This is a genomic window from Pseudomonas sp. SBT1-2, assembly GCF_028640875.1.
In the GTDB taxonomy this organism is placed as follows: domain Bacteria; phylum Pseudomonadota; class Gammaproteobacteria; order Pseudomonadales; family Pseudomonadaceae; genus Aquipseudomonas; species Aquipseudomonas chlororaphis_I.
Map to the genome: position 1 here is coordinate 1 of NZ_JAQZAA010000022.1, position 45,909 is coordinate 45,909.

The 45,909-nt window shown below is 62.0% G+C and carries 38 protein-coding genes; 19 read left to right on the forward strand and 19 right to left on the reverse strand.

Going from position 1 to position 45,909, the window contains the following annotated elements:
* Window positions 1-229: 229 nt before the first annotated feature.
* The 6 genes from PVZ78_RS02470 to PVZ78_RS02495 all read right to left on the reverse strand — a co-directional run bounded on the left by PVZ78_RS02470 (window position 230) and on the right by PVZ78_RS02495 (window position 5,162).
* A complete protein-coding gene (locus PVZ78_RS02470; RefSeq protein WP_103331578.1) occupies window positions 230-901 on the reverse strand; it encodes a c-type cytochrome in 672 nt (223 codons plus the stop codon).
* Window positions 901-2,388 (reverse strand): flavin monoamine oxidase family protein, encoded by a 1,488-nt coding sequence (locus PVZ78_RS02475; protein ID WP_009049056.1) that lies wholly within the window; start codon window positions 2,386-2,388, stop codon window positions 901-903. The genes PVZ78_RS02470 and PVZ78_RS02475 overlap by 1 nt, the downstream gene beginning before the upstream one ends.
* Before the next feature lie 292 nt (window positions 2,389-2,680).
* On the reverse strand, window positions 2,681-3,343 hold the full coding sequence (locus PVZ78_RS02480) for a TetR/AcrR family transcriptional regulator (protein ID WP_009049057.1): 663 nt from the start codon (window positions 3,341-3,343) through the stop codon (window positions 2,681-2,683).
* Window positions 3,344-3,488: 145 nt separating this feature from the next.
* Window positions 3,489-3,788 (reverse strand): EthD family reductase, encoded by a 300-nt coding sequence (locus PVZ78_RS02485; RefSeq protein WP_009049058.1) that lies wholly within the window; start codon window positions 3,786-3,788, stop codon window positions 3,489-3,491.
* Between the two features lie 103 nt (window positions 3,789-3,891).
* On the reverse strand, window positions 3,892-4,308 hold the full coding sequence (locus PVZ78_RS02490; RefSeq protein ID WP_063430772.1) for a RidA family protein: 417 nt from the start codon (window positions 4,306-4,308) through the stop codon (window positions 3,892-3,894).
* Between the two features lie 20 nt (window positions 4,309-4,328).
* Window positions 4,329-5,162, reverse strand: coding sequence for a phytanoyl-CoA dioxygenase family protein (locus tag PVZ78_RS02495; RefSeq protein ID WP_009049060.1), 834 nt, complete (start codon window positions 5,160-5,162; stop codon window positions 4,329-4,331).
* 357 nt (window positions 5,163-5,519) lie between these two features.
* Between PVZ78_RS02495 and PVZ78_RS02500 the strand changes: the two genes are divergently transcribed.
* Complete coding sequence (locus PVZ78_RS02500; protein ID WP_169913898.1) at window positions 5,520-6,227, forward strand: response regulator; 708 nt, start codon at window positions 5,520-5,522, stop codon at window positions 6,225-6,227.
* Window positions 6,228-6,635: 408 nt separating this feature from the next.
* Here the strand turns inward: PVZ78_RS02500 and PVZ78_RS02505 are convergent, their stop codons facing one another.
* Window positions 6,636-6,905: a hypothetical protein gene (locus tag PVZ78_RS02505; protein WP_028683992.1), complete on the reverse strand. Its 270-nt coding sequence runs from the start codon at window positions 6,903-6,905 to the stop codon at window positions 6,636-6,638.
* Window positions 6,906-7,330: 425 nt separating this feature from the next.
* Entirely contained in the window at window positions 7,331-7,678 is a 348-nt protein-coding gene (locus PVZ78_RS02510; RefSeq protein ID WP_146043837.1) for a helix-turn-helix domain-containing protein, read from the reverse strand.
* On the opposite strand from PVZ78_RS02510, the gene PVZ78_RS02515 reads away from it, so the two are divergent.
* From PVZ78_RS02515 to PVZ78_RS02525, 3 genes are all read left to right on the forward strand, one after another.
* Window positions 7,677-8,582 (forward strand): alpha/beta hydrolase family protein, encoded by a 906-nt coding sequence (locus tag PVZ78_RS02515; protein ID WP_009049065.1) that lies wholly within the window; start codon window positions 7,677-7,679, stop codon window positions 8,580-8,582. The two genes, PVZ78_RS02510 and PVZ78_RS02515, sit on opposite strands and share 2 nt — an antisense overlap.
* Window positions 8,583-8,829: 247 nt before the next feature.
* Complete coding sequence (locus PVZ78_RS02520) at window positions 8,830-9,741, forward strand: NmrA/HSCARG family protein (RefSeq protein ID WP_273828176.1); 912 nt, start codon at window positions 8,830-8,832, stop codon at window positions 9,739-9,741.
* Window positions 9,742-9,956: 215 nt separating this feature from the next.
* Window positions 9,957-10,847, forward strand: coding sequence for a pirin family protein (locus tag PVZ78_RS02525; RefSeq protein WP_110177143.1), 891 nt, complete (start codon window positions 9,957-9,959; stop codon window positions 10,845-10,847).
* Window positions 10,848-11,066: 219 nt separating this feature from the next.
* Here the strand turns inward: PVZ78_RS02525 and PVZ78_RS02530 are convergent, their stop codons facing one another.
* Window positions 11,067-11,849 carry an NmrA family NAD(P)-binding protein gene (locus tag PVZ78_RS02530; protein WP_273828177.1) on the reverse strand — a complete coding sequence of 261 codons (783 nt, stop codon included), beginning with the start codon at window positions 11,847-11,849 and terminating at the stop codon, window positions 11,067-11,069.
* Between the two features lie 381 nt (window positions 11,850-12,230).
* The gene (locus tag PVZ78_RS02535) at window positions 12,231-12,812 is read right to left on the reverse strand and encodes an isochorismatase family protein (RefSeq protein ID WP_124301598.1); all 582 of its coding nucleotides are present in this window, start codon (window positions 12,810-12,812) and stop codon (window positions 12,231-12,233) included.
* Between the two features lie 96 nt (window positions 12,813-12,908).
* On the opposite strand from PVZ78_RS02535, the gene PVZ78_RS02540 reads away from it, so the two are divergent.
* The 3 genes from PVZ78_RS02540 to PVZ78_RS02550 all read left to right on the forward strand — a co-directional run bounded on the left by PVZ78_RS02540 (window position 12,909) and on the right by PVZ78_RS02550 (window position 15,532).
* The gene (locus tag PVZ78_RS02540) at window positions 12,909-13,805 is read left to right on the forward strand and encodes a LysR family transcriptional regulator (RefSeq protein WP_028683998.1); all 897 of its coding nucleotides are present in this window, start codon (window positions 12,909-12,911) and stop codon (window positions 13,803-13,805) included.
* Window positions 13,806-14,294: 489 nt separating this feature from the next.
* Window positions 14,295-14,873 (forward strand): hypothetical protein, encoded by a 579-nt coding sequence (locus tag PVZ78_RS02545; protein ID WP_273828178.1) that lies wholly within the window; start codon window positions 14,295-14,297, stop codon window positions 14,871-14,873.
* A 488-nt stretch (window positions 14,874-15,361) separates the two neighbouring features.
* A complete protein-coding gene (locus tag PVZ78_RS02550; RefSeq protein ID WP_157756474.1) occupies window positions 15,362-15,532 on the forward strand; it encodes a hypothetical protein in 171 nt (56 codons plus the stop codon).
* A 197-nt stretch (window positions 15,533-15,729) separates the two neighbouring features.
* On the opposite strand, the gene PVZ78_RS02555 is transcribed toward PVZ78_RS02550, so the two are convergent.
* From PVZ78_RS02555 to PVZ78_RS02570, 4 genes are all read right to left on the reverse strand, one after another.
* Complete coding sequence (locus PVZ78_RS02555; RefSeq protein WP_103331579.1) at window positions 15,730-16,692, reverse strand: bifunctional GNAT family N-acetyltransferase/nucleoside diphosphate kinase regulator; 963 nt, start codon at window positions 16,690-16,692, stop codon at window positions 15,730-15,732.
* Window positions 16,693-17,367: 675 nt separating this feature from the next.
* Window positions 17,368-18,363 carry a lipase family protein gene (locus tag PVZ78_RS02560; RefSeq protein ID WP_009049074.1) on the reverse strand — a complete coding sequence of 332 codons (996 nt, stop codon included), beginning with the start codon at window positions 18,361-18,363 and terminating at the stop codon, window positions 17,368-17,370.
* A gap of 239 nt (window positions 18,364-18,602) precedes the next feature.
* On the reverse strand, window positions 18,603-20,561 hold the full coding sequence (locus PVZ78_RS02565; protein ID WP_016705251.1) for a GMC family oxidoreductase: 1,959 nt from the start codon (window positions 20,559-20,561) through the stop codon (window positions 18,603-18,605).
* Window positions 20,562-20,571: 10 nt separating this feature from the next.
* Window positions 20,572-23,079, reverse strand: a complete 2,508-nt coding sequence (locus PVZ78_RS02570) for a hypothetical protein (RefSeq protein ID WP_016705250.1) — start codon at window positions 23,077-23,079, stop codon at window positions 20,572-20,574.
* Between the two features lie 345 nt (window positions 23,080-23,424).
* On the opposite strand from PVZ78_RS02570, the gene PVZ78_RS02575 reads away from it, so the two are divergent.
* The 4 genes from PVZ78_RS02575 to PVZ78_RS02590 all read left to right on the forward strand — a co-directional run bounded on the left by PVZ78_RS02575 (window position 23,425) and on the right by PVZ78_RS02590 (window position 31,411).
* Complete coding sequence (locus PVZ78_RS02575; protein WP_273828179.1) at window positions 23,425-26,043, forward strand: hypothetical protein; 2,619 nt, start codon at window positions 23,425-23,427, stop codon at window positions 26,041-26,043.
* A gap of 548 nt (window positions 26,044-26,591) precedes the next feature.
* Window positions 26,592-27,848, forward strand: coding sequence for an HlyD family secretion protein (locus tag PVZ78_RS02580; RefSeq protein WP_273828186.1), 1,257 nt, complete (start codon window positions 26,592-26,594; stop codon window positions 27,846-27,848).
* Window positions 27,849-27,860: 12 nt separating this feature from the next.
* Window positions 27,861-30,002, forward strand: coding sequence for a peptidase domain-containing ABC transporter (locus PVZ78_RS02585; RefSeq protein WP_273828180.1), 2,142 nt, complete (start codon window positions 27,861-27,863; stop codon window positions 30,000-30,002).
* The gene (locus PVZ78_RS02590; protein ID WP_124301606.1) at window positions 30,002-31,411 is read left to right on the forward strand and encodes a TolC family protein; all 1,410 of its coding nucleotides are present in this window, start codon (window positions 30,002-30,004) and stop codon (window positions 31,409-31,411) included. The genes PVZ78_RS02585 and PVZ78_RS02590 overlap by 1 nt, the downstream gene beginning before the upstream one ends.
* Before the next feature lie 137 nt (window positions 31,412-31,548).
* Here the strand turns inward: PVZ78_RS02590 and PVZ78_RS02595 are convergent, their stop codons facing one another.
* From PVZ78_RS02595 to PVZ78_RS02605, 3 genes are all read right to left on the reverse strand, one after another.
* The gene (locus tag PVZ78_RS02595) at window positions 31,549-31,761 is read right to left on the reverse strand and encodes a hypothetical protein (protein ID WP_124313573.1); all 213 of its coding nucleotides are present in this window, start codon (window positions 31,759-31,761) and stop codon (window positions 31,549-31,551) included.
* A gap of 279 nt (window positions 31,762-32,040) precedes the next feature.
* On the reverse strand, window positions 32,041-32,838 hold the full coding sequence (locus PVZ78_RS02600) for an ABC transporter ATP-binding protein (RefSeq protein ID WP_124301607.1): 798 nt from the start codon (window positions 32,836-32,838) through the stop codon (window positions 32,041-32,043).
* Between the two features lies 1 nt (window position 32,839).
* Window positions 32,840-33,724: an ABC transporter permease gene (locus PVZ78_RS02605; protein ID WP_041983748.1), complete on the reverse strand. Its 885-nt coding sequence runs from the start codon at window positions 33,722-33,724 to the stop codon at window positions 32,840-32,842.
* A 394-nt stretch (window positions 33,725-34,118) separates the two neighbouring features.
* Here PVZ78_RS02605 and PVZ78_RS02610 point away from each other — a divergent pair, with 394 nt between their 5' ends.
* The gene (locus PVZ78_RS02610; RefSeq protein ID WP_273828181.1) at window positions 34,119-35,207 is read left to right on the forward strand and encodes an LLM class flavin-dependent oxidoreductase; all 1,089 of its coding nucleotides are present in this window, start codon (window positions 34,119-34,121) and stop codon (window positions 35,205-35,207) included.
* A gap of 711 nt (window positions 35,208-35,918) precedes the next feature.
* On the opposite strand, the gene PVZ78_RS02615 is transcribed toward PVZ78_RS02610, so the two are convergent.
* Both PVZ78_RS02615 and PVZ78_RS02620 read right to left on the reverse strand, forming a co-directional pair.
* A complete protein-coding gene (locus PVZ78_RS02615; protein ID WP_053269079.1) occupies window positions 35,919-36,713 on the reverse strand; it encodes a class II aldolase/adducin family protein in 795 nt (264 codons plus the stop codon).
* Window positions 36,714-36,854: 141 nt separating this feature from the next.
* On the reverse strand, window positions 36,855-37,760 hold the full coding sequence (locus tag PVZ78_RS02620; RefSeq protein WP_103331957.1) for a LysR family transcriptional regulator: 906 nt from the start codon (window positions 37,758-37,760) through the stop codon (window positions 36,855-36,857).
* A gap of 233 nt (window positions 37,761-37,993) precedes the next feature.
* Here PVZ78_RS02620 and PVZ78_RS02625 point away from each other — a divergent pair, with 233 nt between their 5' ends.
* The 7 genes from PVZ78_RS02625 to PVZ78_RS02655 all read left to right on the forward strand — a co-directional run bounded on the left by PVZ78_RS02625 (window position 37,994) and on the right by PVZ78_RS02655 (window position 45,854).
* On the forward strand, window positions 37,994-38,602 hold the full coding sequence (locus PVZ78_RS02625) for a cysteine dioxygenase (RefSeq protein WP_124313577.1): 609 nt from the start codon (window positions 37,994-37,996) through the stop codon (window positions 38,600-38,602).
* Window positions 38,599-40,182: a rhodanese-related sulfurtransferase gene (locus PVZ78_RS02630; RefSeq protein ID WP_273828182.1), complete on the forward strand. Its 1,584-nt coding sequence runs from the start codon at window positions 38,599-38,601 to the stop codon at window positions 40,180-40,182. Before PVZ78_RS02625 ends, PVZ78_RS02630 begins: the two co-directional genes overlap by 4 nt.
* Before the next feature lie 133 nt (window positions 40,183-40,315).
* Window positions 40,316-41,287 carry an ABC transporter substrate-binding protein gene (locus PVZ78_RS02635; protein WP_009049088.1) on the forward strand — a complete coding sequence of 324 codons (972 nt, stop codon included), beginning with the start codon at window positions 40,316-40,318 and terminating at the stop codon, window positions 41,285-41,287.
* A 27-nt stretch (window positions 41,288-41,314) separates the two neighbouring features.
* On the forward strand, window positions 41,315-42,667 hold the full coding sequence (locus PVZ78_RS02640; RefSeq protein ID WP_273828183.1) for an LLM class flavin-dependent oxidoreductase: 1,353 nt from the start codon (window positions 41,315-41,317) through the stop codon (window positions 42,665-42,667).
* Complete coding sequence (locus tag PVZ78_RS02645) at window positions 42,664-43,674, forward strand: ABC transporter substrate-binding protein (RefSeq protein WP_053269084.1); 1,011 nt, start codon at window positions 42,664-42,666, stop codon at window positions 43,672-43,674. The genes PVZ78_RS02640 and PVZ78_RS02645 overlap by 4 nt, the downstream gene beginning before the upstream one ends.
* 36 nt (window positions 43,675-43,710) lie before the next feature.
* Window positions 43,711-44,898, forward strand: a complete 1,188-nt coding sequence (locus tag PVZ78_RS02650; RefSeq protein WP_273828184.1) for an acyl-CoA dehydrogenase family protein — start codon at window positions 43,711-43,713, stop codon at window positions 44,896-44,898.
* Window positions 44,895-45,854: a D-isomer specific 2-hydroxyacid dehydrogenase family protein gene (locus PVZ78_RS02655; RefSeq protein ID WP_273828185.1), complete on the forward strand. Its 960-nt coding sequence runs from the start codon at window positions 44,895-44,897 to the stop codon at window positions 45,852-45,854. Before PVZ78_RS02650 ends, PVZ78_RS02655 begins: the two co-directional genes overlap by 4 nt.
* Window positions 45,855-45,909: the final 55 nt, after the last annotated feature.

Here is a 45,909-nt window from a genome sequence, read left to right on the forward strand (position 1 = left end):
GTGTGACAAACCAGCCGCGGCACGTGGGGCGCGAGCATGCTGGATGTGAAGCTGGTCGCGTCTGTCCGCATGCAGCCACCTGAGCCTGAGCTCGGGGCAACGTCGGACGCGGATATCCATGATGTTTTGTGCCCGCAGGAACGTCAGGGCAGGGCGGAGGTCGAGGAGGGAAGGCAGGGAGGAAGGCAAGGAGAGGTGAGCATCCTTGCCCACGCTCACCCACAGCGGACTACTTGGCGCCTGGTGCGGGTGCCAGGGTGCCCAGGTAGTGGGCCACTGCCTTGATGTCGTCTTCCGATAACGTACTGGCCAGGGCGTTCATGGCCTGGGTGGGGTCCTTGCGCTGGCCCTGTTTGAAGGCGGTGAGCTGATCCGTCAGGTAGAGCGGCCCCTGGCCGGCGATCCGCGGCGCCAACGGGCCGCCCGAGAGGTTTTCACCATGACAGGCGACGCAGCCAGTGGTGGCAACCTTGGCCTTTCCGCGTTGCTCGAGGGCCTGGTCGCTTGCCGGGGCCTCGGTCTGGCCGGCTGTCTGCCGGGAGAAATAATCCGCCAGGAACTTGATCTGCTCTTGCGTCAGATTCGCCGCAAGCGGGCTCATTTGCGCACTGTGCCGACGCCCTTGCGCGAAGGCCTGCAACTGCGCCTCGATGTAGGCTACGGATTGTCCAGCCAGGGAGGCATATCGGGTGTTTGCCGGCTGGCCCCTCGCGCCATGGCACAGGGCGCAGGTGTCCTGAAGCTGCGGCCAGGCGCCGCCGTTGGCCAGGTACCTGGCGTTGTGCTCGTCGAGGGTATTCATGAAGCGGTAGCCGGCCACCAGCTCCGGGCCGTAGAGCGCACCAGCCCCAGCCAGCGCCGTGGCCACCACCACCGTCCCGATCACTATTGCTCGTTTCATCAGGCGCTCCTCCGGTCTTGGACCAGGGCCTGGAGCGCTTCCAGCGCCGCCCGGTGGCCGGCACGGACCGCGCCGTCCATCGAGCCGGCCCAGAGATCCGCGGTTTCAGTGCCGGACCAGATCAAGCGACCGGTCGCGGGGTTCAGGTACTCGCCCCATTGCGTCCAGAACCCGGGCGGCATTGGCGAGATACAGGTGAGGGTCCAGGGGTCGACCTTGCCCCAGTCCTGGTCGTGGAACTGGACAGGGTGCAAGGCTTCGTCCCCCAGGGCCTGGGCATAGATGGCCGACAAGGTGCTCTGCGCGGCTTGCGGATCATGGGGCAGTTGCCCGGTCCTGACGAACCCGCTGAGGACCCCGAGGCTGCCATCCGGGGGCGAATTGTCATAGGCCAGGATCAGCGGCCCTTCGACCTGGATGATCTGGCCGTTCAGGCCCTTGTCTCTCCAGAAGGGGCGTTCATAGACATGCACGGTCTTGCGCATGGGCGCGTGGGCCGGCCAGAGTCGCTGCAGCTGCGCACGCCCGGTGGGGAGGGGCGGGTCGAAGGTGATCTGGTTGCACAGGGCCGGGTTGACTGCCGCAATGACCTGCCGGGCGCGGATGATGCCGCGGTCCGTATGCAGTTCGACGACGTCGCGGTCCCAACCGACGATCTTGCGCACCGGGCAAGACAGCTTGAGCTTGTCCCCCAGGGCCTGCGCCATCTTGAGGCTGAGTACCTGGGAGCCGCCAACAAAACGTGTCTCCTGGGCGCCGCCCTTTATCCCCTCGAGTTTCTCCAGGCTGCAATCGGAAGAGTTGATCATCGACAGGTAGTGCAACAGTCCCATGCCGGCTGGGGTGGTGCCGAAGGTCAGGCTCACGGACATGTTGAATCCGATCTGGTCCTGGTTGCTGATGCCTTGCCTGACCAGCCACTCGCCAACCGAAAGCTTGTCGAGGGCGGCGGCATCCGCTGCCTTCCAGGGTGCTTTGCTGGGGACGCCCCTGGCCAGCTCGTTCAGCTTGCCGACCAGCTCGGTGTTGGAGTTCGGGCCGTCGGTCACGTCCTCTTCCACCTTGGTGTCATCCAGCAGATAGACGGTTTTGCCTTGGTAATAGGTGGGGAAGGTGCCGACCTCAAGCTGGCGTGCCAGGTCGGCGATGGCTGTTTGTCCTGGCCCGATCCACTGGCCGCCCGCTTCAGAGACCACGCCATGGCCGAGGTCGTGGTTGTAGGTACGTCCGCCCACGCGATCGCGGGCCTCAAGCACGGCGAAAGACTCGCAGCCGGCGCTGAGCAGGTCCCGTGCCGAAGTCAGGCCCGCCAGGCCGCCACCGATGATCGCTACGTCCAATATGCCGTCGCGATTGTCTTGTAGCGCCTGCGCCGCGGCACGCGTGCTCAGCGCGAGCCCTCCAACCACTGCCGCGCTGCCAAGCGCTTGCAGCAGCAAGCGCCGCTGCGGTGATTGAAGGGATGATTCATTGTCGGTCGAATGCATGTTTGTCCCTGCCAGATCTGAGTTTTATTTTTCAAAACATGTGTTATGCAAAATAACGCATAATCTGATCCGGGCAAAGGGAAAACCGCCGCGAATCAGGGACAGGGCAAGGGGCGTCGAGCTATTGAAGCCTTGCCTGAGTAGGCGTGATGGAGCAGGGGGGAGGAGGGGGCCGCAACGACCTGGATGGCAGCGCTATTTCGCGGCGCAAAGCATGCAAAAGGCCGGAAGCGTGCCGGCCTTGTGCTGGTTCTGAAGAAGCTCCGTTACCGATTCCGGCAACGCTACGGCCTCATTGCTTCCGGGGACTCTTGCCGTTCGATGGCGCCGCCGGTGAGATCAGGGTGATGACCGCATCGAGCAGGGCCTGGCTTCTGGCGGGGGTGAACCTTTCGGGCTCGATCGGCAACATCATCATCCAGCCGTCGCTCATGGCGCTGATCTGATCGGCGAGCAGATCCGCTTCGATGTCGCTGCGGATCTTGCCTTGTTTCTGTCCCTTCTCCAGCATCGACGTGAGTACCTGGCGGAACAGTGCGTAGCGTTGCTTGATGATGCTCGCGAACGCTGGTTCGTGCCTGGCATGGGCCAGCAATTGGAACCAGGCGAGCCAGCCATTTGGTTCATCGACGCGCATCCAGTTCAGCCATTGTTCGATGAGTGACTTGATGTCGACTTGTTCCTGGCTGCCTTCCAGCAACGTGTCGATCTGGTCGAACAGGCTCTGGGCGACAGCCGTGACCATCTCTTCCTTGTTGGCGAAGTAGTAGGTCACCGCACCCGTGGTGCATCCGGCATGCTGCGCCACTTTGCGCATCGAAGCGCCAGCGTAGCCTTCCTGGGCGATCACGGCGATCGCCGCTTTCAGCAACTCGGTTCTTTTCTCGTCGCGGTTGCCGACAGGGCGCCCGCGCCGTACGGCAGGCTTGGGTGGAGAGAGGTGAGAATCATGCATGGGAAATGGGCAACTTCGCTGGCTCGATTATCTGGAGCACCATCGGTTTGAAAATGGTGCCTTCTGGCTGTGGAGCAGCATAGGGAATTTGCTCGCAGAAAGCACATGGGAAAGCAGCGCAGCGGCCAGGGCTTGAGTCCGCCGACTATTCGTCATCCGCGCGGAAGATCGTCGGGGTGATATCGGTGAAGTTGGCGACATCGCCAATCACCCTGGCAGTCCCGGGCGAGGACAGCGCGGCATTGATATCGGCCTGCTCGCGAAAGCGCAGTATCACCATGGCCACCAGCGGCGTTGGCCCGGTTGCCGGAAACAGCACCTCTGCCGATTGCAGCCCGAACTCGCTCCAGGCGGCGCGCGCCAGTGGCAGGTGGGTTGCCAGATAGTAATCCCGGTCGAATCGCCCGCCTTTGGCAGCGGGATAACTCACGATCAGTGTTGCCATGTTGTGGTCCTTGTTCCTGTCAATAAGCATCCTCGAAAGGGCGCGAAGATACTTCGCAGCCCCTTGGAATCTTGAGGCGCCTGTATGCGTCGACGCCCTCGGATCAATCCTGCCCGCAGCCGATGACCGCCACCGCGCGTATTTCCACGCGCAATGCGGGAAGGGCCAGTTGCGTGACGCCAACCGCGCTCCAGGATGGGTAACGATCTGGGAAATACTTGTCCTTGATCTGTCCGAACGTATGGATCTCGCCCTGCAGATCGATATGGAAGGTCATCAGCTCGACCACGTCGGCCAGGCTTGCACCCGCTTCCTCGAGAATGCCGCTCAAGGCCTGGAACGCCAGGTGCGTTTGTGCCTCGATGCCTTCGGCCGGAGTCATGGTCGCGTCGACGCCAACCTGGCCGGACACCCAGATCATGTTCCCCACGCGGGTCGCCTGGGAGAAGTGAAAGTTGTCGTAAATGGCCTGGGTATGGCCAGGGTTGATGGACTGTCGACGCAAGTCTTGGGTGGTCATGGACGATCTCCTTATTAGGCTTAGGCGATTTGCCGGAACGTGGTGTGGCGAAAGGAATCCCCGGCCTTCAGGTCTGCCAGCTCCTGGGTGAAGAGCACGCCTTGCTGCGGATAACCGGCTGCGCTGTGTTCCGGCAGCGGGCGGAAGGTTGCGTCGTCGCCGAAGAAGCGGAAGACAAAGGTGTGACGATCCGGGAAGGTCTCATCGACCGGAGCGCCACCGTGCAGCGCGCCGGGATGGAGCACGACTATGTCTCCAGGCTCGGTCGCCCAGGAGAGGATTTCGTAAGCGTCGGGATCCTGCTTGCGCTGGGCCTCGACATCGGGAAGCCGAGGCAGTGCGTTGCCGCCATGCAGGGGCTGGGTCGGGTCGTTCGGATCGAGGAAGGTGGTGCCGTCGTAACGCGGCCCTTTGTGCGAGCCGCGGACGATCTCCAGGGCATTGCGCTTGGGCACCGACTCGAAGCTGATCCAGGCATTGCCCCAATGCAGGCCAGCCCAAGGCAGATAGGAGGTGTCCTGGTGCCAGAGCGTACGGGAGCCGCGGCCGCCCGCCTTGAGAAACACTTCCTCGGCGAAATACCAGACATGTTCAGAGCCCCAGAGCTGCGCAAACAGCTTGCCGAAGGGCAGGGAAGCGACCAGTTCCTCGAGCCGGGCCTTGGCCTTGGGGTTGGCATTGTCGACATGCGATTGCTGCTCGGTCCCGTCGAACATCCTGAAAGCATGCGGGCCGTGATTCTCGACAGCCCAGTCGTAGGCGGCCCGGCACTGGGCCAACTGTTCTACGTTCAGAAAACCTTTGATCAGGACGGCCCCGTCTTCCAGGAACGCCTTGCGCACAGAGTCTTGCATGAGAGCTTCCTCCTAGGAAATGCCACTTGGCGATCTGGATCCTAGCAAGCCGCTTTATTTTACGCAACACGTGTTATTATAATTTGAAAAAGGCGTCGACAAGGCCAGATTCCCAGGCCTGGCTAATGCTTATCGAGTTCATCACCCGCTGACCTTCGGCGGCTCGGAGTACGAAACCTGCTGCGATGCCGAGCAGTAACGGAAACGCTGTCAGAGGGAAGGCGGGTTCGGCTGCAAGGTGCCGCAGATGACGCGAATTCGGAGCGGGTAGCCAAGGGTGGTGGGCTGCATGCACTGGATGGAAGCGATAGCCCAGGCGGACAACCGTATTTTAATCAGGACTCTTACCCGGTTTTTATGGACAACTTAGATCTCGTTAATGTCTTGCTCGTTGAAGACGATCGGAAGCTGGCGGCGCTGATCGCAGAGTTTTTGCTCCGGCATGGTTTTGAGGTGCAGGTGGTCCACCGGGGCGACCAGGCGCTGGCGGCATTTATCGAGTTCAAGCCGAACGTCGTGCTGCTTGATCAGATGCTCCCAGGCCAGAGTGGGCTGCAAGTGTGCCGCGAGATTCGCAACCTGTCCGATACACCCATCGTCATCCTGACCGCAAAAGGGGATGACCGGGACCATGTTCTCGGCCTGGAGTCCGGTGCCGACGATTATGTGATCAAGCCTTTCAAACCCTCTGTGTTGCTGGCTCGGCTACGCGCCTTGCAACGCCGGTTGGCACAAAACTCAACGACACTCGATGTCCTGGAGTTCGGACGGTTATCGATCGACCGCGGTTGCCGGGTGGTCAGCCTGGCCGATGAAAAAATCAACCTGACCACCATGGAGTTCGAATTGCTGTGGGTGCTGGCCAGTGCGGAGGGCAAGCTTCTTTCTCGCGACGACATCCTCAACCGTATTCGCGGGATCCCGTTCGATGGGTTCAACCGTAGTGTCGATGTCTACATCAGCAAGTTGCGCGGCAAACTCAATGACAACCCCCGGGACCCGGTATGCATCAAGACTATCTGGGGCAAGGGCTACGTTTTTAATCCGTTTGCGTGGGAAGTCTAGATAGCGCTACGCCAATCATGGCTATTGGCTTGGCGAGAGAGACTTGGCTCAACCATTAATAGATGCAAGGTAGGACATGAAAAAGGTTTTTTTATTTTTGCTGTTTTTTGTCTGGATTCCGACATCTCTGTATTCGCTTTACTGCTGGAAAATGGCGGAGAGTTGCTCTATGCCGGGGATAGGACTGAAGCAGCAGAGTTCGGCATGTTGTGTCGCAGAACCTCATCAATGATCGCCTGCTTTGGCACTTATCCATCAGTCCGGGCATTCGGCTGGTTGAAGAGGTGAGGGGATCTGTATCTTCGAAGTCGTGTGTGGGTGCCACTCAATCTGGACTGATCCTGGGGAGCCTGCAACAGGCTCTGGTGCGCGCTCACCACGCAAGTCACGCACCAGGCCCGTCAATAATTACCACTGGCCGCTGATGAGACAGCCGACGATTTCCCAACCGCTGTATTCCCACCAGGAATATCGTTCATCGGAGCAACTTCTGGCCAGACTGGCCATCTGGATTTCGCCAGCTTTTTGATGAGTTCCGAAAGGCGTGTCAATAGAAGCTGTCACCTGATTGACGGTCTGGGGAGCCTTGATGGTGGTCGGATGCACGGAAGCGTTCGCGACAGTTGCGGTGAAAGCGAGCGTCGCGGATACGGCCAGAGCAGTTATGGACTTTTTCATGTTCGAATCCTTTCAGTTATCTGACATGCGGCTTATACGTCGGCCTGACCTGCCTTTATCAATAATCTGAACAGATCGGGCACTCGCGTAGTGTGACGCTATGAAAGCCTACTACCGTGCTGCCTCCCGCACAGTCGCTCAACGGCACTATTGACAAGCTGGTAAAAGCCTGGATTTTTCTGTTGAGGGAGCTGCCCAAGAGTTCGAGTTTGACGAGCCTGTTGTTAACGGTCTCGCTGAAAATGTCAGCTTTCGTCATGGTTTGAGGCGATGGTTCGCTGGGGGCAGTTCACTCGGATCCTCAAAGCTCAGTTGGAGTTGAGCAATAATCGTGTCCAGTTGCTCAGGGCAGTGGCCGAACTGCGTGCGATACAGCCCGGCGACTCTATGCATCCAGCCGAGGTGTCTTCCTGACACCGGCCCCCCTAAGCGGGTCTTTCGGCTTTTTTGAGATTGGGGCGAATCAACGAGAGCTCCCGCTCGAATGGCCACATCGAAACGCTCCTCCACGAGATCGACACGACGATCGAAGCACTCCGCTCCTCCAGGTCCGAGATCCTCCAGCTCACTGTGGACTTCGGCAGGTTCAGATATCGCGCCGCTTCACTCAGGCTCTGCGCCTGGCTGATCCATACCAGGAACAAGAGCCAATCATTCGTTCCACTCATGGAACGGTGATGCCAATTTTCCATGGCTTGTACAACAGCAGGCCGGGACATATCTTTTGGATGTGAGAAGACACCACAAACCGAAAGAGAAGGAGAAACTGTCATGGCGGATATTCCGCAACTGATCAATGGTCTGGCCAGAGGGCTCAGCAGCCCGGTCCGTGCACCGATTCTGCACACGCCGGACGAATACGGGATGGCGTATGAGGATGTCACCTTCCCGTCGCTGGACGGCACCCCGCTGGAGGCATGGTGGATACCCTGTCCAGGCTCGGACAAACTGGTCATCGCCAACCACCCGATGCCTATGAACCGCTATGGCTTCCCCTCGCACCTACCCCAGTGGCAGTTCGTGCCCGGCAACGACATCGAGGTCAACTACATGCGGGAGTACCAGCACCTGCATGAGGCCGGCTATAACGTGCTGACCTACGACGCGCGCAACCACGGTCACAGCGGCGTCGCCAACGGCGATATCTTCACCTGGGGCCTCTTCGAATCCCGTGACGTGGCCGGTTCGCTGCACTACATCAAGTCCCGCCCCGACACCCGCGGCATGAGATTGGGCCTACTCAGCCGCTGCATGGGCGCCAATGCCACCTTCGTCGCGAAAACTCGGTACCCCGAGCTTTTCGCGAGCGTACACGCCTTGGTCGCCCTGCAACCTATCTCAATGCGCGCCATGGTCGAGCGCAACCTCGAGGCGATGGGGATCGCGGACCAGTTCGACGCCGTTGACCGGGAGGTTCAACTGATCACCAGCTTCACGATCGATCAGGTGTCGCCGCTGGAATACGCCAAGAATTGGCAGGCGCCTGCCTTCATCCTTCAGGTGCGCGACGATGCGCTGACCAAGCCCGCCGACGTGCAGGCGATCTTCGACAACATCCCCGTCGCTGACAAGAAGCTGTTCTGGATCGAAGGCAGCACCCGGCGCTGGGACGGCTACAACTACTTCTCCGAACATCCGGCGCAGATGATCGAGTGGTTTGATAAACACATGAATTAAGCCGATTTCACTCTGGCCGCGTGGCTTCGTTGAGACCACTGACATAACCCTCGAGGACTTTGGGGCGTGCGTGTCGAAAATCTACTGGATACGCTGGTGATCCCGCCGATGCGCGACTACATGAGCGCTTTACTTCCTACGCCGCGACTGAGCGTATGACAACCGCCAAGGACGTCGCTCACACAGAGCGGCGCTCCTTGCCTCCTTTGTATCAATAGCCATCAGCAGAAAATGCAGGAGAATAATCATGTCGGATAAAACCATTGTTGTGTTTGGCGCAACGGGTCGGCAGGGGCAGGGGGTGGTGAACGCGCTGCTCGACCAGGGTGGCTACATTGTCCGGGCGATCAGTCGCGATGCCAGCTCGGACCAGGCCAAGGAGCTCGCCGCTCGTGGGGTCGAGGTGGTCGCTGCAGATCTGAACGCAGCGGATACGTTGGCATCGGCGCTCAACGGGGCCTATGGCGTGTTCCTGGTCACCAATTTCTGGGACCCTGCAACCGGGGCGAGCGAGTACGACCAGGTCAGGAATGTGGTCAGCGCCGCAAAATCCGCCGGTATTTCTCATGTTGTTTGGTCGACGCTGCCCAACGCTCTCGACATTTCAGACGGTAGGTATGAGGTTTCGCATTTCACCAACAAAGCTCTGGCCAACGTTGTGATCGCTGACGCGGGCTTTCCCTACTACAGCTTCGTCGAAGCGCCGTTCTTCTTTCAGAATTTTCTTGCCCAGATGGCACAGCAACCCACCGGAAACGGGGACCAAAAGGCCTGGGCGGTTCCGATGGATATCACCAACAAAAACGTCCATGCCGGCGACATCCTGGAACTGGGGAAATTGGTCAGGCAGGTCTTTGACCACCCGGAGACAGCCGGTCAGGGGCAAATCCTGTCGCTCTGCCCCGACGCTTACAGCTGGCAAGAGTTCGCGGATATTCTGAACGCACAGGGCCACAACGTGGTGGTGAGCCAGGTGCCAGGCGAGGTCTACGATACGTTCTATCCCGGCGCGGAGGAGGTCTGCGAAATGATGAGCTACTTCGAGGACTACAGCTACTTCGGCCCTGATGCGGACACCAAGAGGGCGCGCGCCGATGCGCTTGTCGGTGGGCAACTCACCAGTTTTGCTGACTGGGCCAAGGTCAACATGCCGGCCTGATCCAACGGTGGAGAATGGTGGATCGCAGAAAGATGACATCCCAACGCAAATTGGCCAGCTAACCAAACCCTTAGTCCGCGGCAACACGGCTTCCTTTGGCACTTCCATTCCGGCGTCGTTACCGTGTCGTTGCTCATGGAAGACGGGGTTTGGGCGCAGGAAACCGACCTGAAACACCACGCCCCCATCCTGATGGCGTGGAAAGGACGAATACCATGACGACAAGCACGACAGAACGCGAAAACACCCAGCTCCACCTCGGGCACAATCAGCGTCCACGCGACATCGTTCACCGGGCGCGCGGGATAAGCAGCGGCCCGATTACGCGGCTCGTGAGCCCCTCTGACTGGGGTGGGTTCATCAAGCCGTTCGTATTCCTCGATCTCTTCGATTTTGAGGGGGGGCATGCCCCCTCTCTTGAACTTGGCTGGCACCCGCACTCAGGTATTGCCACAGTAACCGTCCTTCTTGATGGCTCGGTCCAATACGCCGAGACGACGGGCAGCGTGGGCGTATTGCCCGCCGGCGGCGTGGAATGGATGCAGGCGGGGGGCGGTGTTTGGCACACCGGTACCGTGAACTCGGCGCCCGTGAGAGGTTTCCAGCTCTGGGTGGCGCTCCCACCCGATCTTGAAAATGCGCCTAGCATGAGCCACTACGTGATGCCCGAAGATGTGCCCCACGTTGGCCCGGTGCGGGTGATCCTCGGCTCGTATAACGGTCTTTCGAGCCCCATCGTTGCGCCGCCAATGACGTACCTCCTGGTCACGCTGAAGGACGGCGAACGATGGACGTTCCTCCCGCCATTGGGGCATGACGTCGCGTGGCTATCGTTGATGGATGGTGCGCTGCATGCGTCATCTCGCATCACACGTGGAGAGATCGCGATCTTCGAGCACGGCGAGACGGCCATCGAACTAGTCGCGGAGGGTGACACACAGTTCGTGCTTGGCTCGGCCAAGCAGCACCCTCACGAACTGGTGCTCGGCCACTACTCTGTGCATACCAGCGTCGAGGCATTGCGACGGGGCGAGGCCGAGATCCGCCGCATAGGGCATCAACTTCGCGCCGAGGGCAAGCAGAGCTACGCGCTCTGGTCGATCTGAGGCCGGGACGTGATTCAGAAAGAAGAGAAGAAACATTCATGGCCCAGACTCGAAAGTGGCGTCCATCACTACAAAAATGATGGGCGCCACTTTGATGTCGATTCCGGCTTGCGACTACGACACCCTCGCGAGTCGCTCTACAGGAAGTCAGTCGCGAACAGCATGCACAGGAGGCACGCCGACGGGGTCAGCAGTCGCAGGTCGAACAACGCCAGATGGTTATGTGCCCGACGGCCTACCACGTTGTTCAACGAGCCATTTGTCGAAGGTACGCACGTCGGGCTGGCGCGCCAGCAGCGCCGGTATGTTGGCGAGGTAGCCGGCCTCCCCAAACCACTCAAACATCTTCCGAACGTCATGGGGCAATGAACGTAATAGCAACCTGGGCAGTGGGAAGGGTAGCCCGGCCGCCCAGCCGTGGCTCTTGAGGGCGACGACGATCTGCGCGCGGGTCAGCTCGACGCCGGCGATTTCCTCGGACTTGCCAAGAGACTCACCCGGATGGGTGAAGGCTTGCGCAACCCAATTGCCAATGTCGGCCGTTGCAATCATTTGGAGTGGCTTCGTCTTGGGCACATAGCTGCGCAACAGCGCCAATAGCACGGTTCGTAGTGCAGGCTTACTAAAGTTCTCCATGAAGAACGCTGGACGAACGATGCTGGCGGGTAGACCAATACTGCGAATGTGTTCCTCGATAAGCCACTTGCTTTCAAAATGCGCTACGCCCGAGCGCCGATCGGCTCCTCCCACCGATGCATAGATGAAGTGTTCTACCCCTGCAGCTAGCGCAGCATCCGCCACGGCAATGCCCCGGCGAGTTTCGAGCTCCGTGCCTTGTTCTGAACCTTGAACGGAAAAAACTCCATGGGCGCCGGCAAAGGCGCTTCGCAGTGAGGCATAGTCGTCCATGTCGGCCGCAACGACCTCGATGCCGTTCGCGGCCAATTGCTGCGCCACGTTGGAGCTCGGCTTTCTCGAATGCGCCAATGGCCTTCGGTCCATAATGAGCGGATCACGGCACCGCCCTGTTGCCCAGTGGCACCTAGAACAACGATGGTTCTGAAAGTCATGGTATGAAACTCGACTGTTTTATCGAAGAGATCAAGGAACACAAATAGCTTGACGAGCCCCCCAGGTCAGAGGGATTCACGAGATGCGTAATCGGACCGCTGCTCACTCCTATGCGTGCGCTGAGCGATATCGCGCGGACGCTGATTGTGCCTGGGTAGAGCAGGGGGGCTTGACGCTTGTCGTCATGGTGTTCGTTCTTGTTTGTGGGGACTCTTTGCAGGCTTCGGCCAGTGCGGTGCCGCCGAGACGAAGCACATCACGGCGGCTGAGTGGGTTGCTCGTCGTCCCTGGTGTCCGGGGCCGAACGTGTTGTCACACCAGCCCGAGGCCGAGCAACTCGGCGAGCGCCTGTCCTCGCGGGGTGGTCCAATCGACGGCCAGCTCCGACACGACCTGTGCCGTCGACGTGATCACGGCTCCGGCCTGCTCCATACGCCGCAGCGCGGCGGCGTCCCCTGTCTTTGTGAAAGAAGCAGACGCGTCCGTCACAACCTGAACGTGATACCCCTCGTCAAGCAGCTGGAGCACTGGAAAGACGACGCAGATCTCGGTCGTGATGCCAGCGACTATGACCTTCTTCCGTTCTGTGGCCTTGACCGTGTTGCTGTAGTTCGGGTCGTGCATCGCGTTAACGATTCCCGTGCGCTTGACCCGCTTGGCGAAGGCGTCCGGTGCGACTTCCTCCAGCTCGGGAATCAGCGGGCCCTGGATGTTCTCCTCCATGCTTGAGGTCAGTACCAGTGGCATGCCGACACCCTTGGCGATCTTCGCGAGTTGCACGGTGTTCTTCCTGACTTGCTCGACGTCGTGCGATCGCGTCCAGGATATCGTCCCCGTCTGATGGTCGATCAGCAGCATCGCGGCGTTTTCTGCGGTATAGACATTCTTATGCATGGTTCGCTTCCTGTCTGGTGGTTACCGACGCTTCACGTGCACAATAGGTTCTGTCATTTCGTTGCACAAGCCATGGTATTTTGGCAACATCGTTCCATGAATAGAACGACCGATCTCAACCAACTCTTGATTTTCGTACGGGTCATTCAGGCGGGGAGCCTGAGTGAAGCAGCGCGACGTTTGAACCTGCCGAAGTCCACGGTGAGCCGGAAGATCTCTGACCTGGAGGAACGGGTCGGTGAGCGGCTTATCCAGCGCACGACGCGTAAACTGGGCCTCACCGAGGCGGGCCGTCTGCTCTTCGAACGTGTCTCTCCGGCCATGAGCGACATCGAGGAGGCCGAGAGCGCAGTGGCGGGAATGCGTGGGGCGCCGCGCGGCGTGCTGCGGGTCGCGGCTCCCATGTCGTCCAGCACGCTCGGACCGATCGTCGCCGAGTACCTGGTTCGTCATCCGGACGTGGCCGTCGAGATGGTGTGTTCCGATCGTCTTGTCGATCTCGTGGAGGAACGCTTCGATGTGGCCATTCGAGCGGGAGAGCTCGTCGATTCGACCCTTGTTGCGCGTAATCTCGGAAAAGCGAAGTTCATGCTCGTCGCGGCACCCGAGTACTGCAAACGCCATGGCGTCCCGAAGACGCCTGCCGAACTGACGAGCCACGCATGCGTCGCATTCGGCGGCGGAGCCGCACCGCACGTCTGGCCCCTGGAGTCGGGGGGCAAACGTGTCGAGGTCCGCGTTACCCCACGACTGACGGTCAATGACATGGAGATCGTTCGCGAGGCCGCCCTCGCGGGCGTGGGGATCGCATGGCTACCCCAGCTCTTCTGCGCCGATGACTTGCGCCATAAGCGCTTGCTGCCCTTGCTCGTCGACTGGTGCTCTGCGGAGATCCCCGTGCATGCGCTCTACCCAACGAGACGTCATCTTTCGCCAAAGGTGGTCTCCTTCGTCGATCTGCTCTCCGAGCGGATCCAGCTGCACGATCACTAACGCGCAGCTTTTGCCTACGCCCACATGCGGCGCCGTCCCTCTTGTCCCGGCGCTTTGTCGACTTCTCGCCAACCCTCCAGGCAAAACCCGGCGGGGAGAAGGGATAACATTTTGAACTAGGCGGAATTTTGGGATTGCCTATCCAGATTGGCCGAGTTTATCGGTCGGTTCTGCCTACCTACATTTCGATGCCACCCAGAGGGCAGGGCGGATATTTCTCATGGTCGACTCTCCCTTTTCCCATACAGGATCCACACCCGATGCCAGGGCGGTTTGAGCCTTCTCATATCCGTACGTTTGCCTGTGCCTGCAAGGCCGCTTATTGCCTGAGGCGTGTCGGGGCAGGGCGTTGAGATTGGATATGCATGTGCTGGTGGTCATGGTACTGGCGACCTTTGATAAAGGACGGATCGGAGCTATCCTCACCAAGGATAGGGATCTTAATTATTTTCAAATACGTGTTAAATATCTGGGCAGGAGCCAAGAGACATGACAGGGGAAGATCTGATTAAGGCAATAAACAATAACAAGACACTCATGGAGTTGAATGATTGTCCTTCTGTGTCAGTTCAAATGGGCTGCGCTGTTTATGGGAAGGTGCAAGATGACGTTGGCAATGATGAAATTACAAATAATGGGAGCATGAAGTACCAAATCGATCAGGCACTTTTATTTCGTGGCTTGCACTCGGAGACAGCTGTTTGGCACTTTAGTACGGATAGTCCGAAACCAAAGGTTCATCACTTTGTTGTTATCCCTTGGTTCAAGCAGTCAGCCGGGACAGTGTATACGGTATTTATGGCCTACGAGAAAAAATACATGGTGGTTAATTATGTCGAGCATAAGAGTCCAGCTCCTGGCGAGATTAAAGGCTACAAGACAGTTTGGATGGCAAACGACCTAAGCACCATGCTCTCTGACTTACTGACTAAGAGTAACGCTTGGGAAGAATATTTCGGTAATGTTGGACCAGCTCAGGCAAATAAAATCCGCTACTTTAAATACAAAACAACAACACTAGACTCTGCAGTTTCCAACGTGAATCAATACAGAGAGCTCTGTCGGTAAACTACTTGACCATCCTGGCGACCACCCAAAGCCCACCTTCAGTGATTCGATGTGCAGGTGGGCCTCGGCCAGCAGCTTCTTGAGTTTGGCATTCTCCGGCTCGATCTTTTGCAGGCGTTACGAATTTCGAGAGATACCGCGACGTGTTCACCAACAGCCGGTATCCGTACGAGTCAAGCAGCTGGAAATTTTCCGATCCAGTGCCGGTGGGGTTCTGGATAGGAGCAAAGGACTCAGGATCCGTTTGTCCTGGATTATCTGGATTACATTGCTGAGGTCCAGACGCGAGCTGCGGCAGAGTGATCGGGGCCTGGCTTCAAATCTGCCGCCCCACACCCCCCAAGCCTCCATATAGATATACGCATAATGTATATTATGTTAAATCGGATACTATGTCAGATGTGTTCATGTGCTTCGTAAGACCTTGATTCGGCAAACCCGCTTCTATCATCCACTTTCTTAAAGGGCCATTAATGAGGTGGTTACCGATGAAGCTGATTCAGTGTCGTTTCTCTTCCGGTCAGCGTGTACCGTTGCTCGTGCAAACTGGAGATGCGGCGCCGTTACCCATTCTCGTCACTGAAACGGCACCTTTTCCGCAGATCGATTCGCGTACCCGGGACCAGAACCTGCGGTTGCTCAAGCAGTTCCTGTCCTAGTGTGTTACTCGTTACATCCCGCGTGCCCGTCAGAACTCAACCACCCTGGCTAATATCGAGGTTGTATTTGCAGATGTCGCCGGCGTCATTGAACGGCGCGGCCTGTGGCAGACGGTTGGCATCAGGCACGGAAAGCGCGGCCCCGTCCTTTGGGGGATCTTCGCGCCTGATGGACGAACACTGAGCTAAAGGCGCAATTACAGGTGGAAATCGCCCGCGGCCTCCGGCTGGTAAAGCACTTTCCTGATCTCAATCCGGCGGGTCCGATCAGAAATTCGCCAGTCGATGGCGTCCCCCTCCTGATAGCCCAGGATGGCAGCACCGATGTCGGAACACACGGAATGCTTCCCGGCGCTGCTGTCCGCGTCGTCAGGGTAGACCAAGGCCACTTCGATCTCCTCGTCGTCCAACTGCAGCAAGGCCCTGGAGTTCATCGTGACGACATTGCGCGCCACCTGCTGCGGCTTGACGACAATGGCTCGCTCAAGCTCATGTTCGAGTTCAACAACGGTCGGGCCTTGCTCAAGCGCGATCAGACTCTCGAGCCTGGCCTTGTCGATTTCAGTGATGTAGATCCCCGTGGAGCCGCCAACGGCACCTTCGCGCAAGAACTGGAGATAGCGCCCCGCCGTCATGGAAAATGACTTCAATGCCGGCGTTTCGCTCTCAAGCAGAAAGCCGCTGCGCAGAAAGGCTTTCAGCGAGCGCGCGTTGTCCGGGTGGATCTTCGCGATGAGCTTCTCGGCCCGCATGTCGAGGAAGGCCAGTTTCATGCCTTCGCGGATCGTGCGGGCGCCAAGGTTTCGCCCCCATTTGTCGCTGTCTCCGATGACCAGGACTATCTCGCAATTCGAGCCGGTCTTGATGAGACGGACAAAGCCCACCGGGGCGTCATGCCGGTCATAGGCCATGAAGAATCGGCCGCCCCGGTTGAATAAATGGGTCAGGATCGGTAATTGAGTCCGATCAATGACTTGCTCGATGGAGCGGGAAACGTCACGAGAATCGCTCAGATAGCAAGTGACGCGCTCATCCTCCAACCAATCCTTCAACGTCAGCGCATGTGCCCGAGTAATTTCAGGGCACAGCGAAATGAAAGGCTTGTTCATCTTCACCACACTTATTTGTAAAGGATGAAAGCCCTTCATGGCTATGGCCATGACGGTTCTTTCGGCAACCGGCTATCTTAAGGCATAACGCGAGTAATGCCGAACAGCCTGCGCACTTGTCCTTAATAAGCGGTTCAGCAGCGTCAGGAGGTACCACACCCTTCCTTGCTTCAAGGATCAAAAAAGCGGCGGACGAGTGACAACGGCGATGCCGCCAAAAATAACGCTGCGCCCAACAGTCGAAGAAACCTGGTGGTCGTGTGAGGAAACTGTGCCAAAGCCCGCCATTCGCGATCCATGAACATAAACCGATGAACAAGCACATTCATTTTGAGAGCATTGGTCAGGTTCTCTTCTCTGAGCGGATGAGGCCAATGAGGTGTCGCGAATTCGATTTGAGGATGCTCATAGCCTCGGCTATAGCCTGGATGAGCGCCCAGCACAGTGAGTACATCCTTCACGGCCTGAGCGGCTGAACAGATTCACGGCTGAGCCCCCTTCCCTCTATCTCTTCCCTCCCCTGGTGTAGACAGGCACCGACAAGAGCGCAGTTCGAATAGAGCCGCGATCTTGTCGGATGGCCTGTATGCCCTATTCCAGAAGCCAATCGCCATTATGAGGATTGCGAACAAAAAGGTTTCCGGATAAGCGAGCTGCAGTTGTATAGGCTTCCCGAAGAAATACCGGCAACTGCAACTCGAAGATCTGGGCGACAAGAGTATTGCACTAGCTGCCGAACGGTGGCGGCATCGGTATATCGCCAAGCTGCAATCCCAGCAGTGACATGTACTCGTAGATGTGCTGATAACTGGATTGAGCCTGATAGCTTGCGCACTTCGATTGAAGTTCCCCACAGAGCCGCAGCTCCATGTTCGAGCTACCCATGCCCCATTGCGTGTAGTTCAAATTATTATTTGTAACCGTATCTATTGCCAAGCAAACCATTTCCTTCGTGCCATTATCAATGACGTTGGTGGGTTCATAGAGCGTCAAGGAGAAATCCAGAGAAGTTGCGCACCACGCCATCGGAACAACATCCAGAGTGTTGTATATCCGTAGCGCATTACCGGCCATTTGCTTATTGAAATAGCTCGCAAAAAAACCATCGCCAGCCGTTGGCGCAGCAATCGTTTCGCAATAAAAATTAAAGCCCGAGAGTTTCTCTTTTAGATAAAGCGCGAGTACCGACATTAGCGCACCGCCAAGGCTATGACCGACCAATCGGATCGTCGCCCCACTCCGCTGCTTCCCGAGAAAATCGCAAAGTGTGCCCTGAACACCAATAGTAGATGGCGTATTCAATATCTTTTGTACACCCAATGCAGTTCCCGGCGATATGCTTGCCGGCACCGGGCAGCTCTTGATGAGTTCCTGTAACGGCACCATTGGAAAAATATCAAGATCGTCCACCTGATCTTGAAGAGAATCGCCAAGGGTCCCACTCGTCACCACTACGATGTCGTTCCCACTTTTCCCGCCGATCAGCACCACTGTGATATGAGCCGCGTAATCGCCATCCATAGCCAGAGCGGGGCCCCAGACTACGGCATAGCCGCCGCCAATCTTGGAGCCATTGAGACGCGAAAGAATGTTGTCTTTAACTTGGTGCGGCGAAGGGTTCTTGATGTCTTTCCATGACGGTGAATATCTCGCCGAATTATTCACCACGTAAGCGTGTGTAAGACTGATTTGCCTTTGCTGAATTGAGTCTAGCGAAGTCATGACTGCTCCTTGTCGCGAAGATAGATAATTTCCTATGGGACCAACGAAAACGCACAGCAGCCGTCGATCCTTCCGGGCTAGCAAGATGAAGTCTAGTCACCGTTTCAGCAGCGTAAGTACGATCCGCTGAGCGGATACTTTGACTACCCGGCTGTTTGATCGCCCGAAATACCGGCAACGGAACATCATCGAGCGGATGTAAGGCCGAGCCTCTCGACGGCTCGGCCTTTGCCCATGGTTCAGCGTTTTGACGCAACCATCGCCTCCACCGTGGTCGCTCTGTCCGCACTGGCCGTAGCCTGCCCTGCCCCTCGCACCGCCTGCGCCCGTACTGCGGCCGCATCCTGCAGGATCACCTGCGCCGCCTTCTCCGCCGCGACGTAGATCGAGGTGACGATGAAGAAGCCGGGGATTTTCGGGAAGATCGAGGCGTCCACCACCCGCAGGTTGCTCACGCCGCGCACGCGGAAGGCGCTGTCGAGTACCGCCATCGGGTCGTCGTCGGCGCCGATCGGGCAGGTGCAGGAGGCGTGGTGGCCCCAGGCCTGGTTCATGACGAAGGTCTTGAGCTGCTCGTCGGTCTGTACCGCATCGCCGGGCAGTTCTTCGCTGGCGATCAGCCCGGCGTCTTTCAACGGCTGGGCCAGGTTGCGCACGAACTTGATGCCCTCCACCACCGATTGCAGGTCTTCGCCCTGGGTGTCGCTGCCCTCCTCGAAGTAATGGAAGTTGATCAGCGGGGTGTCGGCCGGGTCTTTGGAGCGCAGGGTGACGTAGCCGGCGTTGTTGATGGTATGGGCCTTGAGGATGGCCCAGGTCAGGTAGTTCAGGTGCTCGACGATCAGCTTCGAGTAGCCGGGGAAATAACCGCGAAACAGCGCCAGCAGGGAGAAGCAGAACAGGTCCGGCAGCGGCCGTTGCTTCAGGGATTTCTTGATGATCGCCAGCACCGCGCCGTTGGTGCTGTAGACCCCGACCTTGCCCTTGGCCCACTCCTCGTACTGCGGATCGCCCTTGGCGTAGCGCGCGCCCTTGAGCACCTCCCAATTCTCGAAGTTCATCCGGTTGACCACCCCTACCTCGTAGCGGTCCTGCAGGTTACGTCCCACGCCCGGCAACTCGACCCGCACCGGGATATCCATGGCCTCCAGGGTTTCGCGCGGGCCTATCCCTGAGAGCATCAGCAGTTGCGGGGTGTTGAAGGCGCCGCCGGCGAGTATCACTTCGCGGCTGGCGTGCACCTGGCGCAGTTCACCGGAGGCATTGCGCGGCAAGGTGCAGGCCCGGTACAGCCGCGCGCCCTTGATGTACTCCACGCCATAGGCGCGCTGCTGGTCATCGAGCAACACCCGGGTCACCAGCGCATCCAGCTCGATGTGCAGGTTGTCCGGGTGGCGCTTTTGCACATCCAGCAGGCGTTCGCGGGTGCCGTTGCGATGATGCTGCCGGGTGGCCAGCGGCGGATAGCGCAGGCCGATGGCTTCCTCGCGGACCAGCCGCCAGTCGTTGGGGTCGCCCACGCCCTGCAACTGCCAGCCGATGCGCTTGAGGGTTTCGCCCAGGGTCTTGAACGCCTGCTCGGCAGCGTCGACGATCGCACGCACCAGCGACTGGTCGTCGAACGCCGCCTCCGGAATCGCCTTCTCCACGTGCAGCCAGCCCTTGAAACCATGCCGCGACGGGTTGATGCCGAACCAGGAGAGAAACCGCTGGAACGGCCGGTGATGGCAGTTCTCCAGGCTCTGGAAGTGCTCGCGCATGGCACTGGCTTTCCACGACGGATCGCCGGTGATCTGTGCGATATGGTCCCAGTCCTGGTTGTGCGGGTAGACGGTGATCATCGCGTTGTGCGCGGTGCAGCCGCCCAGGCAACTGGCCCGTGGGTACAGCACCCCGTTGACGTCCTCGCCCTGGAAGGTCCGGGTGAACTTGGGGTCCTGCAACTGGCGGGCATCGTTGCTGTAGTGGCGGACGAAGAAGTCCCAGCGCATCGCATCGTTCTCGGTGGAGCGCGGGTGGAACGCCGGCACCTGGTACTCCTCCGGCAGCCGCGGGGCGGTGGTGTCCGCTGCCGCCGGGTCGCTGCCCGACTCCAGCACCAGCACCTTGCGGCCCTGTTCGGCCAGGCGGGCGGCGACGGTGCCGCCCCCTGCCCCGGAGCCCACCACGATGTACTCGTAATCCGTTTCGTTGTTCATCGCTGGCCACCTAGAAAGTTTTCAGCAGGGCGATCAAGGCCCGTTTGTCTGCATCACTCAGGGGCGCTTCCTCCTTGAGGAAACTGGTGCCGAAGTAATGCCCCTTGTCCACCACGAAGTCCGGGCACTTGCTCACCTGCAGCAGTGGCTTGACCAGGCCGGCGAAGACCTTGCGGGCCTCCTCGTCGCTGGCACCAGGCGGCAGTTGCTTGAGGTCGTGCTTGATCTTCAGCAGCAGCTCCAGCACCTGGTCGCGTTTCTCCAGGTCGATGTTGGACAGCAGGCTCACCGGCGTGCCTTGCGGGATCGGCCCGAGCTGGATGCCGTCCTCGCCGAACAGCCACGGCAGCAAGCGGCTGAGCAGGCCTTCGAGGTTTTGCAGGAAGGTCGGCAGATAGCCACTGCTGACTCGCAGGTAGCTGGTTTCACTGGTGACGTCGACAGTGCCCATGTGGGTCTTGCCGGAGCGGGTCATGACCTGGAAGTCGCCGGTGCGGTTTTCCGGCCACAGCAGCATCTCGATCGCGCTGTCGAAGGACGCCATGCGGTCCTCCACCCCACCCTTCCAGTGGAATTGACCCAGGCGGTTGTTCAGCAGCAGCGGCGCGGTGGACCACACACTGACCAGCGAAGCTGGCCGCGTATAACCACGCCCACCCGCCGGCATCGCGTATTCCCAGGGTTCGCCGGTGTACGGGTTCTGCACCAGCACCGAGCCTACCGCCGGCAACTGCTTGTACGACTCCGACGAGAAGTTGTCCCAGATATTGCCGCCCAGGGCGTTGGTCGCCAGCGGGCTGCAGGCGTTGGTTTCGGTCAGGGTGACCGGCACCCGCAGCTCGGTGGAGAGGAAGTTGTCGGTGAGGAACTTCTCATCCTTGACGATGGCGCGCATCGCGGTCTTGAACTCCGGCGTCTTGCTCCAGGTCCAGTAGTTGTTCCAGCACTTGAGGTAACCGTCGTTCACGCAGCCATGGTCGGGAAAGAAGGTCCAGGCCTTTTCCGGCAATTTGCTGGAGTGGCAACGGGCGCAGGTATCGGCGAACACTTCCTTGCCGCGCTCGAGCACTGCCGCCGGCTCGCTCAGGTGCGCCGCGCCGCCGGGGGCGTTCTTCAAGTAGTCCGGGGTCGCCGAGGCCAGGAAGAACAGCGCCAGGTCCGGGGTCTGCGCCTCGTTAGCGTTCCAGTAGGAGGAGTTCTTGCGTGCCACGTCGATGCGGAACGGGGTGATCGGCTTGCCACCGATCAACGGCCGGAAGTGAGTGGTCCACTCCTCGCTGTACAGGCCGATGTTGATGAACACCCGGTTCAAGGCGCCGAGCGCGCCCACCGAGTCGGCGCCGTCCTTGAGCACCCGCGGGGTGAATACGGTGTCAGGTTTTTTGTAGAACTGCGCCAGCGGGCTGTCCGGTGGCACGCCGGGTACCTCGTTGAACTGGCGGTTGTTCAGCCCGCCACCGGCGAGTTTTTCCTTGCCCAGGTTCGAGGCCAGCTCGATGCGCGCCTTGAGGTTGTAGACCGCGTTCATGGTCCGCGGGTTGTTGATGTAGTCGGTGGAGACGAACGAGGTGTCCAGCGCCCCCGGTTTCGAGGTGTGGAACAGCTGGTACGGGAAGCTGCTCGGGTCCTGGTTCCACATGAAGATCCGGTCGACCCAGAAGTACTGCGCGCCGGGGTTGGAGTTGAGGTTGGACCAGGCCGGATGTTCAGGGTCGGCCGGCGGGTTGGTCGGGTTCGGCCCGACATGGCAGAAGCCACAGGACATGCCGACCCGGTAAGGTTTCACCAGCTTGCTGTCGTTGTAATAGGCGGGGTCTTCGTAATAGCGCTTGGCGTCCCACTTCTTCTGCGCGTGCTCGTCGAAGTCCGGGTTGGGGAACAGCCGCAGGCCGACGATCCCGGTGCCGTAGCCGTAATAGGAACCCACCGGCAGGTTCTTGCCACGGGCGCCGATCTTCACGCCGGGGTACTTGGTTTCGTTCTCGAAGGGGTCGGCGGCGCAGGACGGGTCGCGCTTGTCCAGCCACAGGCCGTAGCGGTCGTCGCGCGGCCCCTCGCCCTTGACGTAGCAGGGTTCGTTGACCACCCCCAGCACTTGCCAGCGTTTATCGCGGTTGTATTTCAGGCTCGGGTGGTTGGAGATGGTCTTGAGCAGGTCGAGGTTGCCGACGCTGTCGCGCGAGAGCTTGTCCCACAGCGCATCGTTGCCGGCGGTCCAGACCACCCAGTTGTTGCGCCCGCGGGCGAAGGCCTGGAGCGCCTGCTGTTCGGTAATGCCGGGGATGAAGGGCGACAGTCGCTCGACCAGCAGTTGCGGTTGCTTGGACACGCCGTAGTCCATGTCGGCGAAGTAGTCCTCGTCGGCGCCTCTGAGGCTGCCGGCATCGCGGCCGACGCACTTGGCTTCGTCGAGTCGCTCGCCGGGTTTGTCGCCGCAGGGGTTTTTCGTCTCGCTGCTACAACCCTGTAACAGCACCAAAGGAAGGAAAATGCTCAACATCAGCTTCACGGGTGTCATGCGCTGCTCCTTGCACGTGCTGCAGACCGGTCCCTCTGTCCTTGGGGGACACCTGTGTCGCGACCGGTTCTTTTTCTGATGGCCGAACAACCGACTGCCTGCGCACCGGGCCGGTTAACCTCGGTACGCCAGTCGCCTTACAACGCCCTACAGCCGCCATACTAGGCCATGGCGAGCGGGTCAATTCTTCCATTTGGCGATGAAAAACCAGGGGTAATTTCGATTGGCTATCGGGCTCCACTCTCACCGCTCCGGCTGTCACAAACGCTGCTGGCAACCTGCTGTTTTCCTGCTTTAACTTACTCGTGAGGGATGGATCCCCCCTCCCTTTTGCGAGGGCTGCACATGGACAGGAAAAAGCCCGTTTCTTCGGCTCAGGATGCCCAGTTTCACGCCGAACATGCCCGTATCGACCAACGTCGGGATCTGCTGGGCCTGGCGCGCAAAAGCGCCGGCCACTGGGCCGTCGCCCTGTCCGGCGGCGGCATTCGCAGCGCCACCTTCTGCCTCGGGGTATTACAGGCCATGGCCCGGGCCAGGGCGCCGGATGCCGTGGGCGAAGAACCGGGCATCGGCAAGCGCCTGCTGGCGCAGTTCGACTACCTCTCCACTGTCAGCGGTGGCGGCTACCTGGGTTCGTTTTTCGGCAGCCTGTTCCTGCCCGGGCGCCTGCGTGGGCGAGAAAACGCCCAGGTGGCGGCCAGTCCCGAAGTGCAGGCCGCGGAAGATGCCTATGAAGTGCTCGACTTCGAGCCACCGGGACGCATCCACACCCATATCGACTACGCCAAGGCCCCGGTGGGCGAAGCGCCGCTGGCCTGGCTGCGGGAGAACGGCCGCTACCTGACCCCGGGCGGTTCGGGCGACCTGTTCTATGTCCTGGGCCTGTCGCTGCGCAACCTGCTGGCGCTGCATGTCGTGATCGGCATGCCGCTGTTGTGCACGCTGGCCCTGGCCACCCTGGCGCAGGTGTTCATTTCCAGCGGCCCGCTGTGTTCGCCGCTGGTCGCGCTGCTGCCCATGGACCTGGTCAACGTCCTGTGCGGTTCGCTCTGGTGGGTGCCGGTGGCGGCCACCCTGTTCTGGATAGTGCCGCTGATGCTGGCGTTCTGGATGGTGTATTTCCGCAAGAGCCAGGACGAGGCGGTGCACCTGTGGAACTGGGCGACCCTGCTGTGCAGCGCGATCGGTGCCCTGTTCATCGGCCTGGCCTGCGCGCCCTGGGGGCTGGACGCCGAACTGCGGGCGATCCTGATCGTCTGCGGGGTGGTCAACTGGTTCGGCGTGCTGGCCTGTATCCTCGTGGCCCTGCGCCTGCGTTTCAAGCGCGACAAGGACGACGCCCTGGCGCGCAACAACTGCGTGCGCACCTACCGGGTGCTGGTCACCCGCTACCTGGCCCAGGCCCTGATCTTCACCCTGCTGCTGGGCTTCTACGTCCTGGTGCCGTGGCTGGCCCAGTGGATCTACATCAGCGAGCAGCGCGCGCAACTGATGTCGTCGGCGGTTCTGCTGCCGTTGCTGATCGGCGCGATCCGCAGCCTCTCCAGTCTGCTCGACGACAAGGCCTTGCCCGGCTGGCTGAGCCGCCTGCCACTGAGTGTGATCGCCGGTGTCGCCGGCATCGCGATCTTCATGCTGGTGGCCTTGCTCTGGGGCCTGCTGGTGCAGTTCGTGCGCTACCAGGGGCTCGATAGCGACAGCCTGACGCGCCTCATGGGCCTGGTGGCGGTAGCCCTGGTCCTGAGCCTGGCGGAGGGACGCTTCATCGGTTTTCTCAACCAGTCCTCGTTGCAATCCTTCTATCGCAGCCGGTTGACCCGAGCGTACCTGGGCGCCTCCAACGGCCTGCGTTTTGCCGGCAGGACGCCCAAGATCCGCAAGCAGCGCCTGAGCGTCGCCGAAGCCCTGCCCGGCGACGACGTGCCGATCGAGCAGTACTACGGCGTCACCACCTGCGCGCCGGTGCACCTGATCAACGTCACCCTGAACCTCACCGTCGACCCGGCCGAGCAGCTGGTGCAGCGCGACCGCAAGGGCAAGCCGTTGTGCCTGGCCCCCAATGGCGCGAAGGCACCCGACAGCGTCAGCTATATCCTCGACGGCGAACCGCGCAAGCGCTCGACCCGCAGCAAATGGTTCAGCGAGATCTACCAGACCCTGGGCCTGGCCCATTGGGTGGCGACCTCCGGCGCGGCGATCTCCACCGGCCTGGGCCGGGCCACCTCGCTGGGTACCTCGCTGTCGTTCGGCCTGACTAACCTGCGCCTGGGCACCTGGTGGCCGGGCAATTTCCTCGAAGGCGACGAACAAGCCGACACTCAACGCAGCTGGCGGGACAAAGGCTGGGCCCGGGTGTTCCCGACCCAGACCTACCTGTTCTATGAACTGAGCGCGCACTTTCATGGGGTGCGCCGCGACTACCAATACCTGTCCGACGGCGGCCATTTCGAAAACACCGCCACCTACGAGCTGATCCGCGAAGGGCGCAAGATCGAGCTGATCGTCATGTGCGACTGCGGCGCCGACCCGAGCTACCAGTTCGACGACCTGGCCAACCTGATCCGCCTGGCGCGGATCGATCAGGCCCTGGAGATCGAGGAGGACCTGGGCGTGCATGAGGTTTCGCTACTGGCGCCCTACTTCGGCCATACCGCCAACTTCACCCATCCTGGCCCCGACGACAGCCTGCGCTGCGCGATGCTGTTCAACGTGGTCAATCGCCAGGGCCAGCGCACCGCGCGGATCCTGCTGCTCAAGCCACGCCTGATCGCCGGAGTGCCGGTGGACGTGCTCAATTACGCCAACGCCCACCCGACCTTCCCCAACGAAAGCACTGCCAACCAGTTCTTCGACGAAGCGCAGTTCGAAAGCTACCGGCAACTGGGCCTGCAGATCGGCCAGACGCTGTTCGGCAGCGGCCAGCCGACGCCGGTTTCCCAGGCGTTGTGGAACTACCTGTAGAACGCCCGCCTCCAGGAGGCCCCCATGACTCTTCTGTATCCCATCGCCGGTTTGCGTGACGACGAGCGTTTCGATGACTGGCAAGAGGGAGCTGCTCGACCTGCAGACCCACGCGCAAGTACACCCCTTCCCTGACTCCGACGATGAAGACGGCGGGTCACCAGGGAACTTCCGTGTTGTTGTTCTAATTTAAGCGGCTGGTCTGAAAGGTTTACAGGTGCACATGAATGACCGACCGGCGCTGTCCATGACAAGCCTATTGTTCGTACACCATAGGCGGGACGAATCAGAAAAAAGCAGATGATAATAAGAAAGTTCTCAGTTGTATTTTTGCTTTTTGAGATTATGGTGTCCGACCACAAAATCCGGCATTGAAAATGGCTCTGCTGCACGCAGTTAAAGCGATAAAAGTTAAGTAACGACAAGCCGGTTCAGGCAACTAATGTGGCGCCCCATAATTAGCCAATCATCAACTGCAGCGCTCATGAAACAGTCATTGGCTCTCGAATTATCATTCACAGGCGCTTAGTTCGATGGCAGATATACCGTTGTTCCGCAGGGAGGCGCTCGACGCCCGGCAAACCAACGGGCTGGGCGATACAGTTCTGGTCCGCCCGATCTCTTTCACCGTTCTCACGTGTCTGGCTACGGCCCTGGCGGTGTCGGTGGCGGCCTTCTTTTTCTTCGCCAGCTATACCAAGCGCAGCACCATCAGCGGCCAGCTGGTCCCGGTCGGTGGCCTGGTCAAGGTGTACGTGCCCCAGGCTGGCATCGTGTTCGAGACATTCGTCCACGAAGGCCAGAGGGTCAAGCGTGGCGAGCCTCTGCTGACGATCTCCAGCGAACGCTACGGTTCTGACGCCGAACCTGTGCAGGCCGGCATCAGCCGCCAGCTCGAACATCGCCGCGGTTCGCTGCGCGGTGAACTGGAGAAAGTCCTGCGCTTACAACTCGATGAACGTGACAGCCTGAGCAACAAGGTCGCCAGCCTGCAGCGCGAGCTGGCGATACTCGCCCGGCAGGCGGACAGCCAGCAGCGGTTGGTGGCGCTGTCCAGCGACGCCACGCAGCGTTATCAGGGCCTGATGGATAAGGGCTACATTTCCGTCGACCAACTCCAGCAGCGCCAGGCCGAACTGTTGGGACAGCGCCAGGCCCTGCAGGGGCTGGAGCGCGAACGTGCGGCCCTGCAGCAGCAACTGACCGAGCGCCGCAACGAGTTGGCGGGCCTGGGCGCGCGCCAGGCCAACCAGCAGGCGGACATCCAGCGCCAGCTCTCTGCCCTCGAGCAAAACCTGGCGGAGAGCGAGGCCAAGCGCACGCTGCTGGTCACCGCTCCGGAAACCGGCATCGCCACTGCCGTACTCGCCGACATCGGGCAGACCGTGGACAGCTCGCGGCCATTGCTGAGCATCGTTCCCGCCGACGCACCCTTGCAGGCAGAGCTGTATGCCCCGAGCAAGTCCATCGGTTTCATCAAGCCGGGCGACTCGGTGTTGATCCGTTACCAGGCCTATCCCTATCAGAAGTTCGGTCAGTACCAGGGCCGGGTGCGTTCCATTTCACGCACCAGCGTGCCCTTCGCCGAGCTCGCCAGCATGGCCGGCGCTGTACCAGGGCTGGCCAAGGACGGCGAGCAGCTGTATCGCCTGCAGATCAGCCTGGATAAGCAGATGGTGACGGCTTACGGCCAACCGCGCCCCTTGCAAAGCGGCATGTTGCTCGACGCCGATGTCCTCCAGGACACCCGCCGCCTCTATGAGTGGGTGCTCGAACCGCTGTACAGCCTGACCGGCAAACTCTAGGAACAACCTTCAATGGCATTTCTCGACGCGCTCGCTCTGCGCATAGGCCGGCGCTTGCCGCTGGTATTGCAGACCGAAGCTACCGAATGTGGCCTGGCCTGCCTGGCGATGATCGCCGGCTACCACGGTTACCACACGGACCTGATGGACTTGCGGCGACGCTTCAGTGTGTCGCTCAAGGGCGCTTCCCTGAAGCAGGTGATCCAGACCGCACACCAACTGCAACTGGGGACTCGCCCGGTGAAACTGGCCCTGGACGATCTCGGCAAGCTGAAGCTGCCCTGCGTGCTGCACTGGAACTTCAACCACTTTGTGGTGCTGAAGGCGGTCGACGCCCGCGGCGTCACGCTCCACGACCCGGCCCGCGGGTTGTGTCGCTTGAGCCTGGAAGAAACCTCGCGCAGTTTCACCGGCGTCGCCATGGAGCTGTGGCCGGACCGCGGTTTCGAGGTACAGGCCGCCAAGCCGCGCATCCGTCTGCTGGACATGATGGGCCGGGTCACCGGGCTGTATCGCTCGTTGACCCAGGTGCTGTTGCTGTCCGGCGCGCTGGAGCTGTTTGCCCTGGTCGGCCCGTTCTTCCTGCAATGGACCCTGGACAACGTCATTGTCAGCGAGGACCGCGACCTGCTCAGTACCCTGGCGCTGGGTTTCGGCCTGTTGCTACTGATGCAGCAGGCCGTCAGCGGGGTGCGCGCCTGGGTGATGATGCACATGAGTACCCTGCTTAGCGTGCAGTGGCAGGCCAACGTGTTCAGCCACCTGTTGCGCTTGCCGATCCAGTACTTCGAAAAACGTCACCTGGGCGACGTGGTCTCGCGCTTCGGTTCGGTGGACAACATTCAGCAGACCCTTACCGCCGCCTTTCTCTCAGCGATCCTTGACGGCCTGATGACCATCGCCACCCTGGCCATGATGCTGCTCTACAGCCCGGTGCTGGCGGCGGTTTCCATTGCTGCCATGAGCCTTTACGCCTTTGGGCGTTGGGCCTGGTACCGCCCGCTGCGCAACGCCACGCAAGAGCAGATCGTGCATGCGGCCCGCCAAGAGAGCCACTTTCTGGAAACCGTCCGCGGGGTCCGCCCGCTCAAGCTGTTCCAGCGCCAGGAGGAGCGCCGCTCGGTCTGGCTCGGCCTGCTGGTGGAGCAGATCAACGCGGGGCTGCGCACCCAGAAGCTGCAACTGCTCTACCAGCAGATGAATGGCCTGCTGTTCGGCGTCGAGAACCTGCTGGTGATCTGGCTCGGCGCGACCCTGGTGATGGATGGCCAGTTCAGCGTCGGCGTGTTTATGGCCTTCAATGCCTACAAATTGCAGTTCGACAGCCGGGTGGCCAGCCTGATCGACAAGTTCTTCGAGCTGCGCATGTTGCAGCTACAGGGCGAACGGCTGGCTGACATCGTCCTCCAGGCTCCCGAAGAAACATTTGTCGGCGGCGTGCCGGAGGATCTGCGCGAGCGTCCGGCCAGCCTGCAGGTTCGCGGCCTGCGCTACCGCTACTCCGAGCAGGAACCCTGGGTGCTCGACGGGCTCGACCTGGACATTGCCGCCGGTGAGTCGGTGGCCATCGTCGGCCCCTCCGGCTGCGGCAAGAGCACCCTGTTCAACGTCCTGCTCGGCATTCTTCCGCCGAGCCAGGGCCAGGTCCGCGTGGCCGGCCTGGAACTCTCGCAGTTGGGGCTGGACGGCCTGCGCGAGCTGGTCGGGACGGTGATGCAGGACGATGTGCTGTTCGCCGGCTCGTTGTCGGAGAACATCAGCTTCTTCGATTCCAGGGTGGACATGCCCTGGCTGATCGAGTGCGCGCAAATGGCCGCGATCCACGACGACATACAGGCCATGCCGATGGGCTACAACACCCTGGTCGGCGATATGGGCACCGTGCTCTCCGGCGGGCAGAAGCAGCGGGTCATGCTGGCTCGGGCCTTGTACAAGAAACCGAAAATCCTGTTCCTCGACGAAGCCACCAGCCACCTCGACGTTCATTGCGAGCAACGCGTCAACGCCGCCATCCGTGGCCTGCGCATTACCCGGATCATGATCGCCCATCGCCCGGAAACCATCGGCTCGGCAGACCGGGTGGTGGTGCTCGGGCAGGGCAAGGTGGAAAGCGACGAAACCCGTGCGCACCCGGCCACACGGGAGCGAAGCTGATGCGCGCGGTTCGGTGTTTGCTGCTCGGCTTGCTGGGTGCAGCCTCCTGCGCCGCGGCCTACGAGCCCGATGTGTTCGCTACCGCCGATGAAGTCTCCAGCCGGGCCGTGTACGACCTTGGCGGCAGTGGCCTGCCTTGCCACACCGCTGCACCGCGCAGTGAACTGAGCCTGGAGGACGCCATTGAGCGCATCCTCTGTCACGATCCCCGGACGCGCCTCGCCTGGGCCAATGCCAAGGCCAGCGCGGCGCAGGTAGGGATCGGCCGGGCCGCCTTCCTGCCGCGCCTGCAAGGGCGCCTTGAGGGCAGCCATGGCTACAGCGACCTGGACAGTCGCGACATGCCCCAGCAGTCCGGCCATAGTCGCAGCCACGCTACTGGCCTCGAACTGAGCTGGGTGCTGTTCGACTTCGGTCGTCGCAGCGCCACCCTGCACAATGCCCAGCAACTGCTGCTGGCGGCCACCGCCAGCCAGGACGCGGTCCTCCAGAACACCTTCGCCCTCGCCGCCCAGGCTTATTACGACGCCCTCTGCGCTCAGCGCAGCCTTGTCGCCTCGAGCCAGGTGGCAGAGCTGGCGGCGCAGAACCTCAAGGCGGCCGATGCGAAATACCAGGCGGGCGCCGCTGCCCTTTCCGACCGCCTGCAGGCGCAGACCGCCTTGTCCCAGGCGAGGCTGAAACAGGTCAGGGATGAGGGTTCCCTACGCCAGGCTGTCGGCCTTATCGCCCTGCGCATGGGCCTGCCGCCGGACATCCCGCTGCATCTCTCCAGCGAACTGGATGCACAACCCGATACCGGTTTCGTCAAGGCCATCGACCAACTGCTGGCCGAGGCCCGCAGCAGCCACCCTGCCCTGCACGCCGCCCAGGCGCGACTGAAAGCGGCTGACGCGTCTCTGCAGGAAAGCCGCGCCGCCGGCCGCCCCAGCCTGACGTTGAGCGCTAACCTGGGGCGTCGCTACACCGAGCAGCCGTGGGTGTTCAACGGCGACATCCGCGAACGCGAACGCAGCATCGGCTTGCAGCTGAACATCCCTCTGTTCGAAGGCTTCGAGCGTACTTACCAGATCCGCAATGCCCTCGCCCGCCGGGAAGCCAGCGAAGCCGAATTGGCCGAAGTCGAGCAGCAGATTTCGCTGGAGGCCTGGAGCAACTATCAGTTGCTCGGCGTCGAGACCCGCAGCCTGGTGCGCACTCGCGAACTGGTCGAGCAGTCGCGTCAAACCCTGGAGGTTGTCCAGGGGCGGTACCGTTCCGGCGTCGGCAGCATGATCGAGATGCTCAATGCCCTGACTGCCTACTCCAGCGCTCAGGAGCAGCACATACAGGCCCTCGGCGCCTGGCAGGTCTTGCGCCTGCGCCTGGCCGCCAGCCTGGGTCGACTGGGCTTCTGGACGCTGCGATAAGGTGAAGCCGGGAGGGGTAATGGGAGGTCCGGCACTCAGTCAGTGCCGGCGAGTAAAAACGCCAGAAACAGTTTCTGGCGTTAGTGCAATGTTCATTGTTTTTATTATTTATAAAGCATCGGGCAACTGATAGTCGTTCAGTTGAACGGCCAGCCGGTCCAGCCATTCTTTATATTAATACCGATGCCGCCCTTGCCAGGAGCGCCAACGCCGATATTACCCGTGCCACCATTGTTCTTGATCAGGTCAGCCAGGTCGCTCAGGTTGGTGTCGGTAGTCACTTTTTTTCCGCCGATGGTCAAGCCGGCGCCCGATACGACGTCTATTTCCATATCGTTCAGATTGCGCATGTTTCATTCCTTTCCAAAGATTCATCTATCAGCTTTCCCGACAATCCGGTACTCGATTTTCCCGGATAGCTGGAAAGAGCCATTTCATCTTTCATGCAAAAAGATGCGGAATAATTAAAACAAACAACAATATCGGATACTTCTGAAAGTGCTATTGACGAGTCGGTTCAGCCTGTCGCTGGCGCACCCACTCCACCGTTCTGCAGTACGCGTCCCAAAGAGCCCGCTGTGACGAGACACCCGGCAACATCAGGTTGGAGATTTTCCACAAGCGAACACTCAGCCATGGGCGAACCGCCGGACACTCGAAGGCGGGCGCGCGGTGCCGGTTGCTGGCAGCGCCGGCTCCGCCGCTTCCACCCCCAACAGGCTCAGCAGGCGCGCGCGGATCTCCTGGAAACCGTCCTGGCCGGTGTCCCGCGCGCGTGGCAGGTCGATGCTCAGTTGCTCGGCGATCTTGCCGTTGGCCAGCACGATGACCCGATCGGCCAGGAGGATGGCTTCGTCGACATCGTGGGTCACCAGCAGCACCGCCGGCGTGTGTTTGCGCCAGAGATCAATGATCAGCCGGTGCATGCGGATCCGGGTCAGCGCATCCAGCGCGGCGAAGGGTTCGTCGAGCAATAGCAGCTTGGGCTCGCGCACCAGGCCTCGGGCCAGGGCCACGCGCTGGGCTTCGCCGCCGGAGAGCGTCGCCGGGTAGGCTTCCAGGCGGTGGGCCAGGCCGACTTCGGTCAGGGCCTGCACCGCGCGGGCGCGGGCATTGGGAATGCGCAGGCCGAGGATCACGTTCTTCCAGGCGCGCTTCCAGGGCATCAGGCGCGGCTCCTGGAACACCGCGGCGCGCGCCTTGGGCACCCGCAGCTGGCCGCTGTCGATGCTGTCGAGCCCGGCCAGGCTGCGCAGCAAGGTGGTCTTGCCCGAACCGCTGGCGCCCAGCAGCGCGACGAATTCCCCCGGGGCGATGTCCAGGTCCAGGCCGTCGATGACCCGTTGCTCGCCGAACTGGCGCACCACATTGCGCAGTTGTACCGGGTGGGCGGTCTTGGGCGCGTTTACACGATCGATGCTCGACATATCAATTCCTCACGAAAGTTGGGCGCCAGGCCAGGGCGAAACGTTCCAGGGTGCGGATCAGGCCGTCGATCAGCAGGCCGAGGACGCTGTAGATCAGCAGGCAGATGACGATCACGTCGGTGCGCATGAAGTCCCGCGCGTCACTGGCCAGGTAACCGATGCCGGCGGTGGTGTTGATCTGCTCGACGAACACCAGGGCCAGCCAGGAAATCCCCAGGGAATAACGCAGGCCGACGAAAAACGAGGGCAAGGCGCCCGGCAGGATCACGTGCCAGATCAGCTCGCGCCGGCTCAGGCCCAGGGTGTTGGCGGCCTCGATCAGCTTGGGGTCGATGTTGCGGATGCCGGCGAACAGGTTCAGGTACACCGGGAACGTGGTGCCGGTGACGATCAGGGCGATCTTGGTGAACTCGCCGATGCCGAACCAGAGAATGAACAGCGGCACCAGGGCCAGCGAAGGGATGGTGCGCAGCATCTGCATCGGCGAATCCAGCACCACCTCGCCGCGTTTCGACAGGCCGCTGATCAGTGCCGCCACCACGCCGATACTGACGCCGATGCTCAAGCCCACCAGCGCCCGTTGCAGCGATACCAGCAGGTGCTTGCCCAGTTCGCCGGAGGCGATCATGGCCCAGAGCGTACCGCCGATCTGCGACGGCGCGGCGATCACTCGCTGGGGAATCAGCCCCCAGCGCGACGCCAGCTCCCACAACAACAGCAGCACGATCGGGCTGATCAGCCGCAGCAGCGCCTCGGGGGTGCGCCAAGTGCGCAGCCACGGCGGGATCCACTGCGCCCCGCCCTGCCCCGCACCACCCCGGCGAACGGCCTTGTCGACGGAAAACGAGCTGCTGGCGCCCGGTGTCTCGAAAGTCTTGTCGCTCATCAGGCTTCCTTCCTCATCAAGCCCATGGCCGGAGGCGCCATGTTTCAGCTTCGAATTCATGCTATTCGCATAAAAAATCGCAGTGAAATTCTTTTTGGGAATAACCTAATATGATTAAAAATCAGATAGAAAATTAACCAGATAAATTATTTGCATAGTAAGACGGCTCGGCCAACGCCCTTTGCCGGGTGTGCGGATGCAGCGCTATAAAATGCACATTGCTGATACATGTCTATTTAAATAATCAGTTAATTTAATAATTAACTTAGAACAAAACGGCATTTCACACCCCGCCGCGCTGCGCCTACTTTCGACACCACGGACCGACCCCTTGCCCGGTGGAGGCTGAATCACGCCTATTGAAAAACTATTGGAAGAAAACAGGGAATCCACCATGAGTATCGAATTCATCGGTTTTATCGGCGGCCACCACGCCTCGGAAATTCACCCGCGCAGCGGCCCCGTGCTGCAACCCGACTACGTGGAAAAAGTCGCCCGCGCCCATGAAGACGCCGGCTTTGACCGCGCCCTGGTGGCGTTCCACTCCAACAGCCCGGACAGCACCCTGATCGCCGCGCATGCCGCCAGCGTGACGAAAAAGCTCAAGTTCCTGATCGCCCATCGCCCGGGTTTCGCCGCGCCGACCTTGGCCGCGCGCCAGTTCACCACCCTGGATGTGTTCAATGGCGGGCGCACCGCGGTGCACATCATCACCGGTGGCGACGACCGCGAACTGCGCGCCGACGGCAGCTATATCGACAAGGACCAGCGCTACACCCGCACCGACGAATACCTGGACGTGCTGCGCCAGGAATGGACCAGCGGCCAGCCCTTCGACTATCAAGGCCAGTATTACCAGGTCGAGGGTGCGTATTCGGCGGTGCAGTCACCGCAACAGCCGCACATCCCGCTGTATTTCGGCGGCTCCTCGGCGGCGGCCATCGCCGTGGCTGGCAAGCATGCGGACGTCTATGCGTTGTGGGGCGAAACCTACGAGCAGGTGCGCGAAGTGGTGAGCCAGGTGCGTGCCGAGGCCGCCAGGCATGGTCGCAGCATCAGGTTCAGCCTGTCGTTGCGGCCGATCCTGGCGGACACCGAGGAGCAGGCCTGGGCCCGTGCCGAACGCATCCTGCAGCAGGCTACGGCCCTCGCCGAGCAGAACGGTTTTGTCCGCCGCGAACCACCGAATGAAGGTTCGCGCCGCCTGCTGGCGGCAGCGGCCCAGGGCTCGCGCCTGGACAAGCGCCTATGGACCGGCATCGCCGGGCTGCTCGGCGCCCAGGGCAACTCGACGTCCCTGGTTGGCACCCCGGAGCAAGTGGCCGAAGCCCTGCTCGACTATTACGACCTGGGCATCACCACCTTCCTGATCCGCGGCTTCGACCCGCTCGAGGACGCCATCGACTATGGCCAGCGCCTGATCCCGCTGACCCGCAAGCGGGTGGCCGAGCGCGAGCGGCTGGCCGCGGAAAAAGTTGCCTGAGCTGGACCCCGACGCATAGAGCCCTGATCGCCCTGTAGCCGCTGCCGCAGGCTGCGATCGGGGCACAGCCCCGCCAACCTGACGACGCGCTATCACTGACCTGCGGCGGCGCCTGGCCTGGCGACCGCTGCGCGGTCGTTCGCAGCCTCGCTTCGCTCGGCAGCGGCTACAGAGCATTGCTCATTGCTGGATGGATACCTTGTAGCCGCTGGCGCAGCCTGCAATCGGGGCACAGCCCCGCCAACCTGCCGGCGCGCTATCACTGACCTGCGGCGGCGTCTGGCCTGGCGACCGCTGCGCGGTCGTTCGCAGCCTCGCTTCGGCTCGGCAGCGGCTACAGAGCATCGCTCATTGCTGGATGGATACCTTGTAGCCGCTGGCGCAGCCTGCGATCGGGGCATAGCCCCGCCAACCTGACGATGCGGTATCACTGAACTGCGGCGGCGTTTGGTTTGGCGACCGCTGCGCGGTCGTTCGCAGCCTCGCTTCGCTCGGCAGCGGCTACAGAGCATGACGCCTGCTGGATGGATGCCTTGTAGCCGCTGCCGAAGGCTGCGATCGGCTGCGCAGCAGACGCAAAACCGGAGACTGCGGTTTGTCAGGCAGACCGCATGTTGCGGATTCACGGCTGCCGGGTCGGAATGCCGCCCAAGCCAATCGCAGGCTACGCCGGCGGCCACAGTACGTAAGCGCGTTTCTGTGTCCGTACCATCACTCCTTATAAGCCGTATCGCTGCGCTCCAACTGGCGGATCAGCGCATTCCAGTGCCGGGCGACGCCCGGTCCGTCGCCACTCTTGAAGGCTTCGGCCTGCTTCTCGACCTTGGCCACCACCTCGGCCGGCGGGTAGATCAGCTCGGTATTGCCGCTGGCCTGGGCGGCGATCTGGATGTTGCAGGCGCGCTCCAGGTAATGCAGTTGCTGGAACGCATGCTCGACGCTGATGCCTGCGGTGAGCAGCCCGTGGTTGCGCAGGATCAGCACGCTCTTGTCCCCCAGGTCCGCCACCAGCCGTTCGCGCTCGTCGAGGTCGAGGGCGATGCCTTCATAGCCGTGGTAGGCCACGCGTCCGGAAAAGCCGATGGCGTGCTGGGAGATCGGCAACAGGCCGTCGCGCTGGGCGGACACCGCGATGCCGTCGCGAGTGTGGGTGTGCAGGACCGCCTGCAGGTCAGGACGGGCGCCATGGATTGCGCTGTGGATCACATAACCGGCGTAGTTGATCCCGAGGCCCGTGGGGTCGTCGACGATAGTGCCGTCAATGTCGACCTTGACCAGGTTGGAAGCGCTGATTTCGTCGAACAGCAAGCCGAAGGCGTTGATCAGGAAATGCTCGTCGGGCCCCGGCACCCGCGCGGAAAAGTGCGTGTAGATGTGATCGGTCCACTTGTACAAGGCCGCCAGCCGGTAGGCCGCGGCGAGCTTCACGCGCACCTCCCACTCTTCGGGGCTGACACGCTGGCGAACATTTTTCGAGACGCTGGATAACGGGCTGACGCTGCTCATGGCAAAACTTCCTGGATGGCCTTGAAGGAACTCCAGCAAGCCTAGGGGAAGGCAAAAGATAATAAAAAGCACATTTTAATCTAAGCTAATTATCATTATTTTTTATTTTAAACCGCCCTGCCCTTGCCCTCTTTCAACCACTCACGCGGCACTCTTGATCTTCTGCAGCGAGCCGGCGACCAGCTTGCCAAAGGCATCCACCGGCCCTTGCAGGTTGCCGAGAAAATGCGGGTAGATCAGCCACAGGTCCATCACCGGCTTGAAGTCCTTGAGCGGCATCGCCGCCAGTTGCTCGCGGTGGGCGCTGCGCTCCAGCAACGGCCGCGGCACCAGGCCGAGGCCCAGGCCATCGGCGACCAGGCCCAACTGCAACTCGGTGCCAAAGGTTTCCAGGTTGACCCGCAGGGCCAGGCCCTGGTCCGACAGGGTGCGTTGCAGCCCGGCGCGGAAGCCGCAGCCGTCCGGATTGAGAATCCAGCCGTTCTGGTAAATGTCCGCGAGCTTGCACGGGCGCTTGGGCAACTGCGCCTTGGCGCAGACCACCACCAATTCCATCTTGCCGATCGACTCGCCAATGATGTTGTCCGGGAAGATCTTGCCGGCCGGGAACAGCGCGGCCGCCGCGTCCAGCTCGCCGCGCTCGATCTTGCCCACCAGCTGGCTGCCCCAGCCCGTGGCCACCTGGGCGCGCAGTTCGGGGTATTCGACGCGCAGGTGCTTGAGGGCATCGAGCAGCACCACATCGCCGATGGTCTGCGGCACGCCCAGGCGCAACAGCCCGGTGGGCGGCGCGTCGGTGGCCACCAGTTCGCGCAGGGCATCCATTTCCCGCAGGATCAGCCGGCACTGTTCGTACACCCGGGTACCGATCAGCGTGGGCTTGAGCGGCTTGGTGTTGCGGTCGAACAGCTCCACGCCCAAGGCCTGCTCGAAGTTCTGCACCCGCCGGGTGATCGCCGGTTGCGTCAGTTGCAAGGTCTCGGCGGCATGGCTGATGGACTGGCAACGAATCACTTCGACAAAGGCGTCGATATCATCAATTTTCATTTGGCCCGCACATAGAGAACAGTCATTAAGATGTTCGAAAAGCATAGTTTGAATGCGCGTAGCTGGATAGCCTGGCGCATCTATCGATAACGTCTAACGCTATTCACATGGGTTCTAAATTCCTTTCAGCTATAACCTAATCATAAAAAAATAGCATATTAAGAAAAATCATTATGCTTAAATCCTGATAACGAACCCTGATATCGAACTTAGACCACGACCACGGAGTCGCCATGACCCAGGCCCGACACCCGGAGAGACTCAGAGCATTCATAGGCGCCCTGGCGGAGCTGATCGACAGCCACCCCCGCGAAGGCGACCTGCTGCACCGCGGCGGCAAGCTGCTGGCCCAGCTGGTCAGCCATGACGACTGGCTGCCCGAGGACTTCGCCCGCCCCGATCCGGAGCGCTACCAACAGTATTTGTTGCATGCCGATTCCCGGCAGCGCTTCAGCATCGTCAGTTTTGTCTGGGGCCCAGGGCAACGCACGCCAATCCACGACCACCGGGTCTGGGGGCTGATCGGCATGTTGCGCGGCTCGGAGTACTCACAAGGTTTCGCCCGCCACAGCGACGGCAGCCTGCGGGTCGAGGGCCAGCGGATCCAGCTGCTGCCCGGCCAGGTCGAGGCGGTGTCGCCGAAGATCGGTGACATCCATCAGGTCAGCAATGCCTTCGACGATCAGGTGTCGATCAGCATCCATGTCTACGGCGCCAATATCGGTGCCGTGCGCCGCGCGGTGTACCAAGCCGACGGCAGCGAGAAACTGTTCATCTCCGGTTATTCCAACGCCTTCCTGCCCAATATCTGGGACCTGTCCAAAGAGAGCCAAGCCCTATGAGCACAGCACCTACCCGCTCTTACCCACAGATCCGCCAGGCGCTGCTGAACCGTGAAGAGCTGGCCCTCGTCGATGTGCGCGAAGAGGCGCCCTTCGCCCAGGGGCATCCGCTGTTCGCCGCCAATATCCCGCTGTCGAAACTGGAGCTGGAGGTGTATGCGCGCATTCCCCGGCGCGATACCCAGGTCACCGTCTATGACCATGGCGAAGGCCTGGCGGAACGCGCGGTGCAGCGCCTGCAAGCGCTGGGCTACAGCAATGTGAGCCTGCTCGAAGGCGGCCTGGACGGCTGGCGCGACGCCGGCGGCGAGTTGTTCATCGACGTCAATGTGCCGAGCAAAGCCTTCGGCGAGCTGGTGGAAAGCCAACGGCATACGCCGTCCCTGGCGGCGGAAGAAGTCCAGGCCCTGCTCGACAGCCAGGCGGACCTGGTGGTGCTCGACGCCCGGCGTTTCGACGAATACCAGACCATGAGCATTCCCCGTGGCATCAGCGTGCCGGGGGCGGAGCTGGTGCTGCGCGCCCGCGAACTGGCACCGGACCCGGCGACCCGGATCATCGTCAACTGCGCCGGACGCACCCGCAGCATCATCGGCACCCAGTCGCTGATCAACGCCGGCATCGCCAACCCGGTGGCCGCCCTGCGCAACGGCACCATCGGCTGGACCCTGGCCGGGCAGGCGCTGGAGCACGGCCAGTCGCGGCGCTTCGCACCTACCAGCGAAGCCCATCGCGCTGTCGCCGCCGATGACGCCCGGCGGGTGGCCGACAAGGCACGAGTGGGCCGCGCCAGCCTCGACGACCTGCAACGCTGGCAGCAGGAAACGCAGCGCAGCACCTACCTGTTCGACGTGCGCACCCCGGAAGAATTCGAGGCCGGCCACCTGCCCGCGGCCCGCTCCACCCCCGGCGGGCAACTGGTGCAGGAAACCGATCACGTCGCCAGTGTGCGCGGCGCGCGCCTGGTGCTGGTGGACGACGATGGCGTGCGCGCCAATATGTCCGCGTCCTGGCTGGCCCAGCTGGGCTGGCAGGTGTATGTGCTGGACGACCTGCAGCCCGCGCATTTCAGCGAACAAGGCCCGTGGCAGGCACCGGTGCCCGCAGCGCCGCAGGCCGAGGAAATCAGCCCCGAGACCCTGGCCCAGTGGCTGGTCGAAGGCGATAGCCTGCTGCTGGATTTCACCAGCAGCGCCAACTACGTCAAACGGCATATCCCGGGCGCCTGGTGGGCCTTGCGCGCGCAGTTGCCGCAAGTCCTGGCCAAGCTGCCGCCGGCCGAGCGTTATGTGCTGACCTGCGGCAGCAGCCAGCTGGCGCGGCTGGCGGTCGCCGAGGTCGAGGCCCTGACCGGCAAGCCGGTGTTCCTGCTGCACCAGGGCACCGCCAGCTGGATTGACGCGCAGCTGCCGCTGGAAACGGGCGAAACCCGCCTGGCCTCGCCGCGCATCGACCGTTATCGCCGGCCCTACGAGGGCACCGATAACCCCCGCGAAGCCATGCAATCCTACCTGGACTGGGAGTTCGGATTGGTGGAGCAGCTGGCCCGCGACGGCACCCACGGTTTTTATGTGATCTGAACCGCGTGATCTGAAACAGCCCGGCTTATGTGCCTTCACCGGCCCATGAGCCACCTGACGCAATACCCGGACCGACCCCTTTCTCCAGGCGGAGGTGACCCTAACCACCGACACCCGCCTGGAGCCTGTCGTCATGCGCGTTACCCTGCCCTTCCTCACCCCGCTGTTGCTGGCTGTTACTTTTGCTCTTGCCGCCACGGCGCAGGCCGCCAACCTGCAACCGCTGCGGGTGGCCAATCAGAAGTCGACGATCAAGGTCCTGCTGGAAGTCTCCGGCGAGCTGAAGGACGTGCCCTATGAAATCCAGTTCTCCGAATTCCCCGCCGCCGCGCCCCTGGGCGAGGCGCTGAATGCCGGCGCCGTGGATATCGGCGGCCTGGGCGATGCGCCCTATGTGTTCGCCCTCGGTGCCGGCGCGCCGCTCAAGGTGGTCAGCATCGTCCACGCCGAGGGGCGCTACACCACGGCCATTCTGGCGCCCAGGGACTCGCCGCTGAACGACGCCCGCGACCTCAAGGGCAAGCGCATCGTCACCACCCGCGGCTCCATCGGCCACTTCCTGGCGATCAAGGCCCTGCGCAGCGTCGGCCTGAGCACCCGGGACGTGCAGTTCATCTACCTGCTGCCCAGTGAGTCGCGCATCCTCCTGGACAACGGCAGCGCCGACGCCTGGTCGACCTGGGACCCTTACACCACCATCGCCACCACCCAGAGCCAGGCCAAGGTGCTGGTCAGCGGCGACAACCTGCTGAGCAACCACCTGTACCTGGCCGCCACCCGCCAGGCGATCACCGACAAACGCCAGCAGCTCGAAGACTTCGTCGCCCGGGTCGATCGCGCCTACCGCTGGACCAACGCTCATCCCCAGGAGTTCGCCGCCGCCCAGGCCCAGGTCACCGGCCTGCCGCTGGCCGTGCACCTGGCGGTGGCCCAGGCCACGCACATGCAGCCGGTGGCGATCGACGACCAGGTCATCGGCGGCCTGCAAACCACCGCGGACATCTACCGCGAGGAAGGCATCCTCAGCCGGCCCATCGACGTCTCCCAGGGCTTCGACAAGAGCTTCAACGCCCCGCGCGTGCAACTCAACCAGGCATCCCGCTAACCAGACTACGGATTCAGGAGCATCACCATGAGCAAGCAACGTCAATTGAAACTCGGCGCGATGGTCCATGGCGTCGGTCACGGCTGGGGCGAATGGCGCCACCCGCGGGCCCTGGCCAACGCCAGCGTGAACTTCGACTTCTATAAACAGCAGGCGCAGCTGGCCGAGGCGGCGAAGTTCGACTTCGTGTTCATCGCCGACAGCCTGCACATCCATGAAAAGTCCAGCCCGCACTACCTCAACCGCTTCGAGCCGCTGACCGTCCTCTCGGCCCTGGCCGCCAGCACCCGGCATATCGGTCTGGTGGCCACCGTCACCGTCAGCTACACCGAGCCGTTCCAGGTCGCCCGCCAGCTCGCCTCGCTGGACCATATCAGCGGCGGTCGCGCCGGCTGGAACGTGGTCACTTCCTGGCTCAGCGGCACCGCCGACAACTTCGGCAAGGCCGAGCATCCGCCCCATGCTGTGCGCTACCGCATCGCCAAGGAGCATGTGGCGGTGGTCCAGGGGCTGTGGGATTCCTGGGAAGACGACGCCTTTGCCTACGACAAGCAGAGCGGCGAATTCTTCACCCCCGGTAAGCTGCATGCCCTGGAGCACAAGGGCGAATTCTTCTCGGTGAAAGGCCCGCTGAACATCGCCCGTTCCCGGCAAGGCCAGCCGGTGATTTTCCAGGCCGGCACCTCCGAGGACGGGCGCAATTTCGCCGCCGAGAATGCCGATGCGATTTTCGTCAGCCCCGAAGACTTCAACGAAGCGCGCGCCTACTACCAGGACCTGAAACGCCGCGCCAGCGACTTTGGCCGCGATCCACAGTTGCTGTCGATCCTGCCCGGCATCCGCCCGATCGTGGGCCGCGATGCGGCGGAGGTCGAAGAGCGCTACCAGCAGGCGGTGGCGTTGGTGAGCATCGAAGATGCGATCGTCGCCCTTGGCCGGCCGTTCAACGACCATGACTTCAGCCAGTACCCGCTGGACGCGCCCTTCCCCGAGCTTGGCGATCTGGGCGCCAACAGCCAGAAAGGCGGCTCGGAGCGGATCAAGCAGCTGGCCCGCGACGAGGGCCTGAGCTTGCGCGAAGTGGCCCTGCGCTTCTCCCGGCCACGGCGCGATTTTGTCGGCACCCCCGAGCAGGTCGCCGACGCCATTCAAACCTGGTTCGAGGAAGGCGCGGCCGACGGCTTCATCATCAACTCGCTGCTGCCGGACGGCTTGCAGTACTTCACCGAGCGGGTGGTGCCGGTGCTGCAACAGCGCGGCCTGTTTCGCGATGAGTACAGCGGCCAGACCCTGCGCGACAACCTCGGCCTGCCGGTGCCGGCCAACCGCTACGCCAAGCCATCCCAGGCCAACGCGGCCCAGAGCGAGGCCGTGGCATGAGCGAATACCTCAACCGTCGCGGCTTCCTCGCCGCCAGCTCGCTGGCCGTTGGCGCCCTGGGCTTGTCCTCGCTGGGGCTGTCGTCTCTGGGTTTTGCGCCCCGCGCGTTCGCCCAGAACAACAGCCTGGCCGACCTGACCCTGGGGGTCGCCACCTACCGTGGGCAGGACTCCTATTTCGTCGAGGACGCCGGCACCGCCAATACCCCCTATAAGGTCGAATACTCGGAGTTCGCCGGCGGCAACCTGATCGTCGAAGCGCTGGCCTCGGGCAGCCTGGACGTCGGCGGGATGAGCGAGATCCCGCCGATCTTCTCGATCCAGAGCCATCGCCAGCCCCGCCTGATCGCGGTGCTGCAAGGCGACGTGAATAATCAGGTGTTCCTGATTCCCAAGGACTCGAAGGTCGAGTCGGTCGCGCAGTTGCGCGGCAAGCGCGTCGGCTACGTGCGCTCCACCACCTCGCACTATTTCCTGATCAAGGCCTTGAAGGAACAGGGCCTGACCCTGAACGACATCACTGCGGTGGCGCTCACGCCCCAGGACGGCTTCAGCGCCTTCCAGAGCGGCCAGCTGGATGCCTGGGTGATCTATGGCGTGTTTATCCAGCTGGCGAAATTCCGCAGCGGCGCCCGGGTGCTGAAGACCGCCCTGGGCTACCTCTCCGGCAACTACCTGATCGCCGCACGGCCCGCGGCCCTGGAAGAGCCGCTGCGCAAGCAGGCGATCCAGGACTATATCCAGCGCCAGGCGCGCACCCTGGAGTGGATCAATGACAACCCCGAGCCCTGGGCGAGCAAGTCGGCGCAGTTGCTGGGCGTCGACAAGGCGGTGTTTCTCGACATGTACAACAACCGCAGCCAGCCGTCGCGGATCATCGCCGTCAACGACCAGGCCATCGCCTCGCAGCAGGCGGTCGCCGACCTGTTCTTCGATGCCGGCGTGCTCAGCGAACGGCTCGACGTCAGCCCCTTGTGGGACCGAAGTTTTGCCTTGCTGCCGCTATGAACCGGCTCCCAGCCTCCTTGATCGAGTGAAGTCACCATGAGTCTTTCTTCTCCCCTGCCGCCCGTGCTGCACCCGGTCGAGGTCGCCGACTTCGACGCCTTGCTGCAACGCATCGGCCAGCAACTGGGCGCCACGGCCCACCTGTATGACGAGAGCGGCGCCTTTCCCCGGGACAACTTCGCCCTGCTGCACCAGCATGGCCTGCTGGCCCTGACGGTGCCCAAGCACCTGGGCGGTGGCGGCGCCAGCCTGGCCCAGGCGCGCAAGGTCATCAGCGCGGTGGCCAAGGGCGAACCCTCCACCGCGCTGATCCTGGTGATGCAGTACCTGCAGCACTCGCGCCTGCAAGACAGCCAGAGCTGGCCCGAAGCCCTGCGCCTGCGGGTGGCCGGCGACGCGGTGCGCGACGGCGCGCTGATCAACGCCCTGCGGGTCGAGCCCGACCTCGGCACCCCGGCCCGCGGCGGCCTGCCGGCGACTATCGCCCGACGCACCGCCGCCGGCTGGCGCCTCAGCGGGCGCAAGATCTACTCCACCGGCAGCCATGGCCTGAGCTGGTTCAGCGTCTGGGCCCGCAGCACCGACGAAGACCCGCTGGTCGGCGCCTGGCTGGTGCACAAGGACACCCCCGGGATCAGCATCGTAGAGGACTGGGACCACCTGGGCATGCGCGCCACCTGCAGCCACGAAGTGCTGTTCGACAACGTGCTGGTGCCGCTGGACCACGCCGTCAGCGTCAGCCCCTGGAGTGCGCCGCAGCCGGAACTGGATGGCGAGGGCTTCCTGTGGATGGCGGTGCTCTTGTCGGCGGTCTACGACGGCATCGCCCAGGCCGCGCGGGACTGGCTGGTGGGCTGGCTGGAGACGCGCAAGCCGTCCAACCTCGGCGCCGCCCTGGCGACCCTGCCGCGCTTCCAGGAAACCGTCGGCCATATCGACACCCTGCTGTTCGCCAACCGCAGCCTGCTGGATGCCGCCGCCGAGGGCCATACGCCGGCGAGCAACGCCGCGCAACTGAAGTACCTGGTGACCGGCAACGCGATTCGCGCGGTCGAGCTGGCCATCGAGGCTTCCGGCAACCCCGGCCTGTCGCGCCACAGCCCGCTGCAACGGCATTACCGCGATGTGCTGTGCGGTCGTGTCCACACCCCGCAAAACGATGCCGTGCTGCAAGGCGTCGGCAAGGCGGTATTCGCCCAGCGTCAGAACAAGGACAAGTCATGACCCCACTCGTTATCGCCAGCCAACTGGATGCCGACTTCAACGCGGTGATCCGCCAGCGCCTTGAGCAGACCCACCCCGAAGCCAGGGTGCTCGACGTGCCCGCCGGGGTGCCCAGCGACCTGCCGGCCGAGGTCAGCATCCTGCTCGCGCGGCCGATCAATGTCCGCGGCTACCTGGCGCCGGACACCCCGCCTCCGGGCTGGCCCTATGCGCTGCGCTGGATCCAGGTGGTGTCGTCGGGCATCGACTTCTACCCCCGGTGGCTGTTCAACGGCCCGCCGGTCAGCACCTTGCGTGGCAACGCGGCGGACAACATCGCCGAGTTCGCCCTGGCCGCGATCTTCGCCGCGGCCAAGCACCTGCCCGAAATCTGGGTGCATGACGCGCAGTGGCATTTCACCGCGTTGACCCCGCTCAAGGGCAGCACCCTGGGGATTCTCGGCTTTGGCGCGATCGGCCGCAGCCTGGCGAGCAAGGCCCGGGCCCTGGGCCTGAATGTGCTCGCCCTGCGCCAGAGCCAGGCGCCGCTCGAGGTCGAGGGCGTAGAGGCGGCGCGGGATATCCATGAGCTGTTCGCCCGCAGCGACCATCTGGTGCTGGCGGCACCCTTGACCGAGGCGACCCGGCATATCGTCAACCGCCAGGTGCTGGCCAGCGCCAAGCCCGGCCTGCACCTGATCAATATCGCCCGCGGCGGCCTGCTGGAGGATGCGGCGCTGCTCGAGGCGCTGGACAGCGGGCGCATCGGCCTGGCCTCGCTGGATGTCACCGACCCCGAACCCCTGCCCGACGGCCACCCGCTGTATCGCCACCCGCGGGTGCGGCTGTCACCCCATACCTCGGCGATCTCCACCAACAGCGGGCATGACATCGCCGATGGCTTCCTGGCCAATCTCGAGCGTTTTCTTGCCGGGCAACCGTTGGAGAACCCGGCGAATCTTGAGCGCGGCTATTAAGTAGCGCCAGGCACGCCACCGCTATCGCGGGCAAGCCTCGCTCCTACGGGTCACA

Excerpts from the sequence above, each read along its gene's own strand:
- PVZ78_RS02470 (WP_103331578.1), bottom strand. The coding sequence starts at position 901 with ATGAAACGAGCAATAGTGATCGGGACGGTGGTGGTGGCCACGGCGCTG.
- PVZ78_RS02475 (WP_009049056.1), bottom strand. The coding sequence starts at position 2,388 with ATGCATTCGACCGACAATGAATCATCCCTTCAATCACCGCAGCGGCGC.
- PVZ78_RS02480 (WP_009049057.1), bottom strand. The coding sequence starts at position 3,343 with ATGCATGATTCTCACCTCTCTCCACCCAAGCCTGCCGTACGGCGCGGG.
- PVZ78_RS02485 (WP_009049058.1), bottom strand. The coding sequence starts at position 3,788 with ATGGCAACACTGATCGTGAGTTATCCCGCTGCCAAAGGCGGGCGATTC.
- PVZ78_RS02490 (WP_063430772.1), bottom strand. The coding sequence starts at position 4,308 with ATGACCACCCAAGACTTGCGTCGACAGTCCATCAACCCTGGCCATACC.
- PVZ78_RS02495 (WP_009049060.1), bottom strand. The coding sequence starts at position 5,162 with ATGCAAGACTCTGTGCGCAAGGCGTTCCTGGAAGACGGGGCCGTCCTG.
- PVZ78_RS02500 (WP_169913898.1), top strand. The coding sequence starts at position 5,520 with ATGGACAACTTAGATCTCGTTAATGTCTTGCTCGTTGAAGACGATCGG.
- PVZ78_RS02505 (WP_028683992.1), bottom strand. The coding sequence starts at position 6,905 with ATGAAAAAGTCCATAACTGCTCTGGCCGTATCCGCGACGCTCGCTTTC.
- PVZ78_RS02515 (WP_009049065.1), top strand. The coding sequence starts at position 7,677 with ATGGCGGATATTCCGCAACTGATCAATGGTCTGGCCAGAGGGCTCAGC.
- PVZ78_RS02510 (WP_146043837.1), bottom strand. The coding sequence starts at position 7,678 with ATGACAGTTTCTCCTTCTCTTTCGGTTTGTGGTGTCTTCTCACATCCA.
- PVZ78_RS02520 (WP_273828176.1), top strand. The coding sequence starts at position 8,830 with ATGTCGGATAAAACCATTGTTGTGTTTGGCGCAACGGGTCGGCAGGGG.
- PVZ78_RS02525 (WP_110177143.1), top strand. The coding sequence starts at position 9,957 with ATGACGACAAGCACGACAGAACGCGAAAACACCCAGCTCCACCTCGGG.
- PVZ78_RS02530 (WP_273828177.1), bottom strand. The coding sequence starts at position 11,849 with ATGGACCGAAGGCCATTGGCGCATTCGAGAAAGCCGAGCTCCAACGTG.
- PVZ78_RS02535 (WP_124301598.1), bottom strand. The coding sequence starts at position 12,812 with ATGCATAAGAATGTCTATACCGCAGAAAACGCCGCGATGCTGCTGATC.
- PVZ78_RS02540 (WP_028683998.1), top strand. The coding sequence starts at position 12,909 with ATGAATAGAACGACCGATCTCAACCAACTCTTGATTTTCGTACGGGTC.
- PVZ78_RS02545 (WP_273828178.1), top strand. The coding sequence starts at position 14,295 with ATGACAGGGGAAGATCTGATTAAGGCAATAAACAATAACAAGACACTC.
- PVZ78_RS02550 (WP_157756474.1), top strand. The coding sequence starts at position 15,362 with ATGAAGCTGATTCAGTGTCGTTTCTCTTCCGGTCAGCGTGTACCGTTG.
- PVZ78_RS02555 (WP_103331579.1), bottom strand. The coding sequence starts at position 16,692 with ATGGCCATAGCCATGAAGGGCTTTCATCCTTTACAAATAAGTGTGGTG.
- PVZ78_RS02560 (WP_009049074.1), bottom strand. The coding sequence starts at position 18,363 with ATGACTTCGCTAGACTCAATTCAGCAAAGGCAAATCAGTCTTACACAC.
- PVZ78_RS02565 (WP_016705251.1), bottom strand. The coding sequence starts at position 20,561 with ATGAACAACGAAACGGATTACGAGTACATCGTGGTGGGCTCCGGGGCA.
- PVZ78_RS02570 (WP_016705250.1), bottom strand. The coding sequence starts at position 23,079 with ATGACACCCGTGAAGCTGATGTTGAGCATTTTCCTTCCTTTGGTGCTG.
- PVZ78_RS02575 (WP_273828179.1), top strand. The coding sequence starts at position 23,425 with ATGGACAGGAAAAAGCCCGTTTCTTCGGCTCAGGATGCCCAGTTTCAC.
- PVZ78_RS02585 (WP_273828180.1), top strand. The coding sequence starts at position 27,861 with ATGGCATTTCTCGACGCGCTCGCTCTGCGCATAGGCCGGCGCTTGCCG.
- PVZ78_RS02590 (WP_124301606.1), top strand. The coding sequence starts at position 30,002 with ATGCGCGCGGTTCGGTGTTTGCTGCTCGGCTTGCTGGGTGCAGCCTCC.
- PVZ78_RS02595 (WP_124313573.1), bottom strand. The coding sequence starts at position 31,761 with ATGCGCAATCTGAACGATATGGAAATAGACGTCGTATCGGGCGCCGGC.
- PVZ78_RS02600 (WP_124301607.1), bottom strand. The coding sequence starts at position 32,838 with ATGTCGAGCATCGATCGTGTAAACGCGCCCAAGACCGCCCACCCGGTA.
- PVZ78_RS02605 (WP_041983748.1), bottom strand. The coding sequence starts at position 33,724 with ATGAGCGACAAGACTTTCGAGACACCGGGCGCCAGCAGCTCGTTTTCC.
- PVZ78_RS02610 (WP_273828181.1), top strand. The coding sequence starts at position 34,119 with ATGAGTATCGAATTCATCGGTTTTATCGGCGGCCACCACGCCTCGGAA.
- PVZ78_RS02615 (WP_053269079.1), bottom strand. The coding sequence starts at position 36,713 with ATGAGCAGCGTCAGCCCGTTATCCAGCGTCTCGAAAAATGTTCGCCAG.
- PVZ78_RS02620 (WP_103331957.1), bottom strand. The coding sequence starts at position 37,760 with ATGAAAATTGATGATATCGACGCCTTTGTCGAAGTGATTCGTTGCCAG.
- PVZ78_RS02625 (WP_124313577.1), top strand. The coding sequence starts at position 37,994 with ATGACCCAGGCCCGACACCCGGAGAGACTCAGAGCATTCATAGGCGCC.
- PVZ78_RS02630 (WP_273828182.1), top strand. The coding sequence starts at position 38,599 with ATGAGCACAGCACCTACCCGCTCTTACCCACAGATCCGCCAGGCGCTG.
- PVZ78_RS02635 (WP_009049088.1), top strand. The coding sequence starts at position 40,316 with ATGCGCGTTACCCTGCCCTTCCTCACCCCGCTGTTGCTGGCTGTTACT.
- PVZ78_RS02640 (WP_273828183.1), top strand. The coding sequence starts at position 41,315 with ATGAGCAAGCAACGTCAATTGAAACTCGGCGCGATGGTCCATGGCGTC.
- PVZ78_RS02645 (WP_053269084.1), top strand. The coding sequence starts at position 42,664 with ATGAGCGAATACCTCAACCGTCGCGGCTTCCTCGCCGCCAGCTCGCTG.
- PVZ78_RS02650 (WP_273828184.1), top strand. The coding sequence starts at position 43,711 with ATGAGTCTTTCTTCTCCCCTGCCGCCCGTGCTGCACCCGGTCGAGGTC.
- PVZ78_RS02655 (WP_273828185.1), top strand. The coding sequence starts at position 44,895 with ATGACCCCACTCGTTATCGCCAGCCAACTGGATGCCGACTTCAACGCG.